The sequence below is a fragment of the Candidatus Delongbacteria bacterium genome, assembly GCA_041675285.1.
Taxonomy (GTDB): domain Bacteria; phylum CAIWAD01; class CAIWAD01; order CAIWAD01; family CAIWAD01; genus CAIWAD01.
Genome location: JBAYTZ010000023.1, coordinates 1 through 42622 on the forward strand (window position 1 = coordinate 1; position 42622 = coordinate 42622).

Annotated in this window: 36 protein-coding genes and 2 tRNA genes; 12 read left to right on the plus strand and 26 right to left on the minus strand. The window is 66.6% G+C overall.

Going from position 1 to position 42622, the window contains the following annotated elements; genetic code table 11:
• On the plus strand, positions 1-198 hold a 198-nt coding region (locus tag WC326_15545; protein ID MFA7332483.1), incomplete at its 5' end, for a hypothetical protein.
• Between the two features lie 36 nt (positions 199-234).
• Here the strand turns inward: WC326_15545 and WC326_15550 are convergent.
• The 5 genes from WC326_15550 to WC326_15570 are packed head-to-tail and all read right to left on the minus strand — an operon-like array spanning position 235 to position 3337.
• Positions 235-855, minus strand: coding sequence for a flavin reductase family protein (locus WC326_15550; protein MFA7332484.1), 621 nt, complete (start codon positions 853-855; stop codon positions 235-237).
• Positions 848-1066, minus strand: coding sequence for a heavy metal-associated domain-containing protein (locus WC326_15555; GenBank protein ID MFA7332485.1), 219 nt, complete (start codon positions 1064-1066; stop codon positions 848-850). The genes WC326_15550 and WC326_15555 overlap by 8 nt, the downstream gene beginning before the upstream one ends.
• 11 nt (positions 1067-1077) lie before the next feature.
• Positions 1078-1755: a carbonic anhydrase gene (locus tag WC326_15560; GenBank protein MFA7332486.1), complete on the minus strand. Its 678-nt coding sequence runs from the start codon at positions 1753-1755 to the stop codon at positions 1078-1080.
• Positions 1755-2747, minus strand: a complete 993-nt coding sequence (locus WC326_15565; protein MFA7332487.1) for a CorA family divalent cation transporter — start codon at positions 2745-2747, stop codon at positions 1755-1757. Before WC326_15565 ends, WC326_15560 begins: the two co-directional genes overlap by 1 nt.
• Positions 2744-3337: a helix-turn-helix transcriptional regulator gene (locus tag WC326_15570; protein MFA7332488.1), complete on the minus strand. Its 594-nt coding sequence runs from the start codon at positions 3335-3337 to the stop codon at positions 2744-2746. Before WC326_15570 ends, WC326_15565 begins: the two co-directional genes overlap by 4 nt.
• Positions 3338-3470: 133 nt before the next feature.
• On the opposite strand from WC326_15570, the gene WC326_15575 reads away from it, so the two are divergent.
• The 9 genes from WC326_15575 to WC326_15615 are packed head-to-tail and all read left to right on the plus strand — an operon-like array spanning position 3471 to position 16232.
• The gene (locus WC326_15575) at positions 3471-4094 is read left to right on the plus strand and encodes a lipid-A-disaccharide synthase N-terminal domain-containing protein (protein ID MFA7332489.1); all 624 of its coding nucleotides are present in this window, start codon (positions 3471-3473) and stop codon (positions 4092-4094) included.
• Positions 4094-5689 (plus strand): glycosyltransferase family 39 protein, encoded by a 1596-nt coding sequence (locus WC326_15580; protein MFA7332490.1) that lies wholly within the window; start codon positions 4094-4096, stop codon positions 5687-5689. Before WC326_15575 ends, WC326_15580 begins: the two co-directional genes overlap by 1 nt.
• Before the next feature lie 16 nt (positions 5690-5705).
• Positions 5706-6443 carry a glycosyltransferase family 2 protein gene (locus WC326_15585; GenBank protein ID MFA7332491.1) on the plus strand — a complete coding sequence of 246 codons (738 nt, stop codon included), beginning with the start codon at positions 5706-5708 and terminating at the stop codon, positions 6441-6443.
• Positions 6427-7278, plus strand: coding sequence for a hypothetical protein (locus WC326_15590; protein ID MFA7332492.1), 852 nt, complete (start codon positions 6427-6429; stop codon positions 7276-7278). Before WC326_15585 ends, WC326_15590 begins: the two co-directional genes overlap by 17 nt.
• Positions 7275-8639, plus strand: coding sequence for an NAD(P)-binding domain-containing protein (locus WC326_15595; protein MFA7332493.1), 1365 nt, complete (start codon positions 7275-7277; stop codon positions 8637-8639). Before WC326_15590 ends, WC326_15595 begins: the two co-directional genes overlap by 4 nt.
• Positions 8636-10309 (plus strand): cytochrome c3 family protein, encoded by a 1674-nt coding sequence (locus tag WC326_15600; GenBank protein ID MFA7332494.1) that lies wholly within the window; start codon positions 8636-8638, stop codon positions 10307-10309. Before WC326_15595 ends, WC326_15600 begins: the two co-directional genes overlap by 4 nt.
• Position 10310: 1 nt before the next feature.
• Complete coding sequence (locus tag WC326_15605) at positions 10311-13139, plus strand: hypothetical protein (GenBank protein ID MFA7332495.1); 2829 nt, start codon at positions 10311-10313, stop codon at positions 13137-13139.
• Entirely contained in the window at positions 13136-14725 is a 1590-nt protein-coding gene (locus tag WC326_15610; GenBank protein MFA7332496.1) for a hypothetical protein, read from the plus strand. The genes WC326_15605 and WC326_15610 overlap by 4 nt, the downstream gene beginning before the upstream one ends.
• A 1-nt stretch (position 14726) precedes the next feature.
• Positions 14727-16232 carry a cytochrome c3 family protein gene (locus WC326_15615; protein MFA7332497.1) on the plus strand — a complete coding sequence of 502 codons (1506 nt, stop codon included), beginning with the start codon at positions 14727-14729 and terminating at the stop codon, positions 16230-16232.
• Between the two features lie 52 nt (positions 16233-16284).
• Here the strand turns inward: WC326_15615 and WC326_15620 are convergent.
• The 9 genes from WC326_15620 to WC326_15660 all read right to left on the minus strand — a co-directional run bounded on the left by WC326_15620 (position 16285) and on the right by WC326_15660 (position 28106).
• Positions 16285-16356, minus strand: a tRNA-Glu gene (locus tag WC326_15620).
• 91 nt (positions 16357-16447) lie between these two features.
• Positions 16448-16849: a hypothetical protein gene (locus tag WC326_15625; GenBank protein ID MFA7332498.1), complete on the minus strand. Its 402-nt coding sequence runs from the start codon at positions 16847-16849 to the stop codon at positions 16448-16450.
• Positions 16850-16902: 53 nt separating this feature from the next.
• Entirely contained in the window at positions 16903-19521 is a 2619-nt protein-coding gene (locus tag WC326_15630; protein MFA7332499.1) for a S49 family peptidase, read from the minus strand.
• Positions 19522-20233: 712 nt separating this feature from the next.
• Positions 20234-22660 (minus strand): hypothetical protein, encoded by a 2427-nt coding sequence (locus tag WC326_15635; GenBank protein MFA7332500.1) that lies wholly within the window; start codon positions 22658-22660, stop codon positions 20234-20236.
• A 7-nt stretch (positions 22661-22667) separates the two neighbouring features.
• A complete protein-coding gene (locus WC326_15640) occupies positions 22668-24185 on the minus strand; it encodes an oligosaccharide flippase family protein (GenBank protein MFA7332501.1) in 1518 nt (505 codons plus the stop codon).
• Entirely contained in the window at positions 24182-25138 is a 957-nt protein-coding gene (locus WC326_15645; protein ID MFA7332502.1) for a glycosyltransferase family A protein, read from the minus strand. The genes WC326_15640 and WC326_15645 overlap by 4 nt, the downstream gene beginning before the upstream one ends.
• Positions 25139-25223: 85 nt before the next feature.
• Positions 25224-26534: a right-handed parallel beta-helix repeat-containing protein gene (locus WC326_15650; protein ID MFA7332503.1), complete on the minus strand. Its 1311-nt coding sequence runs from the start codon at positions 26532-26534 to the stop codon at positions 25224-25226.
• Positions 26535-26708: 174 nt separating this feature from the next.
• The gene (locus WC326_15655; protein MFA7332504.1) at positions 26709-27341 is read right to left on the minus strand and encodes a class I SAM-dependent methyltransferase; all 633 of its coding nucleotides are present in this window, start codon (positions 27339-27341) and stop codon (positions 26709-26711) included.
• A gap of 12 nt (positions 27342-27353) precedes the next feature.
• Entirely contained in the window at positions 27354-28106 is a 753-nt protein-coding gene (locus WC326_15660) for a class I SAM-dependent methyltransferase (GenBank protein MFA7332505.1), read from the minus strand.
• A 198-nt stretch (positions 28107-28304) separates the two neighbouring features.
• Here WC326_15660 and WC326_15665 point away from each other — a divergent pair, with 198 nt between their 5' ends.
• Positions 28305-29489: an SUMF1/EgtB/PvdO family nonheme iron enzyme gene (locus tag WC326_15665; protein MFA7332506.1), complete on the plus strand. Its 1185-nt coding sequence runs from the start codon at positions 28305-28307 to the stop codon at positions 29487-29489.
• Between the two features lie 41 nt (positions 29490-29530).
• Here the strand turns inward: WC326_15665 and WC326_15670 are convergent, their stop codons facing one another.
• Positions 29531-29710 (minus strand): hypothetical protein, encoded by a 180-nt coding sequence (locus WC326_15670; GenBank protein ID MFA7332507.1) that lies wholly within the window; start codon positions 29708-29710, stop codon positions 29531-29533.
• Positions 29711-30116: 406 nt separating this feature from the next.
• On the opposite strand from WC326_15670, the gene WC326_15675 reads away from it, so the two are divergent.
• Positions 30117-30692 (plus strand): transposase, encoded by a 576-nt coding sequence (locus WC326_15675; GenBank protein ID MFA7332508.1) that lies wholly within the window; start codon positions 30117-30119, stop codon positions 30690-30692.
• A gap of 75 nt (positions 30693-30767) precedes the next feature.
• Here the strand turns inward: WC326_15675 and rpoC are convergent, their stop codons facing one another.
• From rpoC to WC326_15730, 11 genes are all read right to left on the minus strand, one after another.
• The gene (gene rpoC / locus WC326_15680) at positions 30768-35063 is read right to left on the minus strand and encodes a DNA-directed RNA polymerase subunit beta' (protein ID MFA7332509.1); all 4296 of its coding nucleotides are present in this window, start codon (positions 35061-35063) and stop codon (positions 30768-30770) included.
• A 17-nt stretch (positions 35064-35080) separates the two neighbouring features.
• On the minus strand, positions 35081-38863 hold the full coding sequence (rpoB, locus tag WC326_15685; protein ID MFA7332510.1) for a DNA-directed RNA polymerase subunit beta: 3783 nt from the start codon (positions 38861-38863) through the stop codon (positions 35081-35083).
• 268 nt (positions 38864-39131) lie between these two features.
• Positions 39132-39506 (minus strand): 50S ribosomal protein L7/L12, encoded by a 375-nt coding sequence (gene rplL, locus WC326_15690; protein ID MFA7332511.1) that lies wholly within the window; start codon positions 39504-39506, stop codon positions 39132-39134.
• 44 nt (positions 39507-39550) lie between these two features.
• The gene (gene rplJ, locus WC326_15695) at positions 39551-40192 is read right to left on the minus strand and encodes a 50S ribosomal protein L10 (protein ID MFA7332512.1); all 642 of its coding nucleotides are present in this window, start codon (positions 40190-40192) and stop codon (positions 39551-39553) included.
• Between the two features lie 9 nt (positions 40193-40201).
• A complete protein-coding gene (gene rplA, locus WC326_15700) occupies positions 40202-40906 on the minus strand; it encodes a 50S ribosomal protein L1 (protein MFA7332513.1) in 705 nt (234 codons plus the stop codon).
• 24 nt (positions 40907-40930) lie between these two features.
• Positions 40931-41353 carry a 50S ribosomal protein L11 gene (rplK, locus tag WC326_15705; GenBank protein MFA7332514.1) on the minus strand — a complete coding sequence of 141 codons (423 nt, stop codon included), beginning with the start codon at positions 41351-41353 and terminating at the stop codon, positions 40931-40933.
• A gap of 55 nt (positions 41354-41408) precedes the next feature.
• On the minus strand, positions 41409-41981 hold the full coding sequence (gene nusG, locus WC326_15710; protein MFA7332515.1) for a transcription termination/antitermination protein NusG: 573 nt from the start codon (positions 41979-41981) through the stop codon (positions 41409-41411).
• 13 nt (positions 41982-41994) lie between these two features.
• Complete coding sequence (gene secE / locus WC326_15715; GenBank protein MFA7332516.1) at positions 41995-42174, minus strand: preprotein translocase subunit SecE; 180 nt, start codon at positions 42172-42174, stop codon at positions 41995-41997.
• Positions 42175-42201: 27 nt separating this feature from the next.
• Positions 42202-42274 (minus strand) — tRNA-Trp (locus tag WC326_15720).
• A 15-nt stretch (positions 42275-42289) separates the two neighbouring features.
• The gene (rpmG, locus tag WC326_15725) at positions 42290-42439 is read right to left on the minus strand and encodes a 50S ribosomal protein L33 (GenBank protein MFA7332517.1); all 150 of its coding nucleotides are present in this window, start codon (positions 42437-42439) and stop codon (positions 42290-42292) included.
• Between the two features lie 86 nt (positions 42440-42525).
• On the minus strand, positions 42526-42622 hold a 97-nt coding region (locus tag WC326_15730; GenBank protein ID MFA7332518.1), incomplete at its 5' end, for an elongation factor Tu.

The following is a 42622-nucleotide window of genomic DNA, read 5'->3' on the forward strand; positions in this document are numbered from 1 at the left end:
ACCGGCCTGGCACCGACCTGGCACCGGCCTGGCACCGACCTGGCACCGGCCTGGCACCGACCTGGCACCGGCCTGGCACCGGCCTGGCACCGGCCAGACACCGACCTGGCACCGGTCTGGCACCGGCCTGGCACCGACCTGGCACCGGTCTGGCACCGGTCTGGCACCAAATCCAATGCCATCACCGTGTCTCCGTGACCCGGTGTTGAGAATTTTCAGGCGCGTGGGGTCTCGTCATGTCCCAGCATGGTCCACCTTGAAGGCTTCGTCCAGGCCCGCGAACAGGCCGCCGCCCAGGCGTGCCAGCGGATCCAGCACTTCGGGCCGGGGCCGGCCGCGCTCGTCCAGCGCGTCCTCGCGCACGTGGGCGGCGAGGATCCGCCCGATCAGCAGGTCCACCGGGCCGTTGCCCAGCTCCAGCCAGCGCTCCACGCGACATTCCAGCTGGGTGTGCGTGCCCGCCACCCGGGGCGCCGCCACCCGCACGGACGGCAGGGTGTGCAGCCCCAGCGCCGTCAGTTCGCTCTCGCCGTAGGGCAGCTCGGCCGCACTCTCGAACACCTCCCGGGCCTGGGCCCGGCCGGGCAGGTTCACCACGAACTCCGGCCGCTCGCGCAGATTGCGCACCGTGTCCTTGGGCCCGCCGTCCCGCCGGGCGAAGCTCACCAGCAGCAGGGGCGGATCCGCGCAGATGCAGTTGAAAAAGGAAAAAGGCGCCAGGTTGGCGCCGCCGTCCGGGTTCAGGCTGCTGATCCAGGCCACGGGCCGGGGAATCACCAGCGCGGTCAGCAGGTGATAGGCCGCCTGCGGACTGCGCGCCTCCAACCCGAGGTTCAGGTAGCGGGGCTCACTCATCCAGCACGCCGCCGTAGGTGAAGCCGACCCGGGAGAGAGCCTCCGCCAGGGTCGCCGCGTCGGGCAGCGCGTCCCCGCTCAAGCGCACCCGGCCGCGCTCCAGCTCCACCTCCGCTGCCAGCCCCGGGGCCAGCGATTCGAGGGTCTTTTTCACCTGTGCCGTGCAGTGGCCGCAGTTCATGCCGCCCACGACGATGCTCCGTTCCGCCATCGGGGTCTCTCCTATTCGCCCTGCGCCCGGCCACGGACCAGGCAGGCCTGTTCGGCCGCGCGCACCCGCTCGATCTGTGAGCCGGAGCAATCCAGGCTGACGCCCAGGTCCTGGATCAGACCGTCCGCCAGCCGGTAGACCAGGCCGTGCACCTGGACGGGCCAGTCGCGCTCCCAGGCCTCGCGCAGGATCTTGGTCTTGGCCAGGCGCTCCACCTGTTCAATGATGTTGAGTTCGCAGAGCGTGTCCCGCAGCTGCCGGCCGGCCAGCCCCGCCAGACCCGCCGCGTGCCGCGTGCGCATTTCGCGGATGCTCCAGATCCAGTAGTCCACCAGGCCGTGGGCGCTGTCCTCCAGGGCCGCGCGCACGCCGCCGCAGTCGTAGTGGCCGCAGACGATCACGTGCTCCACGCGCAGCACCTCCACGGCGAACTGCAGCATGGACATGCAGTTCAGATCGCCGGGCTGCACCAGGTTGGCCACGTTGCGATGCACGAAGACCTCGCCCGGATCCAGCCCGATGATCTGGTTGGCGGGCACGCGCGAATCCGAGCAGCCGATCCAGAGCCAGCGCGGATTCTGCTGATCCACCAAACGCGTAAAGAAGTCGGGATCCGCCGCGCGCATGCCGGCGGCCCAGGCGCGGTTGTTGTGGAACAGCGGCGTCAGGCTGGCGTGGCAGGTGTCCATCAGCGGTCCTTTCGCCAGAAGCGCAAGAAGAAGAACAGGGCCTCCAGCCCGCCCACCCCAAGCAGGATCAGGCAGACCGTCAGGAAGGCGTAGGGGCTGTCGGCCCCGGGAATGCCGTTGACGTTGATGCCCAGCAGGCTGGTCAACAGACTGAGGGGCAGGAAGATCGCCGCCACCAGCGAGAGCAGGAACATGGTGGAGTTGATCTTGTCGGACAGGTGCGAACTCAGTTCGTCGTGGGTGACGGCGGCCCGGTCGCGCAGGGTGTCCAAATCCTCCACGATGCGGATCAGGCGGTCCGAGGCCTCGTGCAGGTGGGCGCGCTCCACGGGACCCAGCAGGGTGTCCGGCTCCAGCGAGAGGGCCGTGACCACCTCGCGCATGGGGGCCAGGTGGCGCCGGATCTCGATGCAGGCCCGCCGGTGCTGGCCCACGCGCCGGCGCAGGCCGGCCTTGGGATTGCGCAGCACCTCCTCCTCCAGCAGGTCGCCGTCCTCCCCCAGCTCGTCCATGACGGGACCCAGCCGATCCAGGATGGTGCGCACCGCGGCCGCCAGCCAGGCGCCGGGATCCACCGGACCCACGCCCTCCAGCAGGGAGCGCTGCAGATCCTGGACCGCGAACATCGGCCGGCCCAGCACGGAGATCACCCGCCCGGGTTCCAGCCAGACCCGCAGCGCCACCATGTCCTCGGGCTCCGCGCCCGGATTGAGGTTCACACCGCGCAACACCACCAGCAAGCCGCTGCCCAGGCTCAGCCAGCGCGGCCGGGTCTCCGGGGTCAGCAGGGCCTCCTGGATCAGCGGCTCCAGGCCGGATGCCGCCAGACAGGCCCGAGAATCGGGCTGCTCGCGGAGCAGGTGGCTCCAGCTGTAGCCTTCGCCCGGATCCGCCCGGCCCGGCTCGTTCAGGGGCCGCGGCACGCCCTTGCCGGCCCGGACCTCCAGCCGGAAACTGGCCTCCGCCAGCGGCCGCAGGGAGGCCGCGCTCATGCGTCCTCCTCGTCCGCGTCCGGCTCCGCCGCCACTGGCTCCGGGGCGGCTTCTTTGTGCTGGGCCGCCGAATCCGGCAGCAGAAGGTCCTCCAGGAACCAGGCGGAGAGTTCGGCCCGGCCGCCCACATCCGCCTTGCGGTACAATTCCCGAGCCTGCTGACGCACGGTCCGCTCGCTGGTCTTCCGGATGTCCGCCACTTCCTTGTGGCTGAGACCCTTGAGCAACAGAATGCCCACGTCGCGCTCCGCCGGGGTCAACCCCCAGCGCTGGAATTGGCGGTCGATGGCCGATCCCAGCCCGGCCAGCAGCGCCTGGGCCTCCTGGCGCCAGCGGGCCACGTCGCTGTGGGCGTCCAGCAGATCCGCCTCCAGCCGGCGGCGGCGCTTGCGCTCCTGCCGCATGTCCCAGACGATGACCAGCACGCCCGCCATGATCAGCGTGGCCATGCTGGTTTCCACCAGGATGTGCAGCAGGCTCTCGCCGCCCTGCAGATCCAGCAGGGGATCCCCCACCAGGAAGACCGTGCAGAGGGTGAAGTAGCCCGCGATCAGCAGGCGATGCTCGAAGAGTCGATGAGAAAAGGCCATGGCGATCTTCCCTACTGTCATGAGGAAAGTAGGGAAGTCGCACGGATGACGCATTGCGCCGGGGCCGCCCCGGCCCTAGGTTGGGGCGAGCTCGAACCGGATTCACGATTGCCTGTCCAGACAGGGGAGTTGGATGGATTTGCTGCATGCCATCGGCTGGCTGGGACAGGGGGCGTACTTCGTGCGCTCCCTGTTGCAGTGGCTGATGTCCGAAAAGCTGCGCCGCAGCACCATCCCCGCGGGCTTCTGGCTGCTCAGCGTCCTGGGCGCCCTGGCCCTGCTCAGCTACGCGGCCCTGCGCCACGACGCCGTGATCATCCTGGGTCAGGCGGTCAATCTGGCCATCTACCTGCGCAACCTGCACCTGGAATCCCGCCCCCAGGCGGCATTGTCCACTTCCAGCCTGCGGCTGGCCCTGGGCGGCCTCGCGCTCAGTTTCCTGCTGCTCTGCCTGCTCAGCCTGAAGCTGGACCATTCCCCCTGGATGTTGGTGGGCTGGGCCGGGCAGCTGATCTTCCTGACCCGCTTCCCTCTGCAATGGTGGCGGGCCGAGCGCTCGGGCAAGGTGGACCTGCCGGCCACATTCTGGTGGATCAGCCTGCTGGGCTCCACTCTGTTGTTGCTGTACGCGACCTGGCGCCACGACTGGGTCATCGTCAGCGGGCAGGCCGTGGGCTTGCTGGCCTACGGGCGCAACCTGGTCCTCCTCCACCGGAGCCACGTCGAAGTCGTCGAGACCGGTTCGGCCCGGCTGTGATGAGCCGCCGGCGGGATTGGCTCTGGGCCCTCCTGTTGTTGACGGCCCTCCAGGCTGTCTCCCTCCACAAGAGCTTCTGGGGCGCCCACGGCGAGGCCCGGCGCGCCGAGGTGGCCCGCGAGGTGCTCGAGGACGGCCACTGGTTGGTGCCCACCCTGCTGGGCGAACCCTTCCTGACCAAGCCGCCGCTGCTCTATTGGGCCGGCGCCGGCTCCATGGCCCTGTTCGGGGTCTCCGAGTGGGCCGTGCGTTTACCGGCGCTGCTGGCCGCCCTGCTGGCCTGGCTGGCCATGCTCTCCCTGGCCCGCTCCTACGCGGAGGACCTGGCGGAAGTGGGGTCGCCGCCGGACCACACGCCGGAAGAGGCGGCCCTGGCCCTGCTGGGCCTGCCCCTCTTCCTGGCCATGAGCCTGAATGCCGAGACCGAACCCCTGCTGCTGGCCTGCGGTCTCTGGGCCGTGGCCGGCGTGCTGCGCCTGCCGCCCCGAGGGCAGCCCCGCTCCTGGCCCGGTCTGCTGCTGCCCATCGTCGCGCTGAGTCTGGGCTTTCTGGTGAAGGGGCCGCTGGGCTGGATCTTTCCGCTGCTGGGCCTCGTGGCTTTCGAGAGCGGGCTGCCCGTCCAGCGGCGCCGGCTGGGGGCGGCGGACTGGCTCTGGCTGCTGCTGGGCCAGCTGCCCCTGGTGCTGCCCTGGTTCCTGCTGGTGCTGGCCCGGCACCCGGACGCCCTGCAAATCTGGCTGGGGGAGAGCGTCGCCCGCGTGACCGACGCCGGGTTCCAGGTCCACCGGGAGCCCTGGTGGTACTATCTGCCGCAGCTGGCGGTCTTCCTGCCCGCCCTGCTCTGGCTGGACCCGCGCGTCTGGCGGGAGCGAACCCGGCGCATCCCCCTGCTCTGGCTGGGCGCCGGCGTGCTCTTCCTCAGCCTGGCGGCCAGCAAGCGCGGGCACTATCTGCTCTCCCTGGCCCCGGCGGCGGCCCTGCTGGTTCTCGCGGCGGGTCCGCCCGGCCGCTGGAGCCGTTGGCGCGACCGGCTGCTGGGTGTCCTGACGGTCCTGCTCGCCTTGCTTTTTCCCGCAGCTCTTCTCTTGTTGACGGCCCGGGGTTGGCTGACCTTCTCTCCGGCCCTGCTGGCGGGTTGGGTTCTGGCCCTGGCGGCGCTGGCCCTCTGGTGGCGGCCGCCCGTACGCGGCAGCCTGGCCCGCTGGGGCCTGGTGCTGTTGACGGTCCTGCTGGGCGGGGCCTTCAGCCTGCTGCCGGCGCTGGACGCCTACCGCAGCCCCAAGGCCTTCTACCTGGAGGCCGCGGCGCTGGCCACGGACGGACGGCCGCTGGTCAACTGGCGCAACGACCGCTACTCGGCCTCCTTCCACTTGCGGCGGCCGGTCCGGCCGGCCCGCACGGTGGAGGATCTGGCCCGACTCTTGCCCCGGGGTGGTTGGCTGCTGAGCCAGGAGCAGGATTTGAAAGATCTGCCCGTGCCGATGGATATCGTGTTGCGCCGGATGCAGCGGGACCCCTTCCAGGCCGATCATCAACGAAGATGGGTGCTGGCGCGCGTGGGGCCTCCGGCCAGTGCGAGCCCGGACCGACCATAGCCAAACACGGGGTGCCATGTCCACGCCCGATTTCAGTCTGATCATCCCTCTTTACAATGAGGAAGAGTCCGTCGCCGCCTTGGCGGCCGAGGTGGAGTCCGCCCTGGCCGGGCTGGACTGGGAGTGCCTCTGGGTAGACGACGGTTCCCGGGACGGCACGGCGGGCTGCGTGCGGAGGCTGGCGACCGCCCAGCCCCGCCACCGGCTGCTGCGGCTGGCGCGCAACTGCGGCCAGAGCGCGGCGCTGCTGGCTGGGCTGGACGAGGCCCGCGGCCGCCTGCTGGGCACCCTGGACGGCGACGGCCAGAACGACCCGGCCGACCTGCCGCGGATGATCGCCTTGCAGCGCGCCGGCGGCGCCGATTTGGTGAACGGACGGCGGGCCGTCCGCCGGGACAGCTGGCTGCGCAGGGTGTCCTCGCGGGTCGCCAACAGCTGGCGCAATGCCCTGACCGGCGAGAGCGTGGCCGACGTGGGCTGCGCCATCCGCGTGTTCCGCCGGGAGTGCGCGCGGCACCTGCCGCCTTTCAAGGGCATGCACCGCTTCCTGCCCACCCTGATCCGGCTGGATGGCTGGAGCCTGGTGGAGCTGGAGGTGGCGCACCGCCCGCGCCAACGCGGCGTGTCCAAGTACGGCGTGGGCAACCGCCTCTGGGTGGGCATTCTGGACACCTTCGGGGTGATGTGGCTGAAGCGGCGCCACGCGCATTATCAATTGGCAACGGAGGACGCACCGGATGGCCCGAACTCCTGAGGCCCGCATTCGCTGGTGGCTGGTGCTGCTCTACGTGGCCAGCCTGGCGGCCATCGCCTGGTGGTTCCTGCAGGGCTGGGATTTCTACCGGCTGGACGCGGCCGCGCGGCCGCGGCATCCCGACTACGCCCGGCTGACCTCGGGCGGCGCGCTGGGCCATCCGCTGGGCGTCGCGGGTTCGCTGTTGATCGTCCTGCTGCTGCTCTACATCCCGCGCAAGCGCTGGAAGGCGCTCGCGCGCTGGGGCTCCCTGCGCACCTGGCTGGACGTCCACATCTGGATGGGGCTCAGCGGACCCCTGCTCATCTTGCTGCACTCCGCTTTCAAAGTGGGCGGGCTGGTCTCCTTCTCCTTCTGGTCCATGACCGCCGTGGCCGTCTCGGGCGTCCTGGGACGCTACCTCTACCTGCAGATTCCCCGCGACGAGAGCGGCGAGGAGCTGGACAGCCGGGGCATCCAGTCGCGCCAGGACAACTTGCTGGCCGAAGCCGGGCTGGAGTGGGAACGACTGCCGCTGGCCATCCGCGCGCGGCTGGCCGGTCCGGCGGGTGGACTGGCCTCCTGGCTGCGCGACGACCTGGGCTGGTGGGCGCGGCGGAGCGCCTGGCGGCGCGAGCTGCAGGCCGCGGGAGTGGGCGACCCGACCATGGCCTTGCAGGCCCTGCGGCGGCTGGAAGTGCTGCAGCGCCGGCGCGGCGCCCTGGACGCGGCCAAGCGTCTGCTCCACTACTGGCACGTCTTCCACCGGCCCTTCGCCTTCATCATGGTCCTGTTCATGCTGATCCACATCGTGGTCGCCCTGCTCTTCACCTCCAGCCACGGGCTGCCCACATGAGCGGCGAAGCCCTGCTCTACCTGGCCAGCGGCGCGCTTTGCGCCCTGGTCGTCTGGCTCTACCTGCGGCGGGAGGCCCGCCAGAGCGGCGAGATGCAGCACCGGCTCGAGGAGGCGCGGGCCCGGGGTCTGACCGAGCCCGCCAGCCTGCATCCGCGCATCGACCCCGGGCGCTGCATCGGCAGCGGCGCCTGCGTCCGGGCCTGCCCGGAAAAGCACGTGCTGGGCCTGGTCAACAACCGCGCCGTGCTGATCAACGCCAGCGCCTGCATCGGTCACGGCGCCTGCGAGGCCGCCTGCCCGGTGGAGGCCATCGACCTGGTCTTCGGGACGGCCCGCCGCGGCGTGGACCTGCCCCGCGTGCGCGAGACCTTCGAGACCAACGTACCCGGCATTTCCATCGCCGGCGAGCTGGGTGGCATGGGGCTGATCCGCAACGCCGTGACCCAGGGCCGGCAGGCGGTGGAGGCCCTGGCGGCCTCACTGTCCGCCGAGAAGCCGGGCGCCGAGACGTGCGGGGAGCCGCGCGTGGACCTGCTGGTGGTGGGGGCCGGCCCGGCGGGCATCTCCGCCGCCCTGGCCGCCCAGCGCGCCGGGCTGTCCGTGCGCGTGCTGGAGCAGGACTCCCCGGGCGGCACGATCCTCAACTATCCGCGCCGCAAGCTGGTGATGACCCAGCCCATGTGCCTGCCCGGCGAGTCCCCCTGGCTGACCCGGGAAGTGAGCAAGGAGGAGCTGCTGGAGCGCTTCCAGACCGTGCTGGAGGCCCGCCGGCCGGAGATCCGCTGCCAGGAGCAGGTGCTGGAGGTGCGGCCGGAGTCCGGCGGTTTCCGCGTCCTGGGCCGGCGCTCCGACGGGGCCCGGACGGAGCACGCCGCCCGGCGCGTGCTGCTGGCCATCGGCCGGCGCGGCACGCCGCGGCGCATGGGCGTGCCGGGGGAGGAGCTGCCCCACGTCCACTACCAGTTGCGGGATCCGGACGCCTTCGGCGGCGAGTCCTGCGTGGTGGTGGGCGGCGGCGACTCGGCTATCGAGGCGGCCCTGCGGCTGGCCGGCGCGGGCGCGGCCGGCGTGGCGCTGGTACACCGCAGCGAGAGTTTCTCCCGGGCTCGGCCCGCCAACCAGGAGGCGCTGCGCGCGGCCCAGGCCCAGGGCACGGTCCGCCTGCACCTCAATTCCCGCCCGCTGCGCGTCCTCGCCGATGGCCTGGAGATCGAGGAGAACGGCGCGCCCCAGCTGCTGCCCGCGGGACTCGTGCTGGTGCAGATCGGCGGCGAGCTGCCCACCGGCCTCCTGCAGCAGGCGGGCATCATCATCGACACCCACTTCGGCCAGCACGTGAAACGGGGAGACGCCGCATGATCCGGGCGACACTGCACGGGTTGCTGTTCTGTCTGCTGCTGGTGCTGCCGGTCCGGGCCCAGCTCTCCCCGGGCAAGCTGGCCAAGCCCCACCAGCAGCTGGAGGGGCTTACCAAGTGCACGCAGTGTCACGAACTGGGCAAGCCTGTGGACGGAGCCCGCTGCCTGGCGTGTCACGGCGCGCTCAACACGCGCATCCAGGCTGGCAAAGGCTTCCACGCCGGCAAGCGCGTGAAGGCCTCGAACTGCGTGGTTTGCCACAGCGACCACCACGGCCGGGACTTCCAGCTGATCTTCTGGGAGAAGGGCGACAAGGCCTTCAGCCACGTGGAAACCGGCTGGGAGCTGGAGGGCCGGCACTCCGAGACCAAGTGCCGGGACTGCCACCGCCCGGCGCTGATGGCCCCGGAGACGGCCAAGCGCAAGGATTTGAACCCGGCGCGCAGCTACCTCGGGTTGTCCGGCGACTGCCGCGCCTGCCATCGCGACGAGCACCAGGGCCAGCTGGGCACCAACTGCGCCTCCTGCCACGACGCCCGCGACTGGAACCAGCCGCGCTTCGACCACAACAAGGCCCGCTTCGCCCTGACCGGGGCGCACGAGCGCGTGGCCTGCGCCGCGTGTCACAAGACCGACCTGCCCCGCGCCAAGGCGAGCGGCACCGTGGTGGAGAAACCCGCCGCCGGGCCGGCCGTGCGCTACAAGCCGCTGGCCTACACGCGCTGCACGGACTGCCACCGGGATCCCCACGAGGGCCAGCTGGGCACGGATTGCGCCAGCTGCCACAACACGGCCTCCTTCGTCTCGGACGGCAAGGCCTTCGACCACTCCCGCACGCGCTATCCCCTCACCGGCGCCCACCAGGACCTGACCTGCGCCCAGTGCCACAAGGGCCCGGAGCCGGGGCGCCGCAAGCCGCGCTTCCAGGATTGCGCGCCCTGCCACGAGGATCCGCACGCCGGGCAGTTCAGCAGGACCGAACCCCGCCGGGCCTGCTCGTCCTGCCACGACACCCGGCGTTTCAAGCCCTCCGGCTTCGGGCTGACCCAGCACCAGGAGAGCAAGGCCCCGCTCCAGGGCGCCCACCAGGCCGTGGCCTGCGGGGACTGCCACAAAGCGGCCCAACCCGCCGAGCCCCTGCGCTTCCGCATGGCCGGTCTGGGCTTCAGCGGCCAGGCCTGCGCGGAGTGCCACGCCGACGTCCACGGCGGCCAGGCCAAGCCCTGGCTGGGCGACGCGGGCTGCCTGGCCTGTCACGACCTGCAGGACTGGCCCGTGCAGGGCTTCGACCACGGCCGCACCGAGTTCGCCCTGCAGGGGCGGCACGCGCAGGCGGGCTGCGCCGCCTGCCACAAGGCCGACACTCCCCCCGTGGTTCCGCTCAAGGGCCTCGAGCGCCAGTGCGCGGGTTGTCACGAGGATCCGCACCGCGGCCAGTTCCAGGCGGCTCCCGGTTCACGCGTGGATTGTGCGCTCTGCCACACGCCGGCCGGCTGGAAGGAGAGCATCTTCTCCCACGACAAGACGCGCTTCCCCCTGGACGGCCGCCACAAGAACGTGGCCTGCGCGGCCTGTCACCTACGCGAGCAGGACGGCCAGGGGAGCTTCGTCCGCTACAAACCTTTGGGCATCCGCTGCGAGGATTGCCACGGTACCGCCACGGAGGATTGAGATGCGCGCCCTGTCCCTCATCCTGCTGCTGTTCTGCTCGCTGGCGGCGGGCGCCGTCAAGCAGGGGCCGCACGGTCCCATCGAACTGGATTGCGCGCGCTGTCACTCCACCAGCGGCTGGGCCCTCCGCACGGACGCGGCCTTCGACCACGACGTGGACACGGCCTATCCGCTGGAAGGCATGCACCGGCTGGTGGCCTGCGGCACCTGCCACCTGGACAATCGCTTCACCGATACGGGTAGCGCCTGCCTGGACTGCCACCAGGACCCGCACCAGGGCGGACTGGGAATGGACTGCCTGGACTGCCACAGCCCGGAGCGCTGGCTGGACCGCTCGCGCCTGCAGGCCCGCCACGAGCGCACCCTCTTCCCGCTGACCGGGGCCCACCGCCGGGTGGACTGCGCCGCGTGTCACAACGGATCCGGAAGCTCCCAGTTCGCCTCGGCCCCGCTGGAGTGCGCGGCCTGTCACCAGGGCGATTTCCTCTCCGCCACCCAGCCCGACCACGTGGCCGGCGGGCTCAGCGGAGCCTGCTCCACCTGTCACGGCACCACCCGCTGGTCCAGCGCCGAGGGCTTCCGGCACGACGCCTTCCCCCTGGCCGGCGCCCACGCCACCCAGTCCTGTTCGGCCTGCCATCAGGGCGGCCGCTTCGCCGGCACTCCCTCCGGGTGCGTGGACTGCCACCTGCCCGCCTGGGAGAGTTCGGCCAACCCGGACCACGCGGCGGCGGACTTCGGCCAAGACTGCGCCGCCTGTCACGGCGCAGCCGGCTGGCAACCCAGTTCCTTCAACCACGCCGTGGCCACGGGGTACGCGCTGAACGGCCTGCACGCCGCCGTCTCCTGCGCCGCTTGCCACCAGCAGAACCAATACGCGGGCACCGACGCACTCTGCTCGTCCTGTCACCTGACGGACTTCCAGGCTGCGCTTGACCCGCCGCACCAGGAGCAGGGCTATCCCACCGACTGCGCCCTCTGCCACGCCGAGACTGGCTGGAACGAGGCCGCCTTCGACCACCAGACCACCGACTTCCCCCTGCAGGGCGCCCACCGCACCACCCTCTGCTCGGATTGCCACGTGGGCGGCCAGGTGGCCTTCACGCCCACGGACTGCTGGAGCTGCCACGAGCCGGCGTATCAGGCCACCACGGATCCGGCCCACCTGGCCGGCGCCTTCCCCCAGGACTGCCGCAGTTGTCACGATGAGAGCGCCTGGAACCCCTCCACGCTGGACCACCAGGCCACGCTGTTCCCCCTGCGGGGCGCCCACGTCGCCGTCTCCTGCGCGGCCTGTCACACCAACGGACAGTACGCGGACAACCCGACGGACTGCTGGAGCTGCCACCAGCCCGACTACGCGGAGAGCACGGATCCGGCCCACGCCACCGGACTCTTTCCCCAGGACTGCGTGCTCTGCCACGACGAGTCCGCCTGGGACCCGGCGATCCTGAACCACGATCTGACGGACTTCCCGCTGGACGGCGCGCACACGGCGGTCTCCTGCGCCGACTGTCACGTGGGCGGCCAGTTCACGGAGCTGCCCGGCGCCTGCTGGAACTGCCACGAGCCGGACTACCGCGAGTCCACGGAGCCCGACCACGAGACCAACCTGTTCTCCCAATCGTGCACCGACTGTCACACCACCACGGCCTGGAGCCCCTCCACCTTCGACCACACGCTGACCGAGTTTCCGCTCACCGGCGCCCACGTCGCCGTCAGCTGCGTGGACTGCCACGAGGGCGGCCAGTACACGGACTTGCCCGGGGCCTGCTGGAACTGTCATGAACCCGACTACCGCGCGACCACGGAGCCCGACCACGAGGCCAACCTGTTCTCCCAGTCCTGCACCGAATGTCACACGACCACGGCCTGGAGCCCCTCCACCTTCGACCATACGCTGACCGAGTTCCCCCTCACCGGCGCCCACGTCGCCGTCAGCTGCGTGGCCTGCCACGTGGGCGGCCAGTACACGGACTTGCCCGGAGCCTGTTGGAACTGCCACGAGCCCGAGTATCGCGCGACCACCGATCCGGATCACGAGACCAACCAGTTCTCCCAGTCCTGCACCGAGTGTCACACGACCGCGGCCTGGAGCCCCTCCACCTTCGACCACGCGCTGACGGACTTCCCGCTCACCGGGGCCCACGTGGTGGTCAGCTGCGCCTCCTGTCACGTGAACGGCCAGTACGCTGGCACGCCGGCGGACTGCTGGAGCTGCCATGAACCGGAGTTCCAGTCCGTCACGGATCCCAACCACGTCGCCGGCCAGTACCCGCACGACTGCACCCTGTGTCACAGCACGGCCGAGTGGGACGGAGCCACCTTCAACCACAGCAGCACGAACTTCCCGCTCACTGGGGCCCACACCACTGTCAGCTGCGCCCAGTGCCACGTGAACGGCCAGTACGAGAACACCCCCACGGACTGCTACTTCTGCCACCAGACCGACTACCAGAACGCCGCCAGTCCCGAGCACGAGACCCACGGCTATCCCACGGACTGCGCCTCCTGTCACACGACGGCGGCGGGCTGGAATTCCAGTTTCAACCACGCGGGCTACTTCCCCATCTACACGGGCGACCACCGGGACGAGTGGGAGACCTGCGCCAGCTGCCACCTGGGCAACGATCTGAACGACTTCAGCTGCACGCATTGCCACGAGCACTCCCAATCCGAGATGGACGGGGAACACGATTTAGATGATGTCCCTGATTACGTTTGGGAGAGCCACGCCTGTCTGAACTGCCATCCCGACGGCAGCGAGTTGCGCCACGGCCTGCAACCGCGCCATGGACTGGATCTGCGAATGAAGGAGCCCCTGCGATGAGACAGTCCGCCCGCCCCGGCTGGTGCCGCCTGCTCCTGGTGTTGATCCTGGCCGCGGGCCTGCGTGCCGCGCCCGTCCAGGTGCCGGTCAGCGCGCTGGCCAGCGACGTGGTCTATCTCGGGGCCGGGGCCTCGGAGGGCCTGAGCGTGGGCCTGAAGGGCGAGCTGCGCGCCCTGGACGGCCGGCGCGCCGAGCTGGAGGTGCTCTTCGTCAGTTCGGGCAAGGCCTCCTGCCGGGTCTCCCCCGCGGGGGCCGACGTGCGCGTGGGCGATCCCGTCTGGTTCGAGCTGACCCCCGCCGTCGTCCCGGACAGCCTGACCGTCCGCGCGCCGGCCGCGGGCGAGTTGCCGTCGGCAGAATTGCCGCCGGCCGCCGTGGCGGCCCTGGAGCGCTCCGCCGCGCTGCACGGTCCGTGGATCAAGGGCTGGTGGCGCCTGGACGGCACGCGCACCCAATTGGACGCGGAGTCCTCCACCCGCGGCCGCCAGGCCCTGGGTCTGCGAATGGGACTGGCCCAGCAAAAGGACCTGGTCCTCTCGCTGCAGCTGCGCAACCGCAGCGAGTGGAGCCCGCAGGCGGATCAGGAAGGCTGGGTGGATCAATTCTCGCTGGCGGGAACTGTGCTGCGCGGAGGCGTGGCCTGGGAGGCCGGCCGGATGGCCGACGGACGGGGCGCCCTGCCCGGGCCGGTGGACGGCCTGGCGCTGGAGAGTGCGGGACGCCGCGACCTGAGCTGGGGCCTGTCCGCGGGCAGCCGGCCGGCGGCCGTGGATCAGGTGGGCGAGCGGGCCGGCGGCGCGGGCGGACGCCTGCGCTGGCAACCCCGGCAGGGTCCGTTGAGCAGCGACCTGAAGGCCCGCTGGGAGCAGAGCGGCGCGGGCGTCGCCACCGCCGGCGCCTCCTGGAGCAACCAGCTGCGCTTTCTGCAGAAGGGCCGCCTGGAGCACTGGCTGCGCGCGGAATTCAGCGAGCAGAACCAGTGGGACCGCGCCGTCAGCCAGTTCTCCTCCACGCGCCTGCGCTGGCAGGAGGCCGCCTGGCAGGTCGAGGGCCGCCATCAACTCAACACCATGCCGGTGGTGATCCCGGAGGATCTGCTGGCCGGCCCCCGCGTGGAGGACCGCCAGAGCCAGCTGCTGGAGCTGGCCGTGTCCCGGCAGTGGGGCGCCACCTGGCTGCAGCTGCGGACCCAGGGCCGCGGCGAGCGGCTGGACGGCGACCTGGAGCGCCTGCTGGAGGTCAATGGCTCCCTCGCGCCCCGCGCCGGCCTGCTCAAGCGGGTGGGAGCCAGCTTGCTGGCCTATCTGGGGCCACTCAGCACGGGGCAGGATCTGGAGCTGCGCCTGTCCGGGGCCCCGGCGTCCTGGCCGGAGCTGGAGCTGGCGCTGCGCGGTTGGCGACTGGACCAGTCGGAGCGCCAGGTGACGGGCTGGAACGGCAGTCTATACGCCCGCGGCCGCTTGTGGCGGACGCTGCGCTGGGAGGGCGGCGGACTGCTGCAGCGCGAGGAGGGCCTTTGGCTGCGCGAGTTGCGCGTCGGGCTGCGGGGCGATTTGAACCTGAAATTCAGCCGCATGGACGGATGACATGAAGTTCGCCGGACTGCTGCTCACCCTGCTGGCGGGCGCGGCCTGGGGCCTCGAGAGTCCCCACGGCCCGCTGACGCTGGAGTGCTCGCTCTGCCACTCCACGGAGGCCTGGACCCTGCGCTCCGAGCCGGACTTCCAGCACGACCTGAACACGGCCTGGCCGCTGGAGGGCGGACACGCCCAGGTGGCCTGTCTCACTTGTCACACGGACCTGCACTTCCAGGGCACGGGCACGTCCTGCACCAGCTGCCACCTGGACGTGCATCAGGGCAGCCTGGGCGAGGGCTGCCGGGAGTGCCACAGCCCGGAGCGCTGGCTGGATTCCGCTCTGCTGCGCCGGCGACACGACCGCAGCCAGTTCCCGTTGACGGGGGCCCACGGCCAGCTGGCCTGCGACCGCTGCCACTCGGGCAGCGGCGCGGCGCAGTTCGCCGCCACGCCCACGGAGTGCTCGGACTGCCACTTCGGCACCTGGCAGTCCACGCTCAACCCGCCCCACCAGGCCAGCCAGCTGGGCACCGACTGCCGCTCCTGCCATCACACCTCCCGCTGGAACGACGCCGCGGGCTTTCAGCATGAGAGCTTCCCGCTGACCGGCGCCCACGTGGGCACGCCCTGCACGGCCTGCCACGTGGGTGGGACCTTCCAGGGCCTCCCCTCCGACTGCTATTCCTGCCACCAGACGGAGTACCTGGAGGGGCCGGACCACGTGGAGGGCGAATACCCCACCACCTGCGCCACCTGCCACAGCACCACGGCCTGGCGGCCCTCCAGCCTGAACCACGACGCGACGGACTTCCCCCTGACCGGCGCCCACCGCAGCGTGGCCTGCGCGCAGTGTCACATGGCCCAGCCCTACAGCAGCGCGCCCTCGGATTGCTGGAGCTGCCATCAGGCGGATTTCCAGGCCGCCCTCAATCCGGACCACCAGGCTGGCCAATACCCCCAGACCTGCGCCGTCTGCCACAGCACCACGGCCTGGCAGCCCGCCAGTTTCGACCACGGGCTGACGGACTTCCCGCTCAGCGGCGCCCACGTCGGCGTCAGCTGCGCCGCCTGCCACAGCAACGGGCAGTACACGGGCACCCCCAGCGACTGCCAGTCCTGCCATCTGGACGACTACCAGGCCACCAGCAACCCCAATCACACGGCGGCGGATTTCCCGCTGGCCTGCGCCAGCTGCCACAGCACCGCAAGTTGGACCGGCGCCACTTTCAACCACGACCAGAGCTTCTTCCCCATTTACTCCGGCGAGCATCGCGGCGAATGGTCCAGCTGCACGGACTGCCACTCCAATTCGGCGAGTTACGCGGAGTTCAGCTGCCTGGGCTGTCACGAGCATTCGCGCAGCGAGATGGACGGCGAGCATGACGAGGTGGGCGGGTACAGCTGGGAGAGCCAGGCCTGTCTGCAGTGTCATCCCAATGGACAAGCCAACGACCGGCTGCCGCGGCGCCAGCGGACCATCGGGATGGATCCCCGGCCCCGGCATCCGCTGCGCTGATCCAAAAACGAAAAGACCTGCCCGAGGGCAGGTCTTCGTCTCACGTGACTCATACCGCGTACGGGATTCGAACCCGTGTTACCGGCGTGAGAGGCCAGCGTCCTAACCACTAGACGAACGCGGCAGAAGGCCCCAAGTGTACCAAAGGACAGGAAGGAGCGCAAGAGTCGTCCCGCGGATTGCCTCTGCGCCCCGCCGCCGCTCCCCGGTCCGGGCTACTTGAGCCGCTTGAATTCCTGCGTGCCGCTGGCTTCGTCGTTGGCCCACGTGCTGTTGAGGATGTCGCCGTCCAGACCCGTGGTGGCGATGCGGACGTTGTAGCCGCTGGATGGCACGTGATAGGTCCAGCTGAGGACCGTGCCGTCCCACTTCTGGGCCGTCACCGGGAAGTTCTCCCCGTCCGCGTCCACCACGGATTGCACCTGCAACTGGTCCGCCTTCAACACCACGGTGGTCAGCGAGAGGGTCTCCAAGTCCTGCCAGACACCCACATAGGGCGCCATGGCGGCCTTGTCGGCCGCACTCAGGCTGCCCTTCCCCGGCATGCACCCCATCACCAGCAGCAACCCGACCAGCGCCACCAAGGCGCCGATCGTCCGTCCACTTTGCTTCTTCATGTGCCTCCCATATAAAGAAAAGCCGGGGCGGTGACCCGCCCCGGCCGCCATTCCTACCAGCCGAAGCCTTGGTACGGCTGGTCATCCAACAACATCTCCGGTTTGCCCGAGCCCAGGATGGAGAGGCGCATGTCCTGCGTCAGACCCACCTGCTCGTCGAACAGGCGCTGCTGCGCCGCGCTCATGCCGCCACCCTGCCCCAGCATCTGCAGGAGCTGGATGATGTCCGCAAAGGAGAGATCGGGATGGATCTCCCGGATCTTGACGTCTTCCTTCTTCAAGTCGGCCTTGAGACGGGCGAGTTCGATGCCGTCCCGCAGGCCGCCCTGACCGTCCACCAGACCCAGCTTCTGCGCCGCGGGGCCGGACCAGATTCGGCCCTCGGCGATGCCATGCACGTCGTCCCACGACTTGCTGCGGCAATCGGCCACCTTCTGGACGAAGTCCTTGTAGAAGTCCTTGATCATCGCATGTAGCTCCAGGGACTGGGTCTCGGTGAGCTCGCGGCCGAAGATCGGCAGGGGCGGCATGCGCAGTTGGGCGGAACCCGCTTTGAAATCCAGCGGCGCCGCGACCATGGTGCCGCCGAAACTCTCCTTCTTGCCGGCCCAGACGCCGTCCTGGCGCAGCTTGGCGTTGTTCATCAGGCCCTTGTCGAAGAACAGGCCCGCCGCCACGCCGATGGACCCGGTGATGGTCGTGGGCGAGGAGAGGATGGTGTCCGCCGACATGGACAGGTAGTAGCCGCCCGAGGCCGCCACGAAGCCCTGGACCACGATCAGGGGCTTCTTCTTCTTGAGGCGTTCCATCTCCCGCCAGACCAGATCCGAGGCGTAGCCGCTGCCGCCAGGGCTGTCGATGTGGAAGACCACGGCCTTGACGTTGTCGTCCTCGCGCACCGCCTTGAACTGCTGGATCAGAGTCTCGTCGCCGATGGCCAAGGGGCCCAGGCTGCGGCCGGAATAGATCGGGCCGGAGGCGTAGATCACGGCGATCTCGGGCTTGACGCCCCAGCGGCGGTGGATCGGCCGCTCCGTGAAGGAGGCCAGCGAGACCACCCGGTCGCCCTTGAGCTTCTCCAGGTCCTTCATGTCGAAGCCCAGCGAAATGGTGAGACCGACGGCCTTCTTGTCCTCGTCGTCGTCGCTGGGTTCGCGCCGGCAAACCCAGTCCTCCACTTGATCGTCGTAGAGCAGCGTGTCCACCAGCTTCATTTCCATCAGCTGGTCGCGGGTCACGAACCAGTGGGAGAGCAGCTCGTCCAACTGGGCCTGGCTGAGGCCGTAGCCGTCGCGGATGCCCTCCGTGACGTGGTTGTAGATGTCGGTCAGGCAGGCGCCCACGTTCTGGCGCACTTCCGGGGACATGGCGTTCTGATCCAGATCCTCGCCCGCGCCCTTGTAGGCCCCGACGTTGAAGCGCACGAAATCGAGCCCGGCCTCCTCGAAGGCGTCGGCCATGTAGAGGCGCTCGCGGCCCATGTTGTCGATCTGCGCCTCGCCGATGGGCAGCATGGCGCGCCGGTCGGCTACGGAGGCCAGGTAAAGGGTCCCCAGGCTGTGGCCGTGGCAGTAGACGGCCACTTCGCCGCCGGTCTTGGCCTTGTACTCGATGATCCGCTCGCGGATCTCGCGCAGCAGGGCCATGTCCGCCTGGAAGTCCGGCCGGATGTTGAGGAAGAGACCCTTGAGGCGCGGATTCTTCTCCGCCGCGTCCATCTGGGTCAGGAACTTGTGCAGCTGGAACTTCTGGCCCATCATCAGCCAGGGATACTCGCCGGCCATGCCCGCCAGTTCGATCCGCGCGAAGAGTTGCTTCTTGTGCCTCAGCGCCAGACCCTTGTTGAAGGTGCGGTCGCTGAACAGCACGGAGTAGCGCGTGCCGGGACCCGGCTCGGCGTCGGACTCCGCGTCAGGCAGGATGGCGCCCAGGCTCAGGTGGCGCAGGTTCAGCCCGGCCTGGAAGACGATGTCGTCCGTGTCCAGATGCTTGCGCGCACTCAGGCGCAGGTAGTCGACGGGTTCCACTTCCACGCCGGCCCAATACTCGGCCGAGCGCTCGATGTAGGCCTCGTCGTCGAAGCGCCAAGCGCCGTCCACGGAAAAGGTCACGCGATCCGTGAAGGGACGCAGGGCCAGGCCCGCTTCCAGCAAGGTCCGCGGCTGCTGATAGGTTTGGCCCAGGGCCCAGGTCACCGTCGAACCGACGCTGACGTAGCGATGGGGCTGGTTCAGGCTGGAGAGGACGAGTTGATCCGGCGTCTTGCCGGCGTCGACGTTGCCCACGCTCCAGCCATAGGCCAGACCCGTGTAGCTGCCCCGCGCCCCGAAGCCCAGTCCCAGCCGGTACTGGTTGACAAACAGGCCCGCCGGGCTCTCCTCGTGGATCATGCCGAAGCCCAGCCCGCCCAGGTTGGCGAACACGCCCAGTTCATCCGTCTGGGGATGATCCTCAGCCTCGCCTGAGAAAATGAACTCCAGTTGGGTCGTGCCTTGCTCGTAGCCCAGCAGGGCGGGGTTCCAGAACGCGGCGGCCGGACCCCGGCCCGCGGCCACGGATCCCACGTGCCAGGCTTCCACATCCTGCCGGATGCCCAGCGGCGCCAGATCGGCGGCGTACAACAACGAGACTGCGGACAGGGTGAGCCCCAGCCCGAGCATGGATCGCTTCATGATTCCTCCTGTTTGGGGAAGCGGAAGCGGCACTGACTGCCACCCGCCGGGCGCGTTTCCCTGTGACCCAGCTTTCGCCGCATGCCCCGTTCGGGAGCCGTGGCCCGCTGCTCTGAATGTTGAGATTGGGCGCAGGGAATGCAATCCGCACCCCGGCCCCGCGCGAGAATCCACTATGGACCGTCAGAAAAGAAGAACGCCCGGTGGTAAGCCGGGCGCGGAAAGTCGATGAAGCTGAAAAAGACAATTACATCAGCATGAAAGCTGCCACCAGAATCAGCAGGAACAAGGGCGACGAGAAATACAGGTCAACCTGTTTGCGGATTCCAGACACTTGCTTGATCGCACGCTGCTTCATACTGCGTCCCCCATCTGTTTCGAAGCCCGCCCCACCGTTTGAATCACCTCGACCCCCATCGGGCAATCCCCAAGCGGGCTCCAAGCGGCCTCATCGCAATTCCGATTTTGCTGAGCAATGCTAAAGCAAAGCCCATGCCAAGCAGTTGGGGGGAGCGAAGTTCAAGCAGACCAAGGACTCCCGGACTCCTCTTCCCCAATCAGGCCAAGGGGATTGTCCAGGAACCGCACAAGTTGAACACAATCGGGCGGGGAGCCGGCTCCGGTTCCCAAGCGGCTGCGGTGGATTGAACCACCCCTCATTGGGGCATATCCACCGAAGCAGGGGCCGCGACCCGCACCGCTAGCCAAGGCTTCACGCCGGGCGCGCGGCTTCCGGCTCTCCAGCGGCCGGCGGATGGTGCCGCCGCCAGCCGAAGCGGACCAGGAGCAGCAGCAGCAGCGTGATCAGCGAGATCCAGCGCCCGATCACCCAGCCCTGGGGCCGGTACTCCAGCACCAGGCGATGATCCCCCGCCGCCGGCAGGGCCACGGCGCGCAACAGGTGGTTGGCCCGCAGGACGGGCACGGGTTGGCCGTCCAGGGTGGCGACCCAGCCCTTGGGGAGCCAGATCTCCGAGAGCAGGGCCAGCGTCGGGCCGGCGCAGGTGATGGAGTATTCCACCCGGTCGGGCTCGTAGCTCAGCACGCGCCCCTGGCCACTGCCCAACGCGGCCGGCAGGGCCGGAGCCGGGTCCAGCACGGCCAGCGCGCGCGGATCCAGCCCGTTCATCACCCGCTCGAATTGCTGGTCGCCCGCCACGGCCTCCCAGCCGGCGGGGAAGGACAGCCGGGGCAGCGCGCCGGGGTTGTGGAACAGGAAGCCGTCTTCGAAACGGCCGACGGCCTGCAGCCAGGGCAACTGCGAGCGGCTGATCACCCATTGCACGTTGAGCAGGTCCAGCCAGGCCGGATGCAGGCTGCTGCCCGAGCCGTCGGGCAGATTCACCCGGCCCTCCGTCAGCACCTGTTGGATGCCCGCAGGCTTGGCCCCGTGGTAGCCCTCGATGCTGTGCAGCTCGTGCCAGGCCGGCTCGTTCTGTCCGTAGACGCCGTCCGGCCAGATCCGGAAGGTCTCCTTCTCCGGCAGGGCCGCCAGTTCGGCCAGCGCGCCCCGGGGCCGGAACAGCTGCTCGGGATTGCCGCGCGGTTCGAAGACCAGGGTTTGGCGATCCACCCAGACCAGGTCCGCCGCGGTCAAGAGGCCCAGCCAGACCGCCAGCCCGGCGGTGGGCAGCTTGCGCTGGGCGTGCAGCCAGAGCGCCCCGCCGGCCAGGGCCACGAACAGCAGCGTGCGCGCCGCGTCGCCCCGGGCCTGGGCCGCGCGGGCCGCGCGCAGTCCGCCGTGCACCATGTCCACGTAGTCCTGGCGCGGTTCCTGACCCTGCTGGATCAGGTAGTTCTGGATCAGCGCCGTGTCGCGCGGGTTGCTGTAGGAGGTCCCGGGCGGCAGGCCCTTGGTCGGGTCCGGCCGGGCGCCCCAGAACAACCCGGCCAGCACCAGCGCGCCTAGAGACACGCCCAGCAAGCCGCGGCGGAGCTTGGCGCCCGCGGCGTCGGCGCCCAGTTTCAGCAGGCGGTCCAGGCCCACGCCCGCGCTGAAAATCAACCCCAGTTGGGTCAGGGCCAGCGCCCACATGTGGGCCCGCAGCTTGGCGTAACCGGGCAAACCCTTCACCAGCAGCTCGAAGAGCGGCGTGTGCCGGCCCAGGCCCAGGATCAGCAGCAATAGGGAGGGCAGCAGCCAGGGCCAGATGCGCCGCCGGTCCTCGGCCTTCCAGAATGCCACGGCCAGCAGGGGCAGCCAGAAGGCTCCGGCATAGAGCGGAAAGGCCGTGTATTCCAGCGCGCCCCAGTAATTGGCTCCGCCGAAGCCCTTGGCGCCCGGCACCCACCAGCTGAACAGGTCTGAGGGCGGGAAGGAATAGGCTTCGGCGTAGCTGCCGCCGGCCACGGCGGACAGGGAGCCCGAGCGCATGCTCATCTCCGAGTACTCCAGCACGGGCAGATAGAGGAAGGCGACCAGCGCCAGGGCCACTCCCACCCAGGCCAGAGCCCGCAGCCCGGCGCCCAGCCAGGGACGGCCGGGTTCGCCGCGCATCTGCCAGAGCCGCACCAGCGTGTAGACCCCGGCGAAGAGCAGGAAGTACCAGCTCATCTGGATGTGCTTCACGCTGAGCAGCATGGCCAGACCCAGGGCCGCCACGGGCAGGGCGCGCAGACGCTTGTCCGTCAGCAGGCCCTCCAGCAGGTAGAGGTTGAGCGGCATCCAGCACACGGTCCAGAGCTTGATGGTGTGGCCGGCGCCCATCAGCCCTACCAGCGTGGTGCCGAAGGTCAGGCTGAGGGCGGCGAAGCCCGCGGCCAGCCAGGACAGTTCGCGCCGGCGCAAGTAGAGGAAACTGCCGCAGCCCAGCAGCAGCAGGTGGAAGACGTGCAGGACCACCGGATCCTTGAAGATGGGCAGCAGGCTGCCCAGGCCCCAGGAGCTGACCACCGACACCAGATAGGACGGCGTGACCATCAGGCTGGCGTAGCAGGGCATGCCGCCGAACAGGTAGGGGATCCACTGGACCACGTGGCCGTGCTCGAACATCTGCGCATGGCCGAAACGCGCGAAGGGCAGGCTCTTCACCGTGTCCGAGGGCAGCAGGGTCTGGCCGCTCAGGAAGGGATGGAGCAGAACCAGCAACAGGGCCAGCACGAGGCCGCCCAGCCAGAGCATCTGGTGTTTGGTTTTCATTCCCGCCTCAAGATTTGACGGCCCGGCGGGCCCGCCAGAGTTTGCCCAGCTGTCCGCTGCGCCGCTCGTAGGTTGCCAGGAACAGCCCGCCCGCCAGGGCGAAGCCCAGATTCACCCAGGGATTCCAGCCCTGCAGCCAGCCCTGCTCCAGCCCGGCCAGCGCCGCCAGACTGAGCAGCAGCGAAGGCGCGATCCAGCCCAGCACGAGCTTGGCGCCCAGGCCCAGGCGGCGGGCGTTGCCCAGCAGGATTCCCAGGGAGAACAGCCAGAAGGCGCCCAGCGCCGTCAGCGCGCCGGCCAGCGCCCGTTCCAGGCCCGCCACCGGTGGACCGTGGGCCAGCACGCGCTCCAGCCAGGGCTGCCAGACCGCCAGGGGGCGCAGATCCAGCCCCAGCAGCAGGCCCAGGCAGACCAGCGCCAGCAGTCCCACGTGGACGGCCCGCCCCTCACTCATCAACAAGCTGACCAGAATATAGGAGAGGAAGATCGGGCACATGCCCAGCACGGCCAGCTGCAGCACGGGCATGCCCGGCGTGAAGCGCGGCAGCAGCAGGGCGAAGAGCCAGGGCAGCTGGAGCAGGGTCAGGCCCAGCAGGAGGGGCGTGCCCACCGCCACCAGGCCGGACTGGCGCGCCACATCCGTCAGCAGGCCCGGGCGCCGAGCCGGGTCCCCCTGGCGGGCCGAGTAATCCGGGATCAGCAGGGTCAGCAGCACGGCGGGCAGCAGCAGCAGGCCGTCGCGGATCAGCACGCCCTGCTCGAAAATGCCCAGCGCCTGGGGCTCCAGCACGCGGCTCAGCACCAGCCGATCCCCGACGATGAGCAGCATGAGCAGGAGCGAGGCCAGCGCCAGCGGCGGACCCGAGCGCCCCAGCCGGCCCAGGGCGCGGGCGTCGAAATGCGGCCGGCTCACCGCCCCGTGGCGCGCGGCCCAGACCAGGCTGCCCGTAAGGGAGAGCGCGACGCCCGTGTGCAGGGCGTAAACCTGGGCGCTGGCTGGCATCGTGAAGAGCAGGATCAGCACCAGCCCGGCCCGCAGCAGTCCTTGCAACACCTGCAAGAGGGCCAGTTCTTTGATGCGCCGGCTGCCGGTGAGCGAACTCAGGCTGACCTTGAAGGCCATGTGCGCCAGGCCCGCCAGCACGGCCAGCCAGTAGAGGCGGGAGTCGCGGATGGATTCGCCCGCCACGGCCTGGTAGCCGGCGGCGACCAGCAGCACGGCAAGGCCGGTGAGCAGGCCGGCGGCCCAGCTGGCGGCCAGCAGGGATCGGCGCTGCTCGGGGGCCTGGCCCTCGGCCAGCGGCAGCTCGCGCACCAGCCCGTCGGCGAAACCCAGGGTCAGGAAGGGCGCCACGGCGAGCATCAGGTTGGGCAGCGAGAGTTGCCCCAGACCCTCCGGGCCGATGACGCGGGCCACCACCCAGCCCACCGCAATGCCCAGCACGCGCACGCCCAGCCGCGCGCCGGCCAGGCCGCCCGCCTCGCGGACCAGGTTGCGCGCCGGCGCCGCCGTAGGCGGGCTCATCGGGTCACCCACGCCACCCGGGCCCGGCGCAGGACGCTTCGCAGCGGCCCGGGCAGCCGGCTGAAGGCCGCCAGACGGCGCGCGACGCCCGCGGACAGGCCGTGGGAGCGGGCCAGCGCCAGTTCGGCGCGCGCCTCGGGGCCGCGTCCGCCCATCAACAAAGCCCGGGCGACTTCCAGGTGATAGTGGGCCAGGCGCTGTTCCGCGGGCTCGGGCAGCAGCGCCGGGGCCGTCAGCAGGCCGGCATCCAGCGGATCCGGCTCGCCGCGCCGCCGGGCGGCCGCGCTCTGGCGGGACAGCTCCGCGAAGCGGGCCTGGGCGCCGCGATACTTGAAGGAGATGGAGTCCGGCTCCATCACCCAGTCGGACAGGGTTTGGGGCAAATTGTCCAGCGGGCCGCGCTCGGAGAGCCGCAGGAACAGGTCCAGGTCCAGGCTGAAGCGGAAGAAGGGCCGGTAGCCGCCCACGGCGCTCAGCGCGTCCCGACGGATCATCACGGAGGAGTGCTGGAACAGGTTGAGGCGCATCAGGCCGCGCCGCAGCCGGGCGGGATCGCGCACCACCTCGGATTCGCCCAGCACCCGGCCCTGCGCGTCCAGGCGCCGCACGCGGCAACCCGTCAACAGCAGCTCGGGATGCGCGCGCAGGTGGTCCAGTTGGAGCGCCAACCGCTCCGGGTGACACAAATCGCCGCAGTCCAGGCGCGCCACGAAGCGGCCCCGGGCCACGACCAGCCCGCTGTTGGCGGCCACCGCCGGTCCCTGGTTCGCCTGCTGCACCAGCTGGAGGCGCGCGTCGCCGCGCTCGCGCACCAGCTGGGCCGTGCCGTCGGTGGAGCCGTCGTCCACCACCACGACCTCGCTGTCCGCGGGCAGGGCCGCGCACAGGCTGTCGAGGGTTCGACCCAGGCTCTGCTCGCCGTTGTAGGCGGCGATCACGACGCTCAGCTCCACCAGTCGGCCTCCGGCGGTGATCCCAAAAAGAGCCGAAGCATCCAGTTGGATGCTTCGACATGAGCTGCAGATCTCGGCGTGAAACTTAACGGATCAGGCTGACCTTTCGCACCTGGGCGCGGCCCGCCGCCTCAAGCCGCAGCAGGTAGAGTCCCGAGGGCAGCGTGCCGGCGTCCAGTTGGAAGTCCCGCCGACCGGGTTCCAGCAGCCCCTCGTGCAGGGTGCGCACCAGCTCGCCGCGCAGGTTGAACAACTGCAGGCGGGCCGCTCCCAGCCCGGGCACGTCCACGCTCACGTGTGTCACGGGATTGAAGGGATTCGGCCAGGGCAGGCCCAGCGACCAGGCCGCCGGCACCTCCTCGTCGGCTTCCACCACCTGCTCGCAGAGCAATTGCGTGGCGCCGATCCAGCCGCAACCGGAGCCGAAGGGGTTCTGGCCGGGCCGGCAGGGCGAGCTCTCCTCCACGCGATAGGGCCACTCCCCGCCGTCGCAGAAGTGCGGATCCGCGAAGCCGTTGCCGCCCTCATTCGTCCAGTAGCCGCTGACGGGCCACTGGTTGGCGGGCGTGTTGCCCCACTGCAGGTTGCAGGCCAGGTAGCCGTGGGCCGAGTAGGCGATGTCGATGGGATAGTTGCCGGCATTCCCCACCAGCAGGTTGCGTGTCACGCTGACCGTGGTGCCGGGCTCCGAGAGCGCGATGGCCGAGCCCACCCAGTGGCAGTGGTTGCCCTTGAAGGTGTTGCCCTCGATCACGGGCGAGCCGTACATGGCCCGCAGCCCGCCGCCCTTGCCGTTGCTGAAGCCGTTCTGGGCGGGCATGGTGTCGTTGTCCTCGATGAGGTTCTCCAGCACGAGGCTGGCCGAGGACTGCAGGTAGATGCCGCCGCCGTAGTGCGCCGTGTTGGCGCGGATCCGGTTCTGCTCGATGCGCGGGCTGGAATCCCAGGCGAAGATCCCGCCGCCCACGCCGGCGGGCCAGGCCGCCCGGTTGTTCTCGATCCAGTTGTGGCGAATCAGCGGGCTGCTGTTGTTGCGGCAGAAGACGCCGCCGCCCACGCCGCCGCGGCTCACGCCGTTCAGGAAGACCGGGGTGCCGGTGCCGCCCTGGATGGTGAAGCCCTCCAGCACGGTGCTGGGGGTCTGTCCACTCTGGAAGGTGACCACGGAGCCCGATGTGGCGGCGAGCACGGTGCTCTGGGGGCCGGCCACGGAGCGCAGTTCCACCGCGTGGGCAGGAAAGATCAGGTTGCCCGGATAAACGCCCGGCGCGACGAGCACCACGTCGTGGGCGGCGGAGGCCTGGAGGGCCGCGCCGATGGTGGCGAAGTCCTGGGGGACTTCCAGCACAACGGCCTGGGCGGCCGCGCTAAGCAAAAGGGTGGCGAACAGCTTCATGCATGCTCCCAAGTGGATGAGTGGAACGGGGGGAACCGGACTCAACCTAGGCCTTCGCCGCCAGCCAATCAACCAGTTTTTCACTGGAGTGAGAATCAATTCGTTTGATGTTTGTATTGACTAACTCTCGCGCAACCGGCTGAAGCCGCCGGACGGTTGACTCCTGGCGCCGGATTACTGGACGTCCAGGATGAAGAAGAGGCAGTAAAGGGACGGCGCGGGGCGGAACTCCCGCCGGATCTGGAAGCCCGCTGCGCGAATGGCCCGGCGCACGACCCGGCGCTCGGTGCCGCGCTTGCCCACTTCCCAATAGTGCTGACCGTCCCAGCGGTGGCGCTTCCAGTGCGGCAGCCCCAGATGCAGGCCGTGACTGCCCAGGTTGGTGAACTGCCCCAGCAGTCCCAGTCCCAGGAAGGGCGCCGGCAGGCTGAGCACCACCCGGCCCCGGCAAACCCGGCGCAGCTCGGCCAGCGTGGGCCCGAACTCCGCCCAGGGCAGATGCTCCAGCACCTCGGCGGCCAGCACGCAATCGAAGCTCTTGTCCGGGCAGGGGATGTGGCTGACGTCGCCCACCAAATCCGGCTGCAGGGCAGGATCCAGATCCAGGGTCTGGACCTGCAGGCCCCACTGGCGCATGATCCACGTCGTATGGCCATTCCCGGGACCCACTTCAAGGACCCGACCAACCTTCCCAACATATGTTGCGCATTCATTAGCCTGATGCCAATGAGTAACGTAGCGGGACACGTCGAGATACTTACGATCGTAAATACTAGGATCTACTTGAATTTCTCGTTTCTGTGTCATTCTCAGTTCTTTTTATTGATTCTTAGTACAAACATAAATCTCTCCGGACGCCGGAGTTAATCCCATCTTTTCAATGTCATCCTTTTCAAATAGCTCATTAACAGTCCAAACCTTCACAATAAATCCGGCCTCCACCAAACGGTCCACATAATCAGACCCATATCTTCTGACGTGGTCTTCCTGACCATAGTGTCTCAGTCGTTCCTTTGGATCCACGATCGCGGGATCTTCAAAGGTCAATCCTGGAAAAATTGGAACCAGTAGAATCGCCCATCCATTCTTTTTCAGAATGCGCTGGAATTCCCTCATCGCCTTTCGATCATCATTCACATGTTCCAACACATGACTACAATATATAACGTCTATCGATTCATCATCCAGTTTTATATCTGTTATATCCATCTTTATGTCTGCTCTTGGATTAAACAGATCGGCTGTTACATAGTTATTTCCTAATTTTTTACGCAACAACGGCTGAAAACATCTTTCTGGTGCAACATGCAAAACACGTTTTGTTCGACCATTAAACAAGTCTGTTTGTTGCTGAAAGAACAACCACATGAAACGATGTCTCTCAAGCGCCCCACAATGCACACATTCCGCATCTTGTCTTTTTGGATAACCAAAACCCCGAAACTTCTTAGACTCACTACCACAAACCGGACAAAGTCTACCCTCACCAATATATGGAATAGACTTCACTTTCCACAACAAATCACGAATGGGTGTCCGTATCCATTTTGGAATCACTGTTAAGATATTCATTGAATTCTCCAATTTGCGAGTTACGTCGCAACCTCAGAAATGACTCATGATCAAGAAATGCCACGCTTCGACATGAGCGACAAGAGGAAAATGGCGATGTTGAATATTCATCGCAAGCTGTTTTTTCTCTTGCTATCTCGAAGTCCGAATTGTAAGATTCGCCCGTTGCACAAACCGAATTTCAGTACGAGGCAAGCCATGAAGCTCCTTTCCGTTCTTTCGTTCCTTCTTCCATCCCTAGTCTACGCCGTGGATGCGCCCAATGTTACGATTTCGGCGACCACTGACGGCGATAGTGTTTATGTCCAGCTTGGATGGGACGCTGTATCTGGAGCAGATCGCTACTTGATTTACAAGAATCAAGCACCCGGTTTTGACCCACTTCTTATCGGAACAACCAGTTCGATGCAATTCTCGCATTCAATGCCGACAAATTGGGATTGGCAATTTCAGCCATTGATAATTGGTTCATTCATTATTACAGCCGATAGTTTGATTATCGGCCAAAACAATTTGATAAATATTCCTCCAGGAACTTTTAGCATGGGTCAAACAGGAGTCGCAACTCCAGAGCACATTGTGACATTGACTAATTCAGTTCTTATAAGTCAATTTGAGATATCAAATAAGCAATATTTGGAGGCCGCGCAGTGGGCGTTGGACAATGGATATGCTACGATTTCGAATGGAAATTTAGTCGCATATGGTCAAGTTCTGGTCAACATGTCCAGTAGTTATTGTGAAATCGCTAACGACAATGGCCAATTGTATTTACGTAGAGCCCCCGGCGCTGACGATTGGGGCTTTGAGGAATGGAACTCTTATGACCCAGCCGTGCATCCCATCAAGGAAGTGAGTTGGTATGGGGCTGCTTGTTATTGTGATTGGATCAGTATAATGGAAGATTTAACCCCTTATTATGAGGGAGCGTGGAGCCAGATCCCTTCATTGAGAAATCCCTATCTGGCAGAAGGATACCGAATGCCGACAGAGGCGGAGTGGGAGTATGCGGCACAAACAGGTGATGAACGATCCTATCCTTGGGGAAACACGACTCCAACGTGCCTGCATGCAAACTTCCGTCCGAATGTTCTCTGTGTGGGTTGGACGAGTCCTGTGGGCACACATCCAGATGGCGCCAATAGTTTTGGCATATCAGACATGGCGGGGAATGTGTGGGAGTGGTGTAACGATGCTTCTGGTCCATATAGTAGCGCTACACAAACCAACCCCGTAGGTCCGTCCAACAATGATAGTCGTGTTCGAAGAGGAGGTAGCCTGGGCTATGGGTCGCTGACCTTGTTGTGCGCGGCCCGTGATGGGAGCGGTCCGTCTCACACGAACAGCAGCATTGGATTCCGGATCTGCAGAACCGTGCATTGACCGAAGGTTCCCTTGAGCGCGCCCAGACGCCCGGCCTTCCCTCACTGGCCGGGCGTTTCCTTTTCTGCGGGCAGTAGATGGTCAGGCATGGATTCGTGCTGAACCGTTTCGGGCGCCGTGTCTGGCACCGTGCCTGACACCACCTCGCGGAATCGTCCAATCCGTTGGACCAGGATGGACAGCAAAGAAGCGCCGAGACAACCTATGGCGATGTAGATCAAGGACTTCCTGAACCGTGTCAGGCACCGTGCCTGGTACCACTTGGGATTCGTGTCTGGCACCGTGCCTGACACCACCTCGCGGATTTGTCCAATCCGTTGGACCAGGATGGACAGCAACTGAAGCGCCGAGACAACCTGTGGCGCTGCAGGTCAAGGACTTGCTGAGCCGTGTCAGGCACCGTGCCTGACACCACTTGATTGGTTGTGTATCCATCAGGGAACGGACTCCCGCCATCCTGTGATCAGCTGCGCCAACTCCCCTCTTCCCTGACAAATCCCGCATGGACCGACGTCTCCATCTCTGCTTGTCCACCCTCGTACACGGGCATCGCCAAGGGATCGGATCCCCACTGGAATTGCCGCATCCCGCCGCGGGCACCGGGCGTAGGAGCGCGCGGAGGTACCCATGTCACGACCCGAACGCTGCGACATCGCCGGTTCGATCCAGCACGTCATCCTGACGGGACATGACCGCTGCAACGTGTTCCACCAAGACGCCGATTGCAGCTCATTTCTTTCCCGACTGCAAGGTCTGATCAGACGGGACCACTGCGCACTGCATGGCTATTGTCTGATGCGGAATCACGTCCATCTGATCCTGACCATTGGCAAGGACAATGCCATGCAGCGGCTGATGCAATCCGCTTGCAGCGGGCACAGCCGGCGCATGAATCGCCAGCTGGCCCGGTCCGGGTCCTTTTGGAATCAGCGCTATTGGTCCGAACCGTTGCTGGATGAGGACAGGATTGCCACCTGCCACTTGTACGTGGATTCCAATCCAGTCCGGGCCGGGATTGTGCAAAGGCCGGCTGACTATCGTTGGTCGAGCTACCTCATCCATGCCCATGGAGAACCGTCCACGCTGATTGTCCCCACTCCCTGGTACCTCGGCTTGGCGGAGACGGCTTCCGGGCGCCAGGCTGTGTACCGCCGACTGATGTCCGTGTACTTGGACAAATGGCGCGTCCGGTGTCAGGCATGATGCCAGAGCATGACGCAAAAGGCCCGGCCGCTTGCGCGACCGGGCCTCGTACGTTGCCGTGTGAGGGCAGGAGTCCTAGTCCTCCTGGGCGGCCTCGGCGCGGGCGCGGGCCTCGGCCTCGGCCTGGGCGGCCTCGCGGGCGGCGTCCTCTTCCTGACGCTGCCGCAGGTAGGGGTCTTCCACGTGGAGTGTGTCGTACTTGCGCAGACCCGTTCCGGCGGGAATCCGGTAGCCCATGATCACGTTCTCCTTCAGGCCGATCAGGCTGTCGGAGCGGGCGTGGATCGCGGCCTCGGCCAGCACGCGCGTGGTCTCCTGGAAGCTCGCGGCGGAGATGAAGGAGTCCGTGTTGAGCGCGGCCTGGGTGATGCCCATCAGCACCGGCTCGAAGATCGCCGGCTGGGCCGGGCGCACTTCGGGATCCTTCACGTCGGAGCCTTCCCGGCGCATCTCGCGCAGGCGGGACAGTTCGTCGGCCAAGCGCTCGCGGGTCACCAGTTCGCCGATATGGAAGAAGCTGTCCTGGACGGCCTCCACGACGACCATGTTGTGCATTTCCTGGTTCAGGCGCTTGAACTTGTTGCCGTCCACCAGGTCGCCTTCCAGATACATCGTGTCGCCCGGATCCGTGATCCGCACCTTCTGCATCATCTGGCGCACGATCACTTCGATGTGCTTGTCGTTGATGCGCACGCCCTGGAAGCGGTAGACCTCCTGGATCTCCTCCACCAGGTGCTTCTGCACCTCCATCGGGCCCAGCACGCGCAGGATGTCCTGGGGCACGCGGTTGCCCTCGCACAGCTTGTCGCCGGCCTCGACGTACTCGCCGTCATGCACTTCGATGTGCTTGCCGATGGGCACTTTGTAGGTCTTGGGATCGCCGTACTCCGACTCCACCGTGACTTCGCGGTAGCCGGCCTTGATTTCGCCGAAGCGCACCGTGCCGCTGATCTCGGTGATCACGGCCGGATCCTTGGGCTTGCGGGCCTCGAAGAGCTCGGCCACGCGGGGCAGACCACCCGTGATGTCGCGGCTCTTGCTCATCTCGCGCGGCTTCTTCACCAGCACGCTGCCGCGGCTGACCACGTCGCCCTCGCGCACTTCCAGGTGGGAGCCCACCGGCGGTACCACGTCGGCCAGCTTGTCGCCCGTGGCGGCGTCCATCAGCAGGATGTGCGGATTGATGCGCCGGTTGCGGCTGTCGATGATCACCATCGACTTCTTCTCGCTGACTTCGTCGATTTCCTCGCGGAAGGTGACTTCGGAGATCAGGTCCTGGAACTTGACCACGCCCGAGGCCGGCGACAGCACGGCCACGTTGTGGGGGTCCCACTCGTAGATCACGTCGCCCACCTTGACCTCGTCGCCCTCGCGCAGGGTCATGGCGGCGCCGTAGGGCACCGTGTACTTGGCCACCGGGCGGCCGGCGTCGGCCAGGATGCTGATTTGCCCGTTGCGGCGGTTGGTCACCATCACGCCGTCGTCGCGCGTGACCGTGTAGAGCCCGGCGAACTGCAACGTGCCGACGGCCGTGGCGCGGATGATCGCCTCCTTGGCCTCCAGCGACGCCGCGCCGCCGATGTGGAAATTGCGCAGGGTCAGCTGGGTGCCCGGCTCGCCGATGGACTGGGCGGCCATGACGCCCACGGCCTCGCCGACGTTCACCAGGCTATTGCTGGTCATGCTGCGGCCGTAGCAGCGCGAGCAGCAGCCGTTGTCCAGCTCGCAGGTGAGCACCGAGCGGATGCGCACCTTGTCCAGCACGTGCTGGGAGATCTTGAAGGCCAGGGCCTCGTCCACCAGGCTGTTCGCGTCGGCGATCAGCTCGTTGGACACCGGGTTGAAGAGGTCCTCCGCCAGCACGCGGCCCAGAATGCGCTCGTGCAGGTGTTCGGTGATCTCCTCGCCCTCGCGGTGGGCCTGGATGTCGATGCCCATGATCGTGCCGCAGTCCAGGGTCCGCACGATCACGTCCTGGGCCACGTCGACCATCTTGCGGGTCAGGTAGCCGGCTTCCGCCGTCTTCAGGGCCGTGTCGGCCAGACCCTTGCGGGCGCCGTGGGTGGAGATGAAGTACTCCAGCACCGACAGGCCTTCCTTGAAGTTGGCCGTGATCGGGTTCTCGATGATCTCGCCCTTGCCGCCGGTGAGGCGCTTCTGGGGCTTGGCCATCAGGCCGCGCATGCCGGCCAGCTGCTTGATCTGGTCGTTGCTGCCGCGGGCGCCGGAGTCGGCCATCATGAAGAGCGGGTTGAAGCCGTTGTCGTCCTGCTTCAGGTGCTCCATCAGCCGCTTGGCCACGCGCATGGTCGCCTGGGTCCAGGTGTCGATCACCTTGTTGTAGCGCTCGCCGTCGCGCATGTACCCCATCTGGAAGCCTTCCTGGATCTCATCGACCTCCTTCTGGGCGCGGGCGATGATCTCGTGCTTCTCCTTGGGGATCAAAATGTTCGAAAGACCGATGGAGGCGCCGGAGCGCGTGGCGTTGGCGAAGCCCAGCTGCTTCAGCTCGTCCAGGAAGCGCGCCGCGCTCTTCAGGCCCACCGAGTGGAAGACGTCGAAGATGACGCGCTCCAGGGCCTTCTTGGTCATCACCTCGTTGCGGAATCCGCGGTCCTTCTTCAGGTCCTTGGGCAGGATCATGTTGAAGAGCACGCGACCCGGCGTGGTCTGCAGCAGCTTGCCCTCGTAGCGGATCTTGATCTCGGAGTGCAGGCTCACGTAACCGTGGGCCAGCGCCGCGCGCATCTCGTCGATGGTGGCGAAGCGCCGCCCCTCGCCGACGGAGCCCGGCCGGTGCTTGGTCATGTAGTAGCAGCCCAGCACCATGTCCTGGGAAGGCACGGTGATCGGCCGGCCGTTGGCGGGGTGCAGGATGTTCTGGTCCGCCATCATCAGGTACTTGGCCTCGAGCTGCGCCTCGTAGGAGAGCGGCACGTGCACGGCCATCTGGTCGCCGTCGAAGTCCGCGTTGAAGGCCGTGCAGACCAGCGGGTGCAGCTGGATGGACTTGCCCTCCACCAGCAGCGGCTGGAAGGCCTGGATGCCCAGCCGGTGCAGGGTCGGCGCGCGGTTGAGCATCACCGGGTGATCCTTGACGATCTCTTCCAGGATCTCCCACACGAAGTCCGGTCCGTCCTCGATGATCTTCTTGGCCTTCTTCACCGTGGGGGCGCGCATGGTGTCCAGCAGCCGGCGGATGATGAAGGGTTTGAACAGCTCGATGGCCATGTACTTGGGCAGGCCGCACTCGTGGAGCTTCAGGTCCGGGCCCACGGTGATCACCGAGCGGCCGGAATAGTCCACGCGCTTGCCCAGCAGGTTCTGGCGGAAGCGCCCCTGCTTGCCCTTCAACACGTCGCTCAGGCTCTTGAGCGGGCGGTTGCCGTCGCTGCGCACGGCCGTGTTCTTGCGGCTGTTGTCGAACAGGCTGTCCAGGGCTTCCTGGAGCATGCGCTTCTCGTTGCGCAGAATGACTTCCGGCGCCTTGATCTCGATCAACCGCTTGAGGCGGTTGTTGCGGATGATCACCCGGCGATAGAGGTCGTTCAAATCGCTGGTGGCGAAGCGGCCGCCTTCCAGCGGCACCAGCGGACGCAGGTCGGGCGGGATCACGGGGATCACGTCCATCACCATCCACTCGGCGCGGTTGATGAATTCGCCGCTCTCCGGATCGCGCTTCTTGAAGGCCTCGATGACCTTGAGGCGCTTCAGGGCTTCCGTCTTGCGCTGGAGGCTGGTCTCCGTGCGCACCTGGGTGCGCAGGTCGTGGGAGATCTGGTCCACGTCCGTGCGGCCCAGCAGGGCCTTGATGGCCTCCGAACCGATGGCCGAGATCATCCGCTCCGGATCGCTCTCCGGCAGGTCGCGGTTGCCGGGATGCAGGGCGTGGAATTTCTCCAGCTCGCTCTCGGGCACCACCTGGCCGATGCGCCAGCCGGACACGCCGGGCTGGACGATGGCGAAGCTCTCGTAGTAGATGACCTTTTCCAGGTCCTTCACCGTCATGCCCAGGAAGTAGCCGATCTTCGAGGGTAGACTGCGGAAGAACCAGATGTGGACGATGGGCACGGCCAGCGTGATGTGGCCCATGCGCTCGCGCCGCACTTCCTTTTTGGTGATCTCCACGCCGCAACGGTCACAGACGATGCCCTTGTAGCGCCGTCCCTTGTACTTCCCGCAATGGCACTCCCAGTCCTTCACCGGGCCGAAGATCTTCTCACAGAAGAGCCCGTCCTTCTCCGGTTTGTAGGAGCGGTAGTTGATGGTCTCCGGCTTGGTCACCTCGCCCCTCGACTCGGCCATGATCATGTCCGGGCTGGAGAGCGTGATGGTCAGGTGCTCCTTGCGGGCGACTTCCTGCTGAATCAAGATGTCCTCCCTTATCCCTAGAAGAAGAACTGGGTCTTGGCAAACTCGGGGATGTTCAATCCCAGGCCCTTCAGCTCATGGATGAGCACGTTGAAGGACTCGGGCACCCCCGGCTGGGGCAGGTTCAGCCCCTTCACGATGGCCTCGTAGGTGGCCGTGCGGCCCTGCACGTCGTCCGACTTCACCGTCAGGATCTCCTGCAGGATGTTGGCCGCACCGTAGGCCTCCAAGGCCCAGACTTCCATCTCGCCGAAGCGCTGGCCGCCGAACTGGGCCTTGCCGCCCAGGGGCTGCTGCGTGATCAGGCTGTAGGGTCCGATGGAACGGGCGTGGATCTTGTCATCCACCAAGTGGTTGAGCTTGATGATGTAGATCATGCCCACGGTGACCGGCTGATCGAAGGGCGCGCCGGTCTTGCCGTCGTAGAGTTGGATCTTGCCGCTGGTGGGCAGCCCGGCCTCGTCCAGCTGGGCGATCACGTCGTCCAGGCCGGCGCCGTCGAAAACCGGCGTGGCGTAGTACTTGCCCAGCTTGTGGCCGGCCCAGCCCAGGGCGGTCTCGAAGACCTGGCCCAGGTTCATGCGGCTGGGCACGCCCAGCGGGTTCAGCACGATGTCCACCGGCGTGCCGTCGGCCAGGAAGGGCATGTCCTCCATGGGCACGACCTTGCCGACCACGCCCTTGTTGCCGTGGCGGCCGGCCATCTTGTCGCCGATCTGGATCTTGCGCTTCTGGGCGATGTAGACCTTGGCGATCTGCACGATGCCCGCCGGCAGCTCGTCCCCGACCTCGATCTTGTGCCGCTTGTTGCGCGCGTCGGTGCCGAGGATCTCCTTCTGGACCTTGTAGTTGTTGATGATGGACTCGACTTCGCTGTTGATCTGCTCGTCGTCGGTCCAGGCACCGGTGTCCAGGTCGTCCAGGTCCAGCTTGAGGATGTGTTTCTCGGTGATGGTGGTGCCGGGCTTCAGGCGCAGCTTGCCCGTGGCCTGGTCGCGGATCTCGCCCGCCACCTGGTTCACCAGCAGGTCCTTCAGGTCGGCCTCCAGGGCGTGGCGCAGGATCTGCAGATCTTCCTTCAGGGCCAGATCCACGTCGTCCAGGAGCTTCTTCTCGTTGCGCTTGGCCTTGGGGTCCTTCTTCTTCCGGCTGAAGAGCTTGGTGTCGATGATCACGCCCTTGCCGCCGGGGCCCACCACCTTGGACGCGTCCTTGACGTCGCCGGCCTTGTCGCCGAAGATCGCCTTGAGCAGCTTGTCCTCGGGGCTGGACTCCATCTCGCCCTTGGGCGTCACCTTGCCGATGATGATCGAGCCGGGTTGCACCTTGGCGCCCACGCGGATGATGCCGTTCTCATCCAGGTCGCGGGTGGCCTCCTCCGAGACGTTGGGAATCTCGTTGGTCAGCTCTTCCTCGCCGCGCTTGGTCTCCCGGACCTCCAGCACCTCCTCGGTGATGTGGATGGACGTGAACACGTCCGTGGCCACCATCTTCTCCGAGAGGATGATCGAGTCCTCGAAGTTGTAGCCGTTCCAGGGCATGAAGGCCACCAGGACGTTGCGTCCCAGCGCCAGGTCGCCCATCTCCGTGGCGCAGCCGTCCGCCAGGATGTCGCCCTTCTTCACCTTGTCGCCCAGGTTCACCAGCGGCTTCTGGTTGACGCAGGTGTCCTGGTTGCTGCGCTCGAACTTGCGCAGACCGTAGACGCGCGTGCGCTGGGCCAGCCGGCTGGGGATGCGCGCCTTGTGCGTGGGCGTGACCTCGATGCGGTCCGAATCCACGTAGGTCACCAGGCCGGCGATGTCCGCCGTGACCACGGCCCGGCTGTCCACTGCGCTCTTGCGCTCCATGCCCGTGCCCACGATGGGGGCCTGGGGCCGCAGCAGCGGCACAGCCTGGCGCTGCATGTTGGAGCCCATCAGCGCGCGGTTGGCGTCGTCGTGCTCCAGGAAGGGGATCAGGCTGGCCGCCACCGAGACGATCTGGTCCGGCGAGACGTCCATGTAGCTGACTTCGCCCGGGCTCACCACGGGATACTCCGCCCGGTAGCGGGCCTTGACCACGCTGTCGGTGAAAGCACCCTTGTCGTCCAGCGGCACGTCGGCCTGGGCGATGGTGTGATGATCCTCGTCGTCCGCGCTCAAGTACTCGATGATCCGCGTGGCCCGGCCTTCCTTGACGCGGCGGTAGGGCGTCTCAACGAAGCCCAGGTCGTTGATCCGCGCGTAGGTGCAGAGGCTGCTGATCAGGCCGATGTTCGGGCCTTCCGGGGTCTCGATGGGACAGAGGCGGCCGTAGTGCGTGAAGTGCACGTCGCGCACCTCAAAGCCGGCGCGTTCGCGCGTCAGGCCGCCGGGGCCCAAGGCCGAGAGGCGGCGTTTGTGGGTCAGTTCCGCCAAGGGGTTGACCTGGTCCATGAACTGGCTCAGCTGGTTGGTGCCGAAGAAGGTGTTCACCACGCTCGACACCGTGCGGACGTTGATCAGGTCCTGGGGCGTCAGGCGCTCCGTGTCGTGCAGGTTCATCCGCTCCTTGATGGTGCGGGCCATGCGCGTCAGGGCCACGCTGAACTGGTTGGCCAGCTGCTCGCCCACCGTGCGCACCCGGCGGTTGCCCAGGTGGTCGATGTCGTCCGTCATCCGCTTGCCTTCCCGCAGCTCCAGCACGTAGGTGATGATGCAGGTCAGGTCTTCGATGGTCAGGATGCAGACGTGGCGCGGGATGTCCAGGTTGAGCTTGGCGTTCATCCGGTAGCGGCCCACGGCGCCCAGGTCGTAGCGGCGCTCGTCGAAGAAGAGCTTCTCCAGCAGGCCCTTGGCCGTGTCCAGGTCCGGCGCCTCGCTGCCGCGCAGTTCGCGGTAGATCTCCATCAGCGCGTCTTCCTGGCTGCGGCAGGAATCCTTGCCCAGCGTGTTGCGCATGATGTCGAAGCCGGTGGAATGCTCTTCGCTGTCGCGCAGCAGCAGGATGGACTTGACGCCGCGGTCCTTGAGCAGCGCCAGGTTCTCCTCGCTCAGGATGGTGCCGCGCTCCACCACGATCTCGCCCGTGGACTCGTCCACCACGTCGTCGATGATCTGACGTTTGACGAAGCGCGAGACGGTCTTGGAGGAGAGGGCCACCTCTTCGGAGTAGCCGAAGAGATTGAAGATCTGGGCGTTGGAGGCATAGCCCATGGCCCGCAGCAGCGTGGTCACGGGGAATTTCTTGCGCCGGTCGATGTAGACGTAGAGCACGTCGTTGATGTCGGTAGTGAACTCCACCCACGAGCCGCGGAAGGGGATGATCCGCGCGGCGTAGAGCGGCGTGCCGTTCTGGTGCTGGGTCACGCCGAAGAACACGCCCGGGCTGCGGTGCAGCTGGCTGACGATGACGCGCTCAGACCCGTTGATGATGAAGGTGCCCGTGTCGGTCATCATGGGCAGGTTGCCCAGGTAGACCTCCTGCTCGATGGTCTCGCCGAAGCCGTCCTCGGTGGCGGTCTTGCGGGACAGGCGCAGCAGGGCTTTCAGCGGGGCGGCGAAGGTGACGCCACGCTCTTTGCACTCCTCCACTGTGTACTTCGGGGGCTCAATGGCATAGTGGCTGAACTCCAGGATGTGCTCCTCCCGATTGTCGATAATCGGGAAAACGTTCAGGAACACGGAATTCAACCCGACGCGCTCCCGTTCCTCGGGACGCACGCCCAGTTGGATGAAGCGCCGGAACGAAGCCAGCTGGATGTCCAGCAGGTCCGGCAGTTCCACCAGCTTGGGGATCCTGGAAAACGTGTGGCGCTGGATGTGATTCTTGGCCTTCAACAGAGACCTCCTCCACCAGGGGCAGCATGTTCAACCCCAGACAGGCAAGCCCGCACGGTGGGCGGGTTGTGTGGGGCGCGGTGTCGGATGCCCGGGATGGGACCGAACAGGGGGAAGGGGCTGCTGAGCTTTGAAATGAAGCGGCTCAACCGGCCTCCTGCCTTTCCTGTTGACTTCCCTGGGCGTACGGGGACCCAATGGTCCGAAAAACAAGGGGAAGCCACACCCCCGGTCGGGGGTGTGGCGGGATGGGCATGAACCGTCGAGATTACTTGATCTCGAGCGTGGCGCCCTCGGCCTCGAGCTTCTCTTTGATCTCGTTGGCCTCGGCCTCGGACACCTTCTCCTTGACCGCCCTGGGCAGGTTGTCGACGAAGTCCTTGGACTCCTTCAGACCCAGGCCGATGATGTCCTTGATGACCTTGATGACGCTGATCTTCTTCTGACCCGCGCTGGTCATGATCACGTCAAACTCGGTCTGGACTTTCTCTTCCACGGGACCGTCGCTGCCGCCGGACATCATGGCCACAGGGGCCGCCGCGGACACGTTGAACTCGGTCTCAATCGCCTTGACGAGCTCGGACAGCTCCAGCACGGTCATTTCCTTGACCTGCTCGATGAAGGCAGCCTTGTCGAACGCCATGGGTATCTCCTTTGTCGCTTTGTCTGTTCCGAAGGCGACCGGGCCTAGGCCTCGGCGCCGCCTTCCGCTTCCTCACCGGCGGCCTCAGGCGAGGCGTCCGGGGCTGTCTCTTCAACCGGGGCGGCCACCGGCGCCGGCTCGGCCGTGGCAGCCGGAGCGCTGACCTGGGTCAGGGCGGCGCCCGGTGTGGCGGTGCCCGCTTCCGTGGTCTTGTCCGCCACCGCGTTCAGGGCGCGGGCGAAGCTGGCGATGATGCTGTTCAGCACACCGGCCAACATGCCCAGGGCTTCCTGACGCGTCGGCATGGAGGCCAGGGTTCCCAGGAACTCGCCACCGTGCACGCTGTCCTCGAACCCGATGGCCTTGACCACCGGCCGCTCCTTGTGGTAGGCGGCAAAGCGCTTGAGCACCTTGGCCACCACGGGAGCCTCACCGTAGGCCAGGGTCAACGAGCACGGACCGTGGAGATCCTTGCCAGCGTTGGCCCAGGGCGTGTCCGCCAGGGACAGACGGATGAGGTTGTTCTTGACGATCTGGATTTCGGCGTCGGCCTTGCGCAGCTCGTTGCGAAGCTCCGTCAAGGTGGTCACGTTCATGTGGGAATAGTCCGCCACATAGACCGCCTTGGCCCTCTTCAGCCGGGAGCCCAGCTCCTGGACAACGGCTTCTTTCTTCGGGGTAGGCATCGGGAACTCCTATTTCACGCGGTCAAGGACTTCGGCCTTGTCCAACTTGATGCCCGGACCCATGGTGCTGGCGACGCTGATGCTCTTGACGTAGTTGCCCTTGGCGCCCGAAGGTTTGAGCTTCAGCACCGTGCGGACGAATTCCTCCACGTTCTCGACCAGCTTTTCAGCTTCGAAGGAGGCTTTCCCCACGCCGACGTGGAGAATACCGTAGCGATCGACCCGGAAATCGATTCGACCGGCCTTCACCTCCCGCACCGCCTGTCCCACATTGGGAGTCACCGTCCCCACCTTCGGATTCGGCATCAGGCCGCGCGGTCCCAGGATCCGGCCAAGCTTGCCCACGACGCCCATGGCATCGGGGGTGGCAATCACACTGTCGAACTCGATCCAACCGGCTTGGATTTTCTCCGCCATGTCGTCGAGTCCGACGAAGTCGGCACCTGCTTCCAGGGCCTCCTTGTGCTTGTCGGGCTTGGCCAAAACAAGGACACGAACGCTCTTGCCAGTTCCGTGTGGAAGGGAAACTGTCCCTCTAACGATCTGGTCCGCATGCCGCGGATCGACGCCGAGGTTCATGGTGACTTCCACCGTCTCGTCAAACTTGGTCGCCGTGGCGCATTCCTTCAACAGCTTGACGCCGTCATTCAGGAGATACAGCTTCAGACGATCAACCTTGGCGAAAGCGGAAGAGTACCTTTTGCTTCTCTTCATGTCTCTGCCTTGGCTTCCTTTGGATTAGTCTTCTACCACGATACCCATGGACAAGGCCGTGCCCGCGATGATGCGCGCACCCATCTCCTCGTCATAGGCGTTGAGGTCTTCTTTCTTGATGCGGGCGATCTCCCGGCACTGCTCCCAGGTGATCTTGCCCACCTTCTCGCGGTTGGGCACGCCGCTGCCCTTGGCGATGCCGGCCACCTTCTTCAGCAGGTTGGAGGCGGGCGGGGTCTTGGTGATGAACGTGAAGGAGCGGTCGGCGTAGACCGTGATCACCACCGGGATGATCATGCCCTTCTGATCCTGCGTCTTGGCGTTGTACTGCTTGCAGAATTCCATGATGTTCACGCCATGCTGACCCAGGGCCGGACCCACGGGCGGAGCCGGCGTGGCGGCTCCGGCGGGGAGCTGCAGCTTGATGTAACCGGTGATCTTCTTCATGCGCGTCGTCCTGTGAATCGGTTGTCTTCGCCTTGCCCGCCCGCTGGCGGCTTCCTCAATTGATGGGTTCCACCTGGGTGAAATTCAGTTCCACCGGGGTGGAGCGTCCGAAAATGGACACCATCACCTTGAGTCGCTTCTTCTCGTCGTTGATTTCCTGCAGCGTGCCCGTGAAATCGTTGAAGGGGCCGTCGATGATCTTCACCGTCTCGCCCAACTTGTAGCGGTGATCCAGAGTCGGTTCGTCGCTGGCGCCCATCCGGCCGATGATGCGCTTCACGTCCGTGTCCGACAGGGGATGCGGCTCGTTGTTGGGGCCCACGAAGTTGAGGACGGACGGGGAGTTGAGCAGGAAGTGGCGGGTTTGCAGGGTCAGGATCATCTCCACGAACATGTAGCCCGGGAAGTTGATGACGTCCTTGACCTTACGCTTGCCGGCACGCATTTCCACCTTCTTTTCGGTGGGAATGTGCACGTCCGTGATCTGGTCGCCCAGTCCCACGCGACGGGCCTCTTCCAGCACGTAGCGCTTGACCTTCTCTTCCTGGCCCGTGAAGACCTGGACCGCATACCAGCGCTTGACGGGGAGATTCTCGTCCACGTTGGCTTGCTGCATCAAATCCGACATGCCGCTCCCCTTGTTACAGAATCCAACCCACGGCGCGGGAAAGGATCAGGTCGAAGAGGTAGACGGTCACAGCGAGCAGCAGCGAAACGAAGATCACCACACTGGTGGAGCTCTTCAGCATGGGCCAACTGGGCCAGTTGACCTTCTTCATCTCGTCTTGCACTTCGCTGAAATAGGTCTTCATGTTGACCATGTGAAGTCCCTGATTCTCCGATCAAAGCAGGCCAGGAGGGATTCGAACCCCCAACCTACGGATTTGGAGTCCGCCGCTCTACCATTAGAGCTACTGGCCTGTGCGGCGAGCCGCTCTACTTGGTTTCCTTGTGCGGCGTGTGCTTGTTGCACCACGGGCAGTACTTGGTGAACTCAACGCGGCCCGTGTGCTTGCGCTTGTTCTTGGTGGTCGTGTAGTTGCGCCGCTTGCACTCCTGGCAAGCCAGGATCACGATGTCGCGCATGGCCCAGCTCCTTCCTTGACCCGGGCTTGGTCCCGGTCCCCGGTCGTAGGGACACGATGGATCGTGTCCCTACCTGTCCGGGTCGATTACTTCTGAATTTCCGTCACCACGCCGGCGCCGATGGTCCGCCCGCCTTCGCGGATGGCGAAGCGCAGGTCCTTCTCCATGGCGATGGGCGCGATC

Excerpts from the sequence above, each read along its gene's own strand:
- rplK (MFA7332514.1), bottom strand. The coding sequence starts at position 41,353 with ATGAAGAAGATCACCGGTTACATCAAGCTGCAGCTCCCCGCCGGAGCC.
- rpmG (MFA7332517.1), bottom strand. The coding sequence starts at position 42,439 with ATGCGCGACATCGTGATCCTGGCTTGCCAGGAGTGCAAGCGGCGCAAC.
- WC326_15650 (MFA7332503.1), bottom strand. The coding sequence starts at position 26,534 with ATGAAGCTGTTCGCCACCCTTTTGCTTAGCGCGGCCGCCCAGGCCGTT.
- WC326_15585 (MFA7332491.1), top strand. The coding sequence starts at position 5,706 with ATGTCCACGCCCGATTTCAGTCTGATCATCCCTCTTTACAATGAGGAA.
- WC326_15600 (MFA7332494.1), top strand. The coding sequence starts at position 8,636 with ATGATCCGGGCGACACTGCACGGGTTGCTGTTCTGTCTGCTGCTGGTG.
- WC326_15625 (MFA7332498.1), bottom strand. The coding sequence starts at position 16,849 with ATGAAGAAGCAAAGTGGACGGACGATCGGCGCCTTGGTGGCGCTGGTC.
- WC326_15655 (MFA7332504.1), bottom strand. The coding sequence starts at position 27,341 with ATGACACAGAAACGAGAAATTCAAGTAGATCCTAGTATTTACGATCGT.
- WC326_15640 (MFA7332501.1), bottom strand. The coding sequence starts at position 24,185 with ATGAGCCCGCCTACGGCGGCGCCGGCGCGCAACCTGGTCCGCGAGGCG.
- nusG (MFA7332515.1), bottom strand. The coding sequence starts at position 41,981 with ATGTCGGATTTGATGCAGCAAGCCAACGTGGACGAGAATCTCCCCGTC.
- WC326_15560 (MFA7332486.1), bottom strand. The coding sequence starts at position 1,755 with ATGGACACCTGCCACGCCAGCCTGACGCCGCTGTTCCACAACAACCGC.
- WC326_15675 (MFA7332508.1), top strand. The coding sequence starts at position 30,117 with ATGTCACGACCCGAACGCTGCGACATCGCCGGTTCGATCCAGCACGTC.
- WC326_15570 (MFA7332488.1), bottom strand. The coding sequence starts at position 3,337 with ATGGCCTTTTCTCATCGACTCTTCGAGCATCGCCTGCTGATCGCGGGC.
- WC326_15660 (MFA7332505.1), bottom strand. The coding sequence starts at position 28,106 with ATGAATATCTTAACAGTGATTCCAAAATGGATACGGACACCCATTCGT.
- WC326_15610 (MFA7332496.1), top strand. The coding sequence starts at position 13,136 with ATGAGACAGTCCGCCCGCCCCGGCTGGTGCCGCCTGCTCCTGGTGTTG.
- WC326_15565 (MFA7332487.1), bottom strand. The coding sequence starts at position 2,747 with ATGAGCGCGGCCTCCCTGCGGCCGCTGGCGGAGGCCAGTTTCCGGCTG.
- rplA (MFA7332513.1), bottom strand. The coding sequence starts at position 40,906 with ATGAAGAGAAGCAAAAGGTACTCTTCCGCTTTCGCCAAGGTTGATCGT.
- WC326_15550 (MFA7332484.1), bottom strand. The coding sequence starts at position 855 with ATGAGTGAGCCCCGCTACCTGAACCTCGGGTTGGAGGCGCGCAGTCCG.
- secE (MFA7332516.1), bottom strand. The coding sequence starts at position 42,174 with ATGGTCAACATGAAGACCTATTTCAGCGAAGTGCAAGACGAGATGAAG.
- WC326_15555 (MFA7332485.1), bottom strand. The coding sequence starts at position 1,066 with ATGGCGGAACGGAGCATCGTCGTGGGCGGCATGAACTGCGGCCACTGC.
- WC326_15575 (MFA7332489.1), top strand. The coding sequence starts at position 3,471 with ATGGATTTGCTGCATGCCATCGGCTGGCTGGGACAGGGGGCGTACTTC.
- WC326_15590 (MFA7332492.1), top strand. The coding sequence starts at position 6,427 with ATGGCCCGAACTCCTGAGGCCCGCATTCGCTGGTGGCTGGTGCTGCTC.
- WC326_15635 (MFA7332500.1), bottom strand. The coding sequence starts at position 22,660 with ATGAAAACCAAACACCAGATGCTCTGGCTGGGCGGCCTCGTGCTGGCC.
- WC326_15615 (MFA7332497.1), top strand. The coding sequence starts at position 14,727 with ATGAAGTTCGCCGGACTGCTGCTCACCCTGCTGGCGGGCGCGGCCTGG.
- WC326_15595 (MFA7332493.1), top strand. The coding sequence starts at position 7,275 with ATGAGCGGCGAAGCCCTGCTCTACCTGGCCAGCGGCGCGCTTTGCGCC.
- rplJ (MFA7332512.1), bottom strand. The coding sequence starts at position 40,192 with ATGCCTACCCCGAAGAAAGAAGCCGTTGTCCAGGAGCTGGGCTCCCGG.
- WC326_15665 (MFA7332506.1), top strand. The coding sequence starts at position 28,305 with ATGAAGCTCCTTTCCGTTCTTTCGTTCCTTCTTCCATCCCTAGTCTAC.
- WC326_15605 (MFA7332495.1), top strand. The coding sequence starts at position 10,311 with ATGCGCGCCCTGTCCCTCATCCTGCTGCTGTTCTGCTCGCTGGCGGCG.
- WC326_15580 (MFA7332490.1), top strand. The coding sequence starts at position 4,094 with ATGAGCCGCCGGCGGGATTGGCTCTGGGCCCTCCTGTTGTTGACGGCC.
- WC326_15630 (MFA7332499.1), bottom strand. The coding sequence starts at position 19,521 with ATGAAGCGATCCATGCTCGGGCTGGGGCTCACCCTGTCCGCAGTCTCG.
- rplL (MFA7332511.1), bottom strand. The coding sequence starts at position 39,506 with ATGGCGTTCGACAAGGCTGCCTTCATCGAGCAGGTCAAGGAAATGACC.